Annotated in this window: 43 protein-coding genes and 1 tRNA gene (1 of these 44 cut by a window edge); 19 read left to right on the plus strand and 25 right to left on the minus strand. The window is 43.7% G+C overall.

What is annotated here, in order from left to right:
• Window positions 1-76: 76 nt before the first annotated feature.
• Window positions 77-727, plus strand: a complete 651-nt coding sequence (locus tag DK188_RS00910; RefSeq protein ID WP_111668902.1) for a response regulator — start codon at window positions 77-79, stop codon at window positions 725-727.
• Between the two features lie 144 nt (window positions 728-871).
• Here the strand turns inward: DK188_RS00910 and DK188_RS00915 are convergent, their stop codons facing one another.
• Complete coding sequence (locus tag DK188_RS00915; RefSeq protein ID WP_111668903.1) at window positions 872-1,336, minus strand: hypothetical protein; 465 nt, start codon at window positions 1,334-1,336, stop codon at window positions 872-874.
• Window positions 1,337-1,570: 234 nt separating this feature from the next.
• Between DK188_RS00915 and DK188_RS00920 the strand changes: the two genes are divergently transcribed.
• From DK188_RS00920 to DK188_RS00930, 3 genes are all read left to right on the plus strand, one after another.
• Window positions 1,571-2,860, plus strand: a complete 1,290-nt coding sequence (locus DK188_RS00920) for a M20/M25/M40 family metallo-hydrolase (RefSeq protein WP_111668904.1) — start codon at window positions 1,571-1,573, stop codon at window positions 2,858-2,860.
• 7 nt (window positions 2,861-2,867) lie between these two features.
• The gene (locus DK188_RS00925; protein ID WP_111668905.1) at window positions 2,868-4,730 is read left to right on the plus strand and encodes an alpha-amylase family protein; all 1,863 of its coding nucleotides are present in this window, start codon (window positions 2,868-2,870) and stop codon (window positions 4,728-4,730) included.
• A gap of 84 nt (window positions 4,731-4,814) precedes the next feature.
• Complete coding sequence (locus DK188_RS00930; protein ID WP_111668906.1) at window positions 4,815-5,615, plus strand: glycoside hydrolase family 25 protein; 801 nt, start codon at window positions 4,815-4,817, stop codon at window positions 5,613-5,615.
• Window positions 5,616-5,727: 112 nt separating this feature from the next.
• Here DK188_RS00930 and DK188_RS00935 read toward each other — a convergent pair whose 3' ends face one another.
• From DK188_RS00935 to DK188_RS00955, 4 genes are all read right to left on the minus strand, one after another.
• Complete coding sequence (locus tag DK188_RS00935) at window positions 5,728-6,819, minus strand: 6-bladed beta-propeller (protein ID WP_157963137.1); 1,092 nt, start codon at window positions 6,817-6,819, stop codon at window positions 5,728-5,730.
• Between the two features lie 466 nt (window positions 6,820-7,285).
• Entirely contained in the window at window positions 7,286-8,455 is a 1,170-nt protein-coding gene (locus DK188_RS00945) for a hypothetical protein (RefSeq protein WP_111668909.1), read from the minus strand.
• Between the two features lie 106 nt (window positions 8,456-8,561).
• Complete coding sequence (locus tag DK188_RS00950) at window positions 8,562-9,725, minus strand: alpha/beta hydrolase family protein (RefSeq protein WP_111669361.1); 1,164 nt, start codon at window positions 9,723-9,725, stop codon at window positions 8,562-8,564.
• A gap of 17 nt (window positions 9,726-9,742) precedes the next feature.
• On the minus strand, window positions 9,743-11,374 hold the full coding sequence (locus DK188_RS00955; RefSeq protein ID WP_111668910.1) for a sulfatase family protein: 1,632 nt from the start codon (window positions 11,372-11,374) through the stop codon (window positions 9,743-9,745).
• Window positions 11,375-11,670: 296 nt separating this feature from the next.
• Between DK188_RS00955 and DK188_RS00960 the strand changes: the two genes are divergently transcribed.
• The 5 genes from DK188_RS00960 to DK188_RS00980 all read left to right on the plus strand — a co-directional run bounded on the left by DK188_RS00960 (window position 11,671) and on the right by DK188_RS00980 (window position 19,041).
• The gene (locus DK188_RS00960) at window positions 11,671-12,249 is read left to right on the plus strand and encodes an NADPH-dependent F420 reductase (RefSeq protein WP_111668911.1); all 579 of its coding nucleotides are present in this window, start codon (window positions 11,671-11,673) and stop codon (window positions 12,247-12,249) included.
• Between the two features lie 179 nt (window positions 12,250-12,428).
• On the plus strand, window positions 12,429-13,385 hold the full coding sequence (locus DK188_RS00965; RefSeq protein WP_111668912.1) for a calcium/sodium antiporter: 957 nt from the start codon (window positions 12,429-12,431) through the stop codon (window positions 13,383-13,385).
• A 149-nt stretch (window positions 13,386-13,534) separates the two neighbouring features.
• Complete coding sequence (locus DK188_RS00970; protein ID WP_111668913.1) at window positions 13,535-15,922, plus strand: outer membrane beta-barrel family protein; 2,388 nt, start codon at window positions 13,535-13,537, stop codon at window positions 15,920-15,922.
• A gap of 67 nt (window positions 15,923-15,989) precedes the next feature.
• Entirely contained in the window at window positions 15,990-18,167 is a 2,178-nt protein-coding gene (locus DK188_RS00975; RefSeq protein WP_111668914.1) for a DUF5916 domain-containing protein, read from the plus strand.
• A gap of 139 nt (window positions 18,168-18,306) precedes the next feature.
• On the plus strand, window positions 18,307-19,041 hold the full coding sequence (locus DK188_RS00980) for a hypothetical protein (RefSeq protein ID WP_111668915.1): 735 nt from the start codon (window positions 18,307-18,309) through the stop codon (window positions 19,039-19,041).
• A gap of 35 nt (window positions 19,042-19,076) precedes the next feature.
• On the opposite strand, the gene DK188_RS00985 is transcribed toward DK188_RS00980, so the two are convergent.
• The 7 genes from DK188_RS00985 to DK188_RS01015 all read right to left on the minus strand — a co-directional run bounded on the left by DK188_RS00985 (window position 19,077) and on the right by DK188_RS01015 (window position 26,661).
• Window positions 19,077-19,646 (minus strand): pyridoxamine 5'-phosphate oxidase family protein, encoded by a 570-nt coding sequence (locus tag DK188_RS00985; RefSeq protein ID WP_111668916.1) that lies wholly within the window; start codon window positions 19,644-19,646, stop codon window positions 19,077-19,079.
• Window positions 19,646-19,828 (minus strand): CPXCG motif-containing cysteine-rich protein, encoded by a 183-nt coding sequence (locus tag DK188_RS00990; protein WP_111668917.1) that lies wholly within the window; start codon window positions 19,826-19,828, stop codon window positions 19,646-19,648. Before DK188_RS00990 ends, DK188_RS00985 begins: the two co-directional genes overlap by 1 nt.
• A 98-nt stretch (window positions 19,829-19,926) precedes the next feature.
• The gene (locus tag DK188_RS00995) at window positions 19,927-21,042 is read right to left on the minus strand and encodes a hypothetical protein (RefSeq protein ID WP_111668918.1); all 1,116 of its coding nucleotides are present in this window, start codon (window positions 21,040-21,042) and stop codon (window positions 19,927-19,929) included.
• Window positions 21,029-21,697: a hypothetical protein gene (locus tag DK188_RS01000; RefSeq protein ID WP_111668919.1), complete on the minus strand. Its 669-nt coding sequence runs from the start codon at window positions 21,695-21,697 to the stop codon at window positions 21,029-21,031. The genes DK188_RS00995 and DK188_RS01000 overlap by 14 nt, the downstream gene beginning before the upstream one ends.
• Complete coding sequence (locus DK188_RS01005; protein ID WP_232825632.1) at window positions 21,675-22,214, minus strand: RNA polymerase sigma factor; 540 nt, start codon at window positions 22,212-22,214, stop codon at window positions 21,675-21,677. The genes DK188_RS01000 and DK188_RS01005 overlap by 23 nt, the downstream gene beginning before the upstream one ends.
• Before the next feature lie 326 nt (window positions 22,215-22,540).
• Window positions 22,541-25,162 carry an ATP-dependent chaperone ClpB gene (gene clpB, locus DK188_RS01010; protein ID WP_111669363.1) on the minus strand — a complete coding sequence of 874 codons (2,622 nt, stop codon included), beginning with the start codon at window positions 25,160-25,162 and terminating at the stop codon, window positions 22,541-22,543.
• A gap of 251 nt (window positions 25,163-25,413) precedes the next feature.
• The gene (locus DK188_RS01015) at window positions 25,414-26,661 is read right to left on the minus strand and encodes a dipeptidase (protein ID WP_111669364.1); all 1,248 of its coding nucleotides are present in this window, start codon (window positions 26,659-26,661) and stop codon (window positions 25,414-25,416) included.
• 249 nt (window positions 26,662-26,910) lie between these two features.
• On the opposite strand from DK188_RS01015, the gene DK188_RS01020 reads away from it, so the two are divergent.
• The 4 genes from DK188_RS01020 to DK188_RS01035 all read left to right on the plus strand — a co-directional run bounded on the left by DK188_RS01020 (window position 26,911) and on the right by DK188_RS01035 (window position 31,320).
• Complete coding sequence (locus tag DK188_RS01020; RefSeq protein WP_111668920.1) at window positions 26,911-27,792, plus strand: SMP-30/gluconolactonase/LRE family protein; 882 nt, start codon at window positions 26,911-26,913, stop codon at window positions 27,790-27,792.
• Window positions 27,793-28,013: 221 nt separating this feature from the next.
• Entirely contained in the window at window positions 28,014-29,012 is a 999-nt protein-coding gene (locus DK188_RS01025) for an acyl-ACP desaturase (RefSeq protein ID WP_111668921.1), read from the plus strand.
• An 83-nt stretch (window positions 29,013-29,095) separates the two neighbouring features.
• On the plus strand, window positions 29,096-30,391 hold the full coding sequence (locus tag DK188_RS01030; protein ID WP_111668922.1) for a Zn-dependent hydrolase: 1,296 nt from the start codon (window positions 29,096-29,098) through the stop codon (window positions 30,389-30,391).
• Window positions 30,392-30,465: 74 nt separating this feature from the next.
• Entirely contained in the window at window positions 30,466-31,320 is an 855-nt protein-coding gene (locus DK188_RS01035; RefSeq protein WP_111668923.1) for a pirin family protein, read from the plus strand.
• On the opposite strand, the gene DK188_RS01040 is transcribed toward DK188_RS01035, so the two are convergent.
• From DK188_RS01040 to DK188_RS01080, 9 genes are all read right to left on the minus strand, one after another.
• Window positions 31,321-32,094 carry a Rossmann-like and DUF2520 domain-containing protein gene (locus DK188_RS01040; protein ID WP_111668924.1) on the minus strand — a complete coding sequence of 258 codons (774 nt, stop codon included), beginning with the start codon at window positions 32,092-32,094 and terminating at the stop codon, window positions 31,321-31,323. It abuts the gene before it with no gap.
• A 60-nt stretch (window positions 32,095-32,154) separates the two neighbouring features.
• Window positions 32,155-34,767, minus strand: coding sequence for a carboxypeptidase regulatory-like domain-containing protein (locus DK188_RS01045; RefSeq protein ID WP_111668925.1), 2,613 nt, complete (start codon window positions 34,765-34,767; stop codon window positions 32,155-32,157).
• A gap of 121 nt (window positions 34,768-34,888) precedes the next feature.
• Window positions 34,889-36,286 (minus strand): dihydrolipoyl dehydrogenase, encoded by a 1,398-nt coding sequence (gene lpdA / locus DK188_RS01050; RefSeq protein WP_111668926.1) that lies wholly within the window; start codon window positions 36,284-36,286, stop codon window positions 34,889-34,891.
• Between the two features lie 127 nt (window positions 36,287-36,413).
• On the minus strand, window positions 36,414-37,940 hold the full coding sequence (gene odhB, locus DK188_RS01055) for a 2-oxoglutarate dehydrogenase complex dihydrolipoyllysine-residue succinyltransferase (protein WP_111668927.1): 1,527 nt from the start codon (window positions 37,938-37,940) through the stop codon (window positions 36,414-36,416).
• A 96-nt stretch (window positions 37,941-38,036) separates the two neighbouring features.
• Window positions 38,037-40,829 (minus strand): 2-oxoglutarate dehydrogenase E1 component, encoded by a 2,793-nt coding sequence (locus DK188_RS01060; protein WP_111668928.1) that lies wholly within the window; start codon window positions 40,827-40,829, stop codon window positions 38,037-38,039.
• Between the two features lie 538 nt (window positions 40,830-41,367).
• A complete protein-coding gene (locus DK188_RS01065; RefSeq protein WP_111668929.1) occupies window positions 41,368-43,458 on the minus strand; it encodes a protein-disulfide reductase DsbD family protein in 2,091 nt (696 codons plus the stop codon).
• Window positions 43,459-43,546: 88 nt separating this feature from the next.
• Entirely contained in the window at window positions 43,547-44,935 is a 1,389-nt protein-coding gene (locus DK188_RS01070) for a dipeptidase (protein WP_111668930.1), read from the minus strand.
• 146 nt (window positions 44,936-45,081) lie between these two features.
• The gene (locus DK188_RS01075) at window positions 45,082-45,405 is read right to left on the minus strand and encodes a type II toxin-antitoxin system PemK/MazF family toxin (protein ID WP_111668931.1); all 324 of its coding nucleotides are present in this window, start codon (window positions 45,403-45,405) and stop codon (window positions 45,082-45,084) included.
• The gene (locus DK188_RS01080; RefSeq protein WP_111668932.1) at window positions 45,402-45,629 is read right to left on the minus strand and encodes a hypothetical protein; all 228 of its coding nucleotides are present in this window, start codon (window positions 45,627-45,629) and stop codon (window positions 45,402-45,404) included. Before DK188_RS01080 ends, DK188_RS01075 begins: the two co-directional genes overlap by 4 nt.
• Before the next feature lie 95 nt (window positions 45,630-45,724).
• Between DK188_RS01080 and DK188_RS01085 the strand changes: the two genes are divergently transcribed.
• A complete protein-coding gene (locus DK188_RS01085; RefSeq protein ID WP_111668933.1) occupies window positions 45,725-46,699 on the plus strand; it encodes an NADPH:quinone oxidoreductase family protein in 975 nt (324 codons plus the stop codon).
• Between the two features lie 232 nt (window positions 46,700-46,931).
• A complete protein-coding gene (locus DK188_RS01090) occupies window positions 46,932-48,077 on the plus strand; it encodes an ATP-binding protein (protein WP_111668934.1) in 1,146 nt (381 codons plus the stop codon).
• Window positions 48,078-48,335: 258 nt separating this feature from the next.
• Here the strand turns inward: DK188_RS01090 and DK188_RS01095 are convergent.
• Both DK188_RS01095 and uvrA read right to left on the minus strand, forming a co-directional pair.
• A tRNA-Val gene (locus DK188_RS01095) sits at window positions 48,336-48,410 on the minus strand.
• Window positions 48,411-48,471: 61 nt separating this feature from the next.
• On the minus strand, window positions 48,472-51,288 hold the full coding sequence (gene uvrA / locus DK188_RS01100) for an excinuclease ABC subunit UvrA (RefSeq protein ID WP_111668935.1): 2,817 nt from the start codon (window positions 51,286-51,288) through the stop codon (window positions 48,472-48,474).
• 201 nt (window positions 51,289-51,489) lie between these two features.
• On the opposite strand from uvrA, the gene pnuC reads away from it, so the two are divergent.
• Together pnuC and DK188_RS01110 are read left to right on the plus strand one after the other, a co-directional pair.
• Window positions 51,490-52,107: a nicotinamide riboside transporter PnuC gene (gene pnuC / locus DK188_RS01105; protein ID WP_111668936.1), complete on the plus strand. Its 618-nt coding sequence runs from the start codon at window positions 51,490-51,492 to the stop codon at window positions 52,105-52,107.
• Window positions 52,094-52,618, plus strand: coding sequence for an AAA family ATPase (locus tag DK188_RS01110; RefSeq protein WP_111668937.1), 525 nt, complete (start codon window positions 52,094-52,096; stop codon window positions 52,616-52,618). The genes pnuC and DK188_RS01110 overlap by 14 nt, the downstream gene beginning before the upstream one ends.
• Before the next feature lie 30 nt (window positions 52,619-52,648).
• Here the strand turns inward: DK188_RS01110 and DK188_RS01115 are convergent, their stop codons facing one another.
• Complete coding sequence (locus DK188_RS01115; RefSeq protein WP_111668938.1) at window positions 52,649-53,737, minus strand: serine hydrolase domain-containing protein; 1,089 nt, start codon at window positions 53,735-53,737, stop codon at window positions 52,649-52,651.
• A gap of 155 nt (window positions 53,738-53,892) precedes the next feature.
• Between DK188_RS01115 and DK188_RS01120 the strand changes: the two genes are divergently transcribed.
• Together DK188_RS01120 and DK188_RS01125 are read left to right on the plus strand one after the other, a co-directional pair.
• Entirely contained in the window at window positions 53,893-54,948 is a 1,056-nt protein-coding gene (locus DK188_RS01120) for a family 43 glycosylhydrolase (protein ID WP_111668939.1), read from the plus strand.
• 43 nt (window positions 54,949-54,991) lie between these two features.
• The gene (locus DK188_RS01125) at window positions 54,992-56,530 is read left to right on the plus strand and encodes a glycoside hydrolase family 43 protein (protein ID WP_111668940.1); all 1,539 of its coding nucleotides are present in this window, start codon (window positions 54,992-54,994) and stop codon (window positions 56,528-56,530) included.
• Window positions 56,531-56,609: 79 nt separating this feature from the next.
• On the opposite strand, the gene DK188_RS01130 is transcribed toward DK188_RS01125, so the two are convergent.
• Window positions 56,610-57,671: the 3' portion of a S9 family peptidase gene (locus tag DK188_RS01130; protein ID WP_111668941.1), read on the minus strand. 1,008 nt of this gene lie beyond the right edge of the window; the window shows 1,062 of its 2,070 coding nt (coding positions 1,009-2,070); its start codon lies off the right edge, out of view; it ends in the stop codon at window positions 56,610-56,612.

Raw genomic sequence — 57,671 nt, forward strand, 5'->3', positions numbered from 1 at the left:
TTTTATTCAGAAACGGCTCTTGTCTCTTAGGATCACAAGAGCCGTTTTTTTATTTTTAGTAGCCAACCTCCACCCTATGTCTATAAAAATCGCCATTGCCGAAGACAACAGCTTTTTGCTGAAAGCTATATTGGATAAACTAGCCATCTATCCTGAGATCGAAGTGAAATTTCATGGATTTAATGGTCTGGAGTTTTTGGAGAAATTAGAAAAAGATCCAAACGTTCATTTGATCCTTATGGATATCGAAATGCCAAAAATGAACGGGATCGAAACGGTGGAAAAAGTCATTCAAAAGTTCCCACAAATCAAGATTGTCATGCTGACTGTTTTCGATAATGACGAAAATATCTTTCGAGCGATACAGGCAGGAGCAAACGGGTATTTTCTCAAAGAAGTTGATCCGCCTACACTATACCAAGGAATTTTGGATACGTTGGACGGAGGTGCAGCCATGACACCTTCGATAGCGTTGAAGACCCTGAAGCTTCTCCGGAATCCTCCCCATTTTGAAGAGAAAAAAGAGGATATTTCCTTGACAGCCCGCGAAATTGAAATTTTGGAACAAACTTCAAAAGGTCTCAACTACAATCAGATCGGAGAAAATCTGTTCATTTCCCCAAAAACTGTCCGCAAGCATTTGGAGAATATCTATCAAAAACTCCAAGTTCACAGCAAGCTGGAAGCAGTCCAAAAAGCGGTCAAAAATCGCATCATAGAAGGGTAATCAAACCGTTCTGTATTCGGTAAAAACCAAATGGCTGTTTCAATAATGATGAAATTCAGCGCTATTCTGGACTTAACAACTAACTTTCCTCAAGACATTTTGAAACAGCCTTAGTAGCCAAAATTGGAAGTCAAGCGATCGGTATTACTCGAGAGTAAATTGGCCAAAAAAGCCAGGGCCTCCTACTGGTTCCATATTGACTTCGTTGAAATTGCCACCCGTATCGAATGATACATTGTAGGCCACGTCGTTTTCACAGTCATCCTTCCAAGTATAGTTTCCCGAGCTTGCATTCGCTCCAAATCGCCAAATCGGATTGGATATGGTCAGGCAAGACTGTCCTTCGATGGTGACGATCAATTTTTGATCAGTAGTAATCTCAAAAGTCGCTTTGGTACCAAGAGGAAATGGAGAAGTCGCCTCTGCAAATGTCAATTCACATCGATAGATACCTGCAGCAGCGGATGGGATAGTGGCTGCAGTTTCGCCGGAAGCTACAGCTGGAGCACAAGTTGCGCCGGAGCAACCTTGAGATTTTGGAGCGTCGTCAGATTTATCACATGCAGTGATGGATAGAGCAAACAGTAAAATGTAAATAAGCTTTTTCATAAGTGGTTTGAGTTTGGAAGAATCCAAATCTCCCCATTCTTACTTACGCCTGAAATACGTCAAATTACCTAGATTCTATCCGTACTAGTAGGTATAAGATGTTTAAGAAATAGCTCCAAACCATATTTCTCAGATGAGATAGAAAAGACTCAATACCATTAGAAATTGGTGGAAAACTCATTCGAATTAAAATCTGCATTTGCCCGCTCCCGCATTTTCGCCTAATTTCCTCCTATGAAAAAACTCACCCTTTTCCTGATTTTGGCTTTTGGGCCTATCTTGACTTTTGCGCAGCAAAAACTCTCAAAAGACGAGCAAAAACTCACGGAACTGATCGATAAAAACTACAAAGAAACTCTAGCGCTGCTGGAGGAAGTGATCAATATCAACTCTGGTTCGCTCAATAAGGAAGGTGTGCGGGAAGTAGGAAGAGTTTTCGAACGTGAATTTCAAAAAATTGGCTTTCAGACCGAATGGGTAGAAGTACCTGCTGAAGTCAATCGTGCAGGCCATTTCGTGGCTACTCGAAAGGGAAGTAAAGGAAAGAAACTCTTTTTGATCGGGCATTTGGATACAGTTTTTGAAAAGGACATGCCCTTCACTCCATTCACCTACCTCAACGATAGCACCGCCACAGGACAGGGAGCCAATGATATGAAAGGCGGCGATGTGCTGGCATTTGCCAGTTTGAAAGCCCTTCACGAGCTTGGTTTATTGGATGACCGCACCGTGACCGTGTATTTCATGGGCGATGAGGAAAGTTCAGGAGATAATGAACTATCCAGAAAGGATTTTATCGAGCGATCCAAAGCACATGATATTGCTTTGGGTTACGAGACAGCGCAAGGCTTCAATTCCGTGACTGTGGCCCGCAGAGGCGCAAGTGGCTGGACACTGAAAACTACAGGAAAGCAAAGTCATTCCAGTGGAGTTTTCGGCCAAAATGCTGGCTATGGAGCGATCTATGAAGCAGCTCGGATTCTTGACGAATTCCGGGAAGCACTGGCTGGAGAGAAATACCTGACCTTCAATCCAGGCCAATTTATCGGAGGCTCGGATATTTCCTATGACTCGGAGACAGGTAAAGGAGAAGCTTTAGGTAAAACGAATATCGTCGCACGTGAAGCCTTTGTGACCGGAGATCTTCGATTTCTAGGTGAAGCACAAAAAGAAGCTGCTCGCGCAAAAATGCGGGAGATCGTCGCCAAAAACCTTCACCAAACCGATGCTGAGATCACCTTTCGAGACGGAATTCCTTCCATGTCACCCACCGAAGGAAATTATGCACTTGCTGAGATCCTGAATCAAGTTAGCTTGGATATGGGCCTAGGCGAGGTGAAGCCGGGCGATCCCGGAAGTCGAGGAGCAGCAGATATCGCCTATGTCGCTGACATCCTGCCTGGTCTTGATGGTTTGGGAGCATCCGGAACCGGAGCACATGCTCCTGGAGAGACAATTAACATGAAGCAATTCCCGGATTTGATCAAAAGAAACACGATTTTGCTATACCGATTGACCCGATAACCTGAGAATGAAGAAATTTTTAACAGCAGCGGTACTGCTTGCAGCAACATTTTCTTGCCAAAAGCAATCCGAACCTACGGAGAACTCAGCCATGAAGCCTCAGAAAATAGTCGTTTACCATGTTTTCACCCGCCTTTTTGGCAATACGAATACCACCAACAAACCTTGGGGAACCAAAGAAGAAAACGGTGTCGGGAAGTTTAACGACTTCACGGATACTGCTTTGGAGGAGATCAAAAGGCTCGGAGTTTCCCACATTTGGTACACCGGAGTGCCGCATCATGGGGTGATTGGAGATTTTCCTGAGATTGGCGTGAGTTCAGATGATCCCGATATCATCAAAGGACGAGCGGGTTCACCTTACGCTGTACGCGATTACTATCAAGTCAATCCCGACTTGGCAGTGGATGTGACCAAGCGAATGGAAGAGTTTGAAGCCTTGATTGCCCGAACTCACAAGCACGGTATGAAGGTAATCATTGACATTGTGCCCAACCATGTTTCGCGTCATTATGAAGGGAAAAACAATCCAGATGGAGTCACAGATTTCGGAGCGGATGATGACAAAACTGTGGAATATGCCAAGGATAACAACTTTTATTATTTACCGGGCAAGGCTTTTTCTGTTCCTGATGCCAAAAATGGATATAAGCCTCTCGGTGGAGAAAAGCATCCGCTCGCTGACGGCAAGTTTGAAGAAAATCCTGCCAAATGGACTGGGAATGGTTCGAGATTGGCTCAGCCAGACTTTTACGATTGGTATGAGACGGTCAAGATCAATTATGGCGTAAGTCCTGATGGGAAAAAGGACTTTGACGAGTTGCCTGCAGGAGCAGATTCATTGGATTGGAAGGCGCACTATGACTTTTGGCAGGGAAAAGAAGTGCCTGATTCCTGGAAAAAATTCAAGGACATCACCCAGTTTTGGCTAGGGAAAGGCGTAGATGGTTTCCGCTTTGACATGGCCGAGATGGTGCCTGTGGAATTTTGGTCCTATCTGAATTCCCATATCAAAATGACCAATCCGGAAGCTTTTCTCTTAGCCGAAGTGTATAACCCCAGCCTCTACAGAGACTATATCCACAAAGGGAAGATGGACTACCTCTACGATAAAGTGGAGCTCTACGATACGCTGAAGCATATCATTCAAGGACACGGCTCGACAGATAATCTGGTGCCGATTTTGGAAGGCTTGAAAGACATCGAGCATCACATGCTCCACTTTTTGGAAAATCACGATGAGCAACGCATCGCCAGTCCAGAGTTTGCCGGTAATCCATGGAAAGCTATGCCGGCCATGGTAGTTTCGGCGACGGTTTCGACGTCACCAACCATGATCTATTTCGGACAGGAAGTGGGTGAGCCGGGAGCAGAAGATGCAGGTTTTGGGGACCCAAGCCGAACTTCCATCTTTGATTACATCGGGGTGCCACAGCATCAGAAATGGATGAATGGGGGAAAATTCGACGGGGGTCAGCTTTCTGATAATGAAAAAGCGCTGCGAAACTACTACTCCGAAGTGCTTAACTTCACCCGAAACAGCTCCGCGCTGATGGGAGAGTATATGGAATTGCATTCCTTCAACCGATCTCAAAACCCAGCCTATACAAACAAAGCATTTGCTTTTGCCCGATGGGATAAGAGCCAAAAGTTGATTGTCGTGACCAACTTCGACGAATTCCAATCGGTGAAAACGACGCTCAAACTGTCCCCGGAACTGCTGAAAGCTTGGAACTTGGAAACTGGCGAGCGGGAGATCAAAGAAGTGATGTTTGGAAAAAAGAAGACCACGCTTCGGGTAACCTCTGAAGGCGCGGAGATTGATTTGGACTTTGGACCTTGGGAATCGGCGGTGTTTGAGGTGAGATAGTTTGGAAGCTAGAAGAAGTGGATATCTATTGATTGTTTCTCCAAAAGACAATCTACTAATGCTTGGAATTTTAGAATCTGCCTGATGCCCCGCAAGAAAAAGTCCGGCTCTTGGAATTGGATCGTCGTTTTGATTTTTGTAGTGGCTTTGGGCTCCGGTTATTTTGTGTTCAAATTTCGAAAACAAATTGAGCGTACTTTAGGTGAATACACCCAAAAGTCCACCCCACTGACGGAATCCTTGAAATTTGAGCAGGTGTTTTCCAATTTTTCGGACGGGATTTTGGGAATTGATGTGTCCGAATATCAGGGAAAAATAGACTTTGCAGGCCTGCAGCTTCAGCTACAAAATCGACGGATCGAGTTTGTGGTTGTCCGGGCTACCATGGGCAAGGACGGGGTGGACTCACGCTACAAGCGAAACTGGGAGGGATTTCGAACCCTGCCTGTCAAGCGGGGAGCGTATCACTACTACCGTCCCAACGAAAACAGTACGCTTCAGGCACAGAATTTTATCAAAACGGCCAAACTCGACTCGGGCGACATGATTCCTGTCTTGGACATCGAAAAGCACAGCACGATTCAGTCCAAGGACAAACTTCGAGAAGGATTGAAAAACTGGCTTCGAATCGTGGAGGAACATTACGGAGTCAAGCCGATGATCTATACCGGGGACAGTTTTTTCTGGGAAGTGCTGCATAACCATGGTTTTGACGAATATCCTATCTGGGTGGCCAATTACAATCCGATTTTGGAGCCGGAGACCCAGGACTGGATTATTTGGCAATTTTCAGAAAAAGGAAGTCTACCGGGTATCCGGGAGAAAATTGATTTGAATGTACTGGTGGGTGGGGAAGAAGAGCTGGAAAGTCTTTTGATTCAGTAGGGTTTCGTTAGCTCCGCTGCTCCGCTCCTCGAGGTTTGTAACCTAGAAAAACTCTCAAGAGATTTATTTTCCCTATCATTTCATCAGAAAAAGAATCTAATACAAGTAGTGATCACCTTGGTTTTATTTTAAGTCGATAAATAAAATAGGACTCAGCGTAATCTGTAGAAAGTCGGTGCTTAAAAGAGTCAGGAATTCGGTCATAATTCTCCAAAATCTGCTCACCAGAAATCCCAAAATATAATTCCCCATCTACCGAGATTTGAGGAAAATAAAGAATCATGTTGGAAATAGAGTTGTCAACTATGCCGGGATAAACAGTCAATTCATCGGATTGAAAATCGAGTAAACCGACTTTTCGGGTTCCTTTTTCATTGATTTGAAATAGGATTCGATGGATATCTATTCCATAGACTTCACCTGGCAGGTAGTGGTATTTTTTCTCGTTAAAAAAGGCTAGCATATCCAAAGGATGTTGGATTTGAATAAGTCGATCAGCTACTGCATTTGAACCGAAATCAACGTGGAAAAGTGGACGAAATCCCTCCTGATCCAAAACGTAAATTGTGTCATTAAATGCCTGAGAAAAAAGCACTTTATCATTCCATTTAGAAAAAGATGAATAGGATTTGTAAACATAGTTGTATTCATCCTTTCGTATAGGAAGTGATTTTTTGAGATCGCCATTTTGGTTGATTAAAATATCATAATCTTCCTGATCATCGATTCGATTGTTAAATGAAATGATTTGTCCATCAGTTATCGGGAAATGAAAGTGCGCTTTGAAAGGAAGTTTTTCGGTCTCGCGTTCTTCAAGATTTTCATCAAACCAAATAATCGATGTCCCTCTGGAAATTACTCCTACACCATTTTCTATCAATATCACTTGAGTGATTCCATCTGCATTTAGCTTGTCATCAAAGCCGAAATCAATGCTTTTTCTGACATTTCCATCAAGCCCAATTTGATGAAGTGTTGTAACAATCCCTTCTTCAAATAAATAAAAGTACTTATCAGATTTAAGAATAGTGGGGGTACCTGAGATTGGGTATTTGGTTTGAATTTCAATGATTTCCAAACTCTCTCCTATTTCGCCTACAAGTAAAGGCTTGTTGGCTTGAATAGGTTGGAAAGAAAATGAGGAGTCTTTCTCTTCGCAGCTGAAAAATATGAGACTTAAGAAAAGGATAAACCACCGGTTCATTTCAGCAAGCATTTAAATTAAAAATTTAATGATAAGCCTTCAAAATTGCAAATTTCAAAGAGCTCAACTCCCCAAAATCCGATTCAAGTCCAAATTCAAATAATAATATACGCCGCTGATTTCCCACTTTTCGAAGGAAGATTGTCACAAGGAATGGTCTGGCTAGTTAAATTCGATAAGCCTGATCTGACATTAAAATTCCATTGATTTAATGAAAGGCAGAGAATCTGACCTTAAATACAAGACATGATTTCGCGTTTAACATTAAAAAATTAATGTGAGCAATGTTTTCTGACCTCAAATTTGAGGTCAGGCTTATTCTCTTTCTTTACTTGATCGCTTCTCGAGGTTTGCAACTTCAAGAACCTATCAATGGATTTGTAATTTATTCAGATTTAAAATCTGGGGATAGGGCCTTGAAATTGCTTCCGATAGCCATCGGGATTGAGAAGCCGCTAAACCGTAGCTATTCTTTCTTCACCAACTTCATTTTGTAAAGAATCAATCCTTCGTCCTCGACTTGGGACAAGCTTGGATTTTTTGAGGTGACCAATTCTCCATTTTTGTTGACTACAGTTGGACCATGGACACCCGGAGGTAGCGCGAGGTCAGCTTGGAGGAGTTTATAATCTTTGTCAAAAACAGCTACGTAGTACGGGTTCATCCGTTCGATTTCGATTCTTCCTTCGGGTGATTGCTGGTCGATTGTCGCCAGTTTTTGTTCGGCAACTCCCTTTCTGTAAATCGCCAAAACATAGTCGTCCAGAATCAAAAGGTCCTCAAAAGTTGCCGCCCTAATTTTCCGGACTTCGTCAAAAAAGGTAGCAGCTGCGGCTGGTTCTACAGGTTTATACCCTACCCAATCGGGTACTTCCAATTCCACGGTTTTTTGATAGCTGAATTGATCTCCCTCTTGCGCATACACATAAAATCTCGGTTCTAGCCACATTCCTAGGAGCCAGTTGTCACCTTTTTTGGAAACGATCGGAATAGGGAAGCCGTGGACTTTTCCATCTCTAAGTGGTGAAGATGCAGGAAGGTACATCGTGCCAAGGGTGTCTTTAGATGCTAAATCCAACACTTGCATGATGGGTTCTCGATACATGCTCTGATAGAAGTCTCCACTCTCAAAGTCAATCACTTTGCTATCCGGCCATAGATAGGGATACATGACTTTGTTTCGCATTTCAAAAAAGTCAAGTTTTGGGTAAAACATAAAAGCAGAAAATGGATAGGGGATAAGGACTTCGTCCACTTTTTTGCCAGCTTCAAACTTCAAATACCCTTTCTCTGCCGAGAGAACGATCACTTTCCCATCCACGTAGGAATAGCCTAAAACAGTCGAAACTGCATCCAATCCATCGGAACTCAATTCTACCTCCTGGCTTATTTTACCTTGCGCATCCACCTCAAGGTACTTTTGTGCTTGATCACTGACTAATAAGTACTGATCACTTGCAGGATCGTAATCCTGAAGCCGCATTTCTCCCAGGAAATCAACCTGAATTGAATCGCTCAGAACCAAGGCCAATTCTACTGGTTTTTCTGATTCTGAATTTTCGGAATTGCAACTGACTAAACTCAGAATGGTGGTAGCAAGGGCAAAGGGTTTGCTTAGTGAAAGAAGACTTTTCATACCATGGAATTAAAAAGATGAATGCTAATTGAAATTAAAAACTTCTTCATATATGTCCAAGGTTTTTAGGAATAATAAAAAAAGCGAACATCTATCACTAATACTTTCACTTAATATTCAAAAACTGCATCACCTCTTCATCCCCTTTTAGTGCTCGGTCCGGGATTGGATTTTTTTCAGTAAACACGCGCAATTCATCTGCCGAAAGAAGAGTCACGAAGCTTTCATCAAATGCATCCTGATAAGGAAGGCGACCGGCATTCAGACCCAAGTAATGCCCGAAGAAATTGTATACCGCAGCCCGCTTGTTTTTCCCGTAGTCATGCCGCTCGCCGGGTAGGTGGACGTTGTCTGCACGGCTTGCTGCAGCATAGGTAGCATACACTTTTTCGACATAGGGAAATTCGATACGGGGGGTGTTTTTGGTCCAGTCACCGCCGTCGGAAACCAGAAGTAAAGGTCTTGGCGCAGCCAAAGCGGCGATTTCCACATTGTTGGTTTGGTGATCTTCGCTTTTGTGAATCGGCATCCCACTTTCGCAGGTGCAGCCTCCAAAGAAATAGGCCGAAACCATCACGACGGGCGCGGATACTTTGATCCGGGAATCCAAAGCTGTAATCAGAATTGTCTGTGTTCCTCCACCGGATTCACCTGTTACACCGATTCGCTCGGGGTCGACATCCGGTCGGGAAATCAAGTAATCGATCACCCGTTGGGAATTGTAGGTTTGGATCGTTAAGGCAATCGGAATCTTGTGATCAACCTGCTTGGAATCCCCGTAGCCGATCATGTCGTAAGCAAAGACCACGGCACCCATTCGGGCAAAGGCTGCACTTCGGGTTTGCATGCTTTCCCCAAATCTCAGATCCGGACCATGTCCGTGTACGCTTAGAATTGCAGGACTTTTCTGAAAAGGAGCAGGATTCAGTGGCCGATAAAGATTCCCTGTGATAAAGAATCCGGGAAAGCTCTCGATAGCGATATTCTCCACAATGTATCCATCCATTTCACGAGTGCTGTGGATAACCGGATTAAATGGGGAAGTTCGAGGAGGCATTTGCTCGAGCTTCATTCCCTGTATGATTCCATTTCTGATCACGGCGGCTCGATTTTCCCAATCCACCTGAGTAGTCCAAGTAGAAGCGGTTTGGTTCATGAAAATAGCGGCTTCATCCTCTGTCCAAAATGCACCTTGGCAGAGCATATTTTCCTGAGCAAAAAGTGGGTGGCTGATCCAAAAGAGCAAGAAAAATCCAAATAGTCTCTTCATAATTTCAATCGTAAAAATCATTTTAGAATAAGTGCTATTTCATTCGCTTCAAAACCGATTCGATGGGCATTTACATACAGGGAATCACCTGCGGTTGCTTCGAATGGTTCCACATAAACTTTCCAGCCCTGGTTTTTGGATATTCGGTATCCGATGATCGCACTTGGAGTGGCGGAATGGAGGGCGACTTTTCCGTTTTCGAAATTGACTTGGGCAGGTTCGGTGGTTGGGGCTTCTTCTTTTCCTCCCCACCAATTACGGACCATTTCCATTTCGTTGAGGGCACCCATGTCTCCGTATTTAGCCACCCAGTCTTCATGTGCCTTGCGCAATTCAGCGAGCTTTTCTGAATACTCTGGATTTCCAACCAGATTGGTAAACTCCCAAGGATCAGTTTGGGTATCGTACAATTCTTCTTCGGGTTTGGTTTGGGCAAACCACCTGGACTGATTTTCATTGAGGAGCTCTTTTTCTTGAAGATCGAGCAGATGGACCATCAGTGGATTTTGGAGGCGATAGCGAATATTCTGATAATTGGGCTTTCCGGGCATGTAGTTTCGGATGTATTTGTAGCGCCCATCAGAGACGGCCCGAACCCTGTCGTATTCAGAGTCCATCCGGTCACGTCCGGCGTAGACATATGTTCGAGGTTGGGATTTTTGATTTCCCAGGAAAGCTTGCCCTTGCATGGTCTCCGGAATCGGAATACCTGCCAGAGAAAGAAGGGTTGGACCAAAATCGACAAAACTGACCAGTTCATCTGTTTTCGTCCCCCCTTCCAGCCAAGGTGCTTTCACCAAAAGAGGCACTTTCAGCCCCCGGTCGTACAATTCCCGCTTGAAATAGGGCATCCCATCCCCATGATCGGAATAGAAGAAAATGATGGTGTTTTCATATAATTCATCTTCTTTCAGTTGTGCAATCACCTCTCCGACTTGGGCATCCATCCGCATCACATTGGTAATATATCGGGCTATTGTCCTTCGGCTCATAGAATCATCGGGATAGACTGGCGGAACAGTCACGTCTGTCGGATCTACTAGCAAACTATCTTGCCCCTCTCTAGCCCAAACCTGAGATTCATGGGTGGTGGTAAAGTTGAAAATGGAAAAAAAAGGTTGATTCGGATCAGGTCGATTGCGGTAATGTGCTTTGGAGCTGCTCTCATCCCACATGGTGACCGGACTTCGGAACTGGTAATCTTCCTTGGAGTTGTTGGTGGTATAATAGCCCGCCATCCTGAGGTGAACCGGATAGGGCCACATTCCCTCGGGCAAGACGGTGGAATAGCCTTTGAATCCAGGAGGATAAGCATCTCCTGCTGCTGCGGATGGAGCCAAGGTCCTCATATGCATGGCTCCGATAGCTGTCTGATACGCACCAGTGATCAAGGCAGCACGGCTCGGAGCACATACACCGGCTGTAGAGAATGCATGTTGGAATTGGAGAGACTCCGCGGCCAAGGCATTGAGGTGAGGAGTTTTTCCACCGGTTCCTCCATAGCTCTCCAGATGTTCGGGAGACATGTCTTCTACTACGATCCAGACTATGTTGGGGCGATCGGGATATTGGATTGATTGGATCTCTGGTTCTTCTTTTTTACAGGAAAAAATCAAAAAAGCTATTGCTATAAAAAGGTAAGTCTTCATAGGTCAGGGGGTTATTGATCTTTAAAAGATAGAATTAATTTTAAAAAAATCTGGCCTGCAGCTTAGCTTTCGCGATTCGTTTTGGAATAAATCTCATTTTCTTTTGCGTGAAGTTTTCTGAAATCCGCATCTCTGGATACAAGAATCCCTGCTTTTCTGAGGAATTGGACCATCAATAAAACCTGCTGAGAAGATTTTAATTTTTATAAATGGAACTGATCTACAATTAAATCTGTCATTACCTAGCCTGTTAACTTTTGGATAGGTGAATTACCATAGATCATAAACAGGTTTTAATGAAAAAAGTAGGCGTTTTAGGTTCGGGAGTCGTTGGAAGGACACTTGCCGACGGATTTGAAAAGCGTGGCTATGAGGTCATGCTTGGCACCAGCAATCCCAAGAAACTGCTGGATTGGCAATCCGGTACGAATGGGAAAGTGGGAAGTTTTACCCGGGCAGCGGATTTTGGAGATCTGATTGTCCTTGCTGTAAAAGGAGTTGCCGCTCAGGATATCGTGGCACAGGTCAAGGTCGGTATTAGCGACAAACTGGTCTTGGATGTAACCAATCCGCTGTCTGAAGAAAAGTCCAAAGACGGTATACGGAAATTTTTTACCAATGAGGATGAATCTCTCATGGAGAAACTTCAGGAATTGGTTCCGGAGGCCCATTTTGTCAAAGCCTTCAACTATTTTGACAGCAAAGCGATGGTCAATTCTGCCAAATCAAAAGCTCAGATCATGAACATTTGCGGCAATGAGGATGGAGCTAAAGCCGAGGCAAAGGAAATTTTAGCGCAGTTTGGATTCAAATCGAAAGATTTGGGCAAAGTAGAAGCGGCCAGAGAAATTGAGCAAATGGCGATTTCATTGTAGTCTTTGGACTTTGTTCCTTTTATGGCTAGCCTTTGTCCTTAGATTTGAGGCCGGAAAGGGATTTTTGTTTCCAGCCCGGGTTTTTCATTTACGGCTTAAGAGTAAGCTATATTAATGCTAGCTTTGAATTCTGAACAGATTTATGATCTGTTTTTGTCGAATTACATTTTCTCAAACCTATGATTTTACAGATTGTATTATTGGTTGTTGGATTGGTTCTTTTGGTAAAAGGTGCAGACTGGTTAGTTGATGGAGCTTCGGTTTTAGCCAAGAAAAATAACATTTCCGACCTAGCGATTGGCCTTACTATCGTTGCTTTTGGTACCTCAGCTCCTGAATTGGTCGTCAATGCAGTAGCTGCTGCGGGCAATTATCCCGAAATTGTCTTCGGGAATGTAATCGGCTCCAATAATTTCAACTTGTTTGCTATTCTGGGAATCGCCGGCTTGATTACGCCTTTGGCAGTCCAATCAAGTACCGTTTGGAAAGAAATCCCCTTCTCCTTACTGGCAGCGATTGCCCTGTTTTTTCTGGCAAACAATTACTTTCTGGCTGATTCCGCCAACTTATCCCGCTATGATGGCTTCATCCTTTTGGCCATGTTTGGTGGGTTTCTGTATTATGTGGCCACGCAGCTGAAAGCTGATCCTACTGTGGAGGGAGTGGAAAACAAAGATTACTCCACGATGAAAATCTGGTTTTTAATTCTTATCGGGCTTGGTGGCTTGGTAGGCGGAGGTAAGTTGGTCGTAGACAATGCCGTATCCATTGCCCAGTCTCTTGGAGTAAGTGAAAAGATCATCGGATTGACAATCATCGCAGCAGGTACTTCCCTACCCGAGTTGGCGACATCTGTAGTGGCAGCGTTGAAGAAAAATGCAGATATCGCCATCGGTAATATTGTTGGATCGAATATTTTCAACCTTCTCTTGGTGCTGGGTGTCAGTTCACTAGTCCGGCCACTGGACTTCAATCCTTCTTTCAACATTGACATCTACTTGCTTTCTGCCGGGACAGTTTTCTTGTTTCTTTCCATGTTTATTGGCAAAAAACACCGGCTGGACAGGTGGCAAGCGGCACTTTTGTTGGTGACTTTTGCATCCTATACCACCTATTTGGTGATGCTTGAGCTTTGATTTGTTCCTAAACCAGTAATTCAAAGGGGTTCTATGAACCCTTTTTTTTTGCCATTTGTAAAAATCAGGATGGTTCCAACTCGGTTTGGTTCTAAATTTCAGGCAGTTGATTTAGGATAATTTTTGGATCGACCAAGAAACCCAAACCTATGAAGCCTGTTTTACAAAAAAACCTCCTGTTTCTTTTGTTAATTATTTTTTTCTCAGCCAATGTTTTTGCACAACAAAACAAGGCAAGAATTAAAGGAGCCATTCTGGATAAGTCAAGCACCGAACCGCTTGCCTTTGCCACAGTTGGTGTTTTCACAGAAAAAGACAGTCTCGTGGGAGGTGGAATCACAGATGAGGACGGCAAATATGCTATCGATCTTCCCTTCGGGAAATTTTATGCGCTGATTGAGTTTATGGGCTTTGAAGCACATAAAACCAATGTTTTTTCCCTTTCGCGGGAAAATCAAAATCTGGATCTGGGAGAAATCCAACTATCGAGTACTGCCTCAGACCTCAATGAAGTCGTGGTACAGGGGGAAAAAACTATCATGGAGCTTTCTCTGGACAAGCGGATTTTCAACGTGGGAAAGGACCTGGCCAATGCCGGTGGCAATGCTTCAGATATTCTGATGAATCTACCATCGGTCGCCGTAGACCCTGATGGGAATGTCCGGCTGAGGGGTTCTGCCAATGTCCGAATTCTAATTGATGGTAAGCCTTCAGGTTTGGTCAGTTTCAAAGGCAGTAGTGGACTCCGACAGCTTCCGGCCAACATGGTGGAGCGGGTGGAGGTCATCACCAATCCCTCTGCGCGCTATGAGGCGGAAGGGATGGCTGGAGTCATTAATATTATTCTAAAAAAAGACAGCAAACAGGGCTTCAACGGTTCGTTTGAGTTGATCGCAGGGTACCCGGTAAATACCGGATTTACGACTAACCTGAATTACCGTCACCGACGGATCAATTGGTTTATCAATTATGGCTTGGCGTACAGGCGGACTCCAGGCATCAGCGAACTTTATCAGGAAGTGTACAACGAGGACGGAACGACTTCCATTCTGAGCCAAAACAATTCGTCTACTGTCACAGCCTTGAATAATAATCTTCGAGGCGGATTGGATTATTATTTCAACGAAAACAGCATTCTTACGCTTTCTTACCTTTGGAGAAGAAGTGATGCTCATCGGATTACAGACATCCGATACGAAGATTACCTCAACAGTTTTGATGATTACTTGGGGTATTCGCTCAGGAGGCAGGATGAAACAGAGGATGAGCCAAACAAAGAGGCCATCGTCAATTATAAACGGACTTTTGCCCAGAAAGGACACGAGTTCACTGCTTCTTTTACTTACCTGAACTATTGGGAGCGGTCTGATCAGCTTTTTACCCAAAGTTCATTCACTCCGGAAAATGTGCCCATTACCTCTGAAGACCTCGTCCAAACTTCACTGAATGATGAGTACGAAAATCAATATTTGGTTCAAATGGATTACGTCAAACCATTTGCATCCAAAGGCAAATTTGAAACTGGAATCCGTACCAGCTTCCGAGAAATGGAAAACGACTACTTGGTACAAGAACAGGACGAAACCGGAGATTTTGAGACGATTCCAGGCTTGGATAACATTTTTCTATATAACGAAAATATCCTTGCTGCCTATGGAATCATCGGGAACGAAACGGGAAAATGGAGCTATCAAGGCGGGCTGAGGGCAGAATACACCGATGTGGAGACTATTCTGCTGGAAACAAATGAAACCAACCCCAGGAGCTATACCAATTTCTTTCCCTCTGCTCACCTGACGTATAATGTAACTGAAGAAAATGCCTTTCAGCTGAGCTACAGCCGTCGGGTAAGGCGTCCGGTTTACAACGACCTGAGCCCTTATGTGACTTTTTCTGATCAGCGAAATTTCTTCAGTGGCAATCCAGACTTGGATCCTGAGTTTACCGATGCTTTTGAACTGGGTCACATCAAATACTTTGAGAAAGCGACGCTGTTCACTACTGTCTATTTCAGAAATACAGTGGATAAGATAGAGCGGATCAGGCAGGTAAATGACAATGGGTTTTCGGTAACTGCACCACTCAATTTGACCGGAGAGAAATCCTACGGCGTAGAGTTCAGTGGAGATTATCGGGTAAAAGACTGGTGGAAACTGGACTTCAACGCCAACTTCTTCCATGCACGGATAGATGCAAGTAACATCGGTCAAACAGAACTGAGGAAAACCTATTCTTGGCTGTTTCGGCAGACCTCGAGGTTCACCTTTGGAGAAGGATGGGACATCCAGGTGAGAGCAAACTATGAGGCACGGCAAAAAACTGCCCAAGGCGTAAGAAAAGGCATTTTCTTCATGGATCTCTCTGCCAGCAAACGAATTCTTGAGGACCGAGGCACCTTGGTATTGAATGTGACAGATGTATTCAATACGCGGATCAATCGATACATTGCCGAAGGCTTCAACTTCTTCACCGAAGGCGAGTCGCAGATGATCAGACGGCAGACCAATCTCACGTTTGCTTATCGGATTAAGCAATAAATTTCCAATTGAAGCATAGAAGATTTTTGAACCCCTGATCTTCTAGTACCTGATTCATCCTTACGCTATGCGATATCGACTTTTGTTTTTTCTGTTAAGCTTCTGCTTGACATCTTCTCTCTTTGCCCAAAAAATCAATTCTAGATATAGACTTGCTATTCAGAAAGCGAGTTCTGAAATCATTGTCGATGGCGTTTTGGATGAAAAAGCCTGGGAAGAAGCCGATGTGGCCACGGATTTTTTCATGATCACGCCGATGGATACCAGCTTTGCGCAGGTGAAAACAGACGTGCGCATGAGTTACGATTCTGATCACCTCTATTTGATTGTCGTGAATTACCACGCAGTGGAAGGACCCTACATGGTAGAGTCGCTGCGCCGGGATTTCAGTTTCGGGAAAAATGACAACTTTCTCCTATTCATGGATCCCTTTGACGACCAGACCAACGGCTTTTCATTTGGTGCAAATGCTGCTGGTGCGCAGTGGGATGGGCAGATGTACAATGGAGGAAGTGTCGATCTGAGTTGGGATAATAAATGGGTGTCTAAAGTCAAAAACTACGATGACAAGTGGGTGTTTGAAGCAGCTATACCTTTCAAATCCATCAGATACAAAAAGGGAATCTCAGAATGGGGGATCAACTTCAGCCGACTGGATTTGAAAACGACCGAAAAATCTGGCTGGGCGCCTGTGCCAAGGCAATTTCCTTCAGCGTCCCTAGCTTATACGGGCACGCTCGTATGGGATAATCCTCCGCCTGATGCAGGAGCCAATGTATCCATTATACCTTATCTTCTTGGCGGTGTCAGTAAGGACTTCCAATCAGAGGGTCCTAACCAGTACCGAAGAGATGTAGGAGTCGATGCCAAGATTTCTTTGACCTCCTCCCTCAATTTGGACCTCACCGTGAATCCAGACTTTTCTCAAGTAGAAGTAGATCGGCAAGTGACGAATTTGGACCGGTTCGAGCTTTTCTTCCCAGAGCGGAGGCAATTTTTCCTCGAAAACGGGGATTTGTTTGCGGGTTTTGGATACACTAGTATCCGACCGTTTTTTTCGAGGAGAATCGGATTGGAAGCCCCGATCCAATTTGGAGCCAGATTGAGCGGGAAGATCAACAAGGACTGGAGGATCGGAGCCATGAATATGCAGACAGGTGATGTCGAGGAATCGGCCCTTCCTTCCCAGAATTTCACCGTGATGGCACTTCAGCGGCAAGTCGGAGCCCGATCCAATATCGGCGCGATTTTCGTCAACAAGCAATCCCTCAATTACAACCCTGATCCCAATTCGGAGCAGCCGATATATTCCCAATTCAATAGAAATGTAGGTTTGGAGTACAATTTGGCTTCTTCCAATAATCTTTGGACAGGAAAAGCAATGGTCCTACAGAGTTTTGGTCCAGATCAAACTGGCAATGGCTTTACCCATGCAGCTAACCTAAAGTATGCTAGCGGAAATATGACCTGGAGTTGGCAACATGAATATGTATCTGAAAACTATACCGCTGAAGTAGGCTTTGTACCACGTAAAGGATATTTCAAAGTCAACCCATTTGTGGGTTATCGTTGGTTTCCAAAGAGTGAAAAGATATTGAGTCATGGCCCCGATGTGAGTTCTACGCTTTTTTATAACACACTTGGTGTTCACACTGATAATAATTCATTCCTGTCCTACTCGGTGAGGTTCAGAAGCCAGAGTAATTTGACCACTTTCCTGATTTATGACTTCGTCAAGCTGCAGGCCCCGTTTGATCCGACCAATTCTGGAAATGAAAAATTGCCTGTGGGTTCAGATCATTTCGCGTACAGCTGGAGAACAGAATATACCTCTAAACCACAAAGCATTTTCACCTATGGATTCTCGACCCGATTGGGTGGATATTATGCAGATGGGGAGTTGTATAGTGTGAGTACAGATCTGGGATATCGATTTCAGCCTTACGTGAGCTTTGCGCTGAATACTACTTACAACCAAATTATTCTTCCTCAGCCCTGGGGAAAGACAGATTTTTGGTTGGTCGGTCCGCGAATCGATGTCACGATGACGAATACGCTCTTCTTCACAGCTTTTGTCCAATACAATGAACAAATCGATAATATTAATCTGAATACACGTTTTCAGTGGCGCTTTAAGCCCGCTTCAGATTTGTTTATTGTCTACACGGATAACTATCTGCCCGATCCCTTCAATGTGAAGAATAGATCCGTTGTCCTGAAATTTACCTACTGGTGGAATGTGTAGTTTCTTGAGGCTTTTTGATTTTCTGCATTCTAAAATTATCCTATGATTAAATCAATTTGATGTACTATTATTTACAGATTATTCTGAATTGTTTTACAAATAAGATTTTAAATTTGGTATAATCTTATTCCACCAACTTATGAAAAAGCAAAACATTCTAATCGCAGCAGCATTCTTGGCTGCTTATTCCTGCAAACCCTCAGAACCAGAAGTGGTAGAAGTACCGGTTGAGGTCGTCGAAGAAGTTATGGTTGAAGAGGTTGTTTGGGTGGTCGACGAGCACCACATCAACGAAATGCCTGTTACCACGCATCCAACCGCTACGCCACGAATTAAAAAAGATCCTGCCACTAAAGCTCCTGTCCGGGATACCACCACCGTCCACGAAGATGTTCCATATACTCCGATGCCTTCTACTGAGATCTTATTGGCAGTATCTACATCCCCAGACGTAGAACCAATAGCTCCCGTGGCTGGTGAGGAGTTGATCATTCCGCTGGATGAGACTCAGACCGTTCAGTCTTTTGGTAAAAAAGGTCAGGCAACAGGAGCTGTACAGGTGGTAACCAACTCAACAACAGGGGAGATTGATCATATTATTTTTGAAGATAAACATCACAAAGACTACTATGATGTACAGGCAGGTATGAGCGTGAAAGAGGTGAAAAAACTGAGAAAAGAAATGAAACACATGGTCCATAAAGGCCAGGTGTTTTTCTACAGTGATGATTCCAATATCATGTATTTGTTGGATGTGAAATACTCCGATGGAACCGAAATCGTAACGTCTGATATTGATGAAAGTCTAGTGACCGCAGTAGTGTGGAAGGATAAAAAACACAAAGATCATCCAAAGCATAATGCAAAAAAGTAAAACTAAAAGGGCTGTCAACTAAATGACGGCCCTTTTTATGGTACTAGCCTTTGGCCTGCCCAGCTATTAGTTTTGGAATAGGATATTTTTAAATGGTTCGTTCCATTCAACTGCAAGACTTCGATGGAATCTGGAATGATTTTCAAAACCGTAAACTGGTGGGCATCGCCAGATTCCGTCCAATCAAATGCCTCCTTAAACTCCTGAATCGGCGTACTCGGAGCTAAAGTAGAAGAGTACGCTTTCTTGGCTTCTCCCTGGACTTGGAGCCAATTCCTTTGGCTTAGCTCATTCTGATGATGGACCTCTGTTCTTGCCTTGATCCGAACCTGAACTCGCTTACTCGGATGGTAAAAATGAAGCGATGCAGCTGGATTTGTGATCAGCTCGGCGACTTTCTCCGAGCGAAAATCCGTGAAAATGTAAAAATCTAATTCCTTGCTTACCGATCTGACCACGACTGTCCGAATCTCAGGGCCAGTCTTTCCAATCGTACCAAGATTGGTGTACCGAAAAGGATGCTTTGGATCTAAAGCCCCGCGATGCAGTTCGTGGACCAAGGATTGCCAGATTTCAGTGAGGGATTCGTTTTCGGAGAAAAGCATTATTGATCGATAGAATTTGCTTCGAAATATACCAACTCGCTGACTTCAAATTCCAGATTGATTTGGATGGGATTGCAGCACACTTCGCAATCTTCAATATAGTCTTGATGGGAAACTGATGGATCCAAAAGCATGGAAATCTCCTGAAAGCAATGTGGGCATGTGAAGAAGTGTTCGTGCATACTTGAAAAACCTAAAGCCCAGAATTTGGTTTATTCTTTCTTGTCTAAATAGCCTAGAAATTTGTTTTTTGGATTAATTCACGGGGCATTCATCCTTATCATTCTCTAGTTGAAAATAGGTTTAAATCAACTCCTAGAGATAGTAAATCCGCTTCATTAGAAGAGCCGAAAAACACCTCCGACTTGATTTTTATCAATCGATTTAAAAAAATGTCGACTCCAATTTTGTTTTTGTTATTGATTAAAATGTCTTTTTTTGGATCCGCGAAAACAAGCCTTCCATAGTAAATCCGTATAGGATTATCAGCCGACCCTAAAAGCATGCCTGAGTTTATAAAAAAACTTTCATTGGTAATAAATCGACTTTCACTATTTCTGGATATAAAGCTATAAATATCATAGGATATGAAAAATCCACTATTTTGTTGAGTCCATTTATTAAATCTTTTAACTCGAAAGTTCATATAAAATTCTAGATCTACAGGAAAAAGGTTGCCTAAAAAACTAACCCCAAGTGTACTCCCAAAATCTACTAAAGGAGTTCTTTCCATGTTTTTATAGGTCACCACTTGAGAACTTCCATCTTCTTTTATTTTTATATCTTTATTGAATTTGATTTTTTCATATGTTGAGAACCATTCGTTGGCTTTTCCTTCTTTTTTGATCAGTTCTGTAAATCCTGAGTCCTTCAAAACCAACATTTCATCAATCTCACCTAAATAAAATTTGATTTCAAGCATCTCTCTAAAGTATGTAAATGTCACCTCATGCCGATAAATTGGTAAAACCAATCCATCTACAGACTTGTATCGTGTCTCATTTCGCTCTGAAACGATCAATTCATTTGTCTCAGGGCGGAAGTTTAATGCATAAGATCCATTTTCAAGATCTAAGTTGACGTTACCCAAGACTGTAAAAAATGGATCGATGTCTTTCTCAAATCCTTCAAAAGTTTCAAATTTGATGATATTGAGTGAGGTTAAGGATATTTTTTTTTCATCGCCAATAAACACGTTTAAGGTGTCATTTACTCGTCTAAGTTGATTGTTTGTTTCATCGTAAGATTTATCAAAAAATTTATAATCAATTTTTCCTTTGTCTTCTCTACTGTTTTTGAGAGTTGAAACAGTTATTTTGGGATTTGTGTCTTGTGAGTATCCATTTACACTAGCTAAAAATAATAGTACAGCGAAAATAAGTTTAATTTCTTTCATTTGATTCTTTCTTTATGGATTGAAAAACTGAATTGGGTAAGGTAGTTGTCGAGGCTTGTACTCTTCCTACATTCAACTCATTCAACAGGTCAAATTTTTGAACTAATACGATTTGATCTGCAGATTTATCTTTATCTAGTTTTGCTAGGCTTTTTTGGAGATGTAATGCTGCCGGACTTAGCATTTTTGGATTTTCATCTTTTTCCTCAAGCTCTTTAATCAAATGAACTTGATTTTTCAAATTACTAGTTTCCATTAGCGGCTTTGATTTTTCATTACTAATTATCTCTTCAGAAACATCAAATTTTTCCAAATCTGGTTTTTCTTTATTTTCTATTTCAACAGGTTTCGCTTTCGAAATTGAAAATGTTGGCCTTTCAAATTTTAGATCAAAATTCACTTCTTTCTTTGATCGACCAGTTACCAATTGACTATCGTCAAGTAGAATTTCTTTACTATCTCCAAAAAGGAAAAGGCTAAGCAAAAGCGCTACACTTGCCGCAGCAATCCAAAAGAACATGGCTTTAGGTAAATGCTGTTCTTTCTTAGTTTCGATTTTGTTCCAAACAACATCTGCTCTGAACTCCAACCCCTTGGGGAATTGGACTTCCTGGTCAATATTCTTTATCGGTTTAAGAGGCATGATTCCATCCATTTTTAATGATTATTGCCTTCATAGCGGCTTTTGCTTTGCTTAATTGGGATTTGGATGTCCCAACTGAAATACCCAGTTTATCAGCAATTTCAGGGTGTGAATAACCTTCAATTTCAAATAGGTTGAATACGGTTCTGTAGCCTTCAGGTAATTTTAAGATTAAAGTAAAAAGCTCATCTGCGGATAATTTTTCGATTACAGTCTCCCCAGTAGTTTCAATATTTTCATCAGATTCTATCATCATTGGAGCTTTGTTTTGCTTTCTGAGAAACATCAGACATTCATTGACCAAGATCCGTTTGAGCCAAGATTCAAAGGATTTTGATTCCCTATTTTCGAATGAGGAAAGTGAATCGAATGCTTTTACAAATCCATTGCTTAGGATTTCCTCAGCATCTTCTTGAATTCTGACATATCTCAGGCAAAGAGCATACATCCTTCGACCGAAGCGGTCGTATAGCTCGCGTTGGGCTTTTTGATTCCCTTTCTTCGCCTGATTGATAATCTTGTCTTCCAAAAAGCTGTATTTATTTGCTGTTCCTCAATTAGATAAATGAAAATAGTTATTCAACGGTTGCCTTGGTATTTGAATAATTTTAAAAATTAATGGAGGATTGAAAATTTCTTCGATTAGGAATTGCCTATCTGAAAAAATTCCTACTAAATACCTCAGCTAATTAATCAAAATTAGTCTTGGATCTACCCAAGTTTGGCCTAAAACCTATCCAGGAGACAATTTTGAAGTGATTCAATCTGGGAATTATCTGGAATGGATTAAGGCTTAAAAAATGAAACCCCTGAAATAATACATTTCAGGGGTCTTGAATCGTAATTTTTAGAGAATTAAACCTCCACCGCAGCATCAATATTCTTGAAGTATACTTGCTTATCAGCATCCAAGTCTACCAATACGGCAGAATCATTTTTGATATAGCCGGAAAGTATCTGCTTGGATAGCTCATTGAGCACCAAGCGCTGCATGGTTCGCTTCAGTGGTCTTGCTCCGAAGTTCGGATCAAAACCCACCTCGCCTAAATAATCTAAAACCTCGGTTGTGGCCTCGATCTCGATATTTGCTTCGGCAAGACGTTTCTGGATTTCTCTCCACTGAATGTCGACGATCTTTCGGATAATGTCTTTGCTCAGTGGCTCAAACATGATCGTTTCATCGATTCGATTCAGGAATTCAGGGCGCACGGCTTTTTTCAGCATTTCGTACACTTCGACTTTGGTCTTTTCCAAGATCTCCTCTTTGTTCCAGTCCTCCATTTCTGCAAATCGCTCCTGAATCAAATGCGAGCCGATGTTGGTCGTCAGGATGATGATTGTATTCTTGAAGTTTGCCAATCGACCTTTGTTGTCAGTCAGTCGTCCATCATCCAATACCTGAAGCAGAATGTTGAACACGTCAGGATGTGCTTTTTCAATTTCATCCAGGAGAATCACAGAGTAAGGCTTTCTCCGCACCGCTTCAGTCAGCTGACCTCCTTCATCGTAGCCCACATAGCCCGGAGGTGCTCCTACCAGTCGGCTGACAGCGTGTCGCTCCTGATACTCAGACATGTCGATCCTCACCATAGCGTTTTCGTCGTTGAACAGGTATTCAGCCAAGGCTTTTGCAAGTTCTGTTTTACCCACACCCGTAGTTCCCATGAAGATAAAGCTACCAATTGGACGCTTTGGATCCTGAAGTCCGGCCCGGCTTCTGCGTACTGCATCGGATAAGGCTGCAATTGCCTCCCGCTGACCTGCAACTCGTTTTCCAAGTTCGTCTTCAAGATGAAGTAGTTTCTCCCGCTCGGATTGGATCATTTTGGAAACTGGAATTCCAGTCCATTTCGAGACTACCGATGCAATATCTTCCTGATCCACTTCTTCTTTCAAAAGCGGGGAACCTGCCTGCATTTCTTCCAGTTGGCTTTTGAAGGATTCGAGTTTCTTTTCGGCATCCACGATTTTTCCGTACCGAATTTCAGCGACTTTGCCAAAATCTCCGGCGCGCTCGGCTTGTTCTGCTTCCAGTTTGAGCTTGTCAATCGCCTCTTTCTCTCTACGAATGCCCATGATGACGGCCTTTTCGCTTTCCCATTTGGCTTTTACATTTTGGCGTTTTTCTGAGAGTTCGGCAATTTCTTTACTCAGGACCGTTTCCTTATCCCGATTATTTTCTCGTCGGATCGCTTCCCGCTCGATCTCGAGCTGCATAATTCGTCTATTAAGCTCGTCCAATTCCTGAGGTAAAGAATCAATCTCCATTCTCAGCTTGGCAGCCGCTTCGTCCATCAAGTCAATGGCTTTGTCAGGAAGAAATCTATCCGAAATGTAGCGCTGCGAAAGCTCAACTGCTGCGATCACTGCATCGTCCTTGATTCTGACACCGTGGTGCAATTCGTATTTGTCTTTGATTCCACGAAGGATCGAAATCGCATCTGCAGCATCCGGTTCGTCTACTATGACCGCTTGGAATCTTCGTTCGAGTGCTTTGTCTTTCTCGATGTATTTTTGGTACTCCTTAAGCGTAGTGGCTCCGATAGCATGGAGTTCACCTCGTGCCAAAGCCGGTTTAAGCAAGTTGGCCGCATCCATAGCACCTTCTCCACCGCCACCGGCACCGATCAGCGTGTGAATCTCGTCGATGAAGAGAATAATCTCTCCCTCTGCATCGGTGACTTCTTTGATGACGGCTTTCAGTCGTTCCTCAAACTCACCTTTGTATTTGGCTCCTGCCACCAACAACCCCATGTCTAGAGAGATCAGCGTTTTGGATTTCAGGTTTTCGGGCACGTCACCTGAGATGATCCGCTGAGCAAGTCCTTCTACAATAGCTGTTTTACCAACACCCGGTTCACCGAGTAAGATCGGATTGTTTTTGGTTCTTCTTGCGAGAATTTGCAGCACACGTCGGATTTCTTCATCGCGGCCAATAACTGGGTCGATTTTTCCCTTCTTGGCCAGATCGTTTAGGTTTTTGGAGTATTTCTCCAAAGCCCTGTATTTGCTTTCTGCGTTTGGATCTGTCACTTTATTTCCTTTTCTAAGTTCCTTGATTGCTTCGATCAGGGGCTTTTCAGCCAAACCCTGATTTTTGAGTAGTTGAGCGGTGGCATCGCTTCCTGCTAGAATCGCCAAAAGCAAGTGCTCAATGGATACGTATTCATCCCCAAAAGTTTTGAAGTAGTCTTTGGCTTTGGTCAAGACCTGATTTGCAGCATTCGAAAGATAGGGTTGCTGATTCCCTCCGCTGACTTTGGGGAGTTTTGCCAATTCCAGATCTAGCTTTTGATCGATTAGCTGTTTGTTTGTTCCCAGCTTTTTGAAGAGAAAATCTGTAACATTTTCATCTTCTACCAGAATTCCTTTCAGCAAATGTGCTGTCTCTATTGAAGGAGTTCCAGATCCAGTTGCCAGTTCGGCTGCTTTCTGGATCGCCTCCTGTGATTTGATAGTGAATTGTTTAAAGTCCATTTTGGTAGTTAGTGGTTGATTGTCTTGCTCCATGGATCAAATCCTTCGCCAATGCAAATAATCAGACAGAATGGCTGTAAATCAGTGGGTTTATGGGTAGAAAGTGGAAAAAGTGACATAATTAAGGCAATATATTTTTGCCAAATGACTTGAAGTCGCAATTTGCGACCCTAAGAAAGTGCAGTCAAAAAGACCCAAAAAAACTCCTGGCCAATGTTGACCAGGAGTAGATAAATTTAAATTTCATTTAACTAAGATTTCGCCGCAAAATCCTCTACTGCTTTCCACACTCGAAATACGTTTTTGTAGCAGATTTTTTCAATGTCTTCTTTGGAATACCCCCTTTTCAATAGCTCTGCAATAAGGTTTGGAAACATCGAGACATCCTTCAGTCCTGTAGGAAGAGAATCTCCTACCCCGTCAAAGTCAGACCCCAGACCTACATAATCGATTCCCACCAAGTTTTTCACATGATCTATGTGATCGGCTACTTTCTGTACTGTAGGGAAGGGATTATTTGCGGCCGCGTATTCACTGATGTAAGCTTGTGCTGCAGAATCCCGTCGGCTTAGATTATTTTCTGCCAGCCAATTCACAATATGTTCACGCACTTTGGCCCCACCGGCGGCATAAGCCGAGTCGATGAAGCTTCCTCCAAAATTAATCATCATGACACCACCGTTTTTGGCCATGGCTTGGATCAATTCATCACTCATATTCCGCTCAAAACCTGGAGTAAACTTCCGAACGGATGAGTGGGAAGCAATCACAGGTACTTTGGTAATCGCCAAGGCATCCCGGAACGTATTGTCAGAAACGTGGCTTAGATCCACCATGATCCCGACTCGATTCATCTCAGCGACTACTTTTTCTCCAAATTCACTCAAACCTCCATAAGTGCCCGTAGTATCGTAACTCGCGTCTCCGATAAGGTTGTCTGTGCCGTGTGTCAAGGTGATATATCGGATTCCCCGCTTGTGAAAATATTCTACATTCGCTAGATCGTCCTCGATTCCAGCTCCATTTTCCATTCCCATTGGCAAAGAAATCAGGCCTTTTGCAAAGTTTTCTTCGATATCGGCTGGACTGTAGGCCATGGCAAACTTATCTGGAAAAGTAGCAGCTAGCCGCTCGGTCATCAGGATTAAGGAATCCGCCAAAGCTTTGGAAGCTCCAGGAATTTTCTGGTTGCTCGCAGGAATGTAGATGGACATAAACGGAGCGTCAAGTCCGCCTTCTTTTGCGCGGGGATAGTCAAAGTTGCCGTCCGGAGTTCGGACCGAAACATCCAATATTTCACGCTGAAGCGTAAAGCCTCCTACTTTCATTCGGTAGGGTAAATCCACATGGCCATCTACCATGATGGTGGATTGGGCGATTTCGGTAGCGGCTTTAAGGCGCTCCTCGTCAGTCATGGTGGTGTAGTCGATTGTCTCTTCTGCTGGAGAACAAGCGATAATCAGGCTGGCAAAAAAAGAAAAAAGGAGGAAATTTTTCATGAGGTTTAGGTTGGTGTAGGAATGGGAAGTTATGTTTTTTTGGAAAATCGAATTCAAAAAATCCACAGAAGGTGATTTGAATTGAGTACCTTAGATAAGCAGTTTTTCAAAAGAATCATCGTTATTACTAGAATGATTTCCAGTATTTGCATTGAAATCCTGAACAAAAGCACTTGAATCAGGATTTTATTTTGAAATGAAAATTCCGAGATTTGATCTCACTAAGTCAGAACTGAACCTATACAAATCATGAAAAATTATTTGAAAAAATCTTTTGCGGCTTTTACTGCTGCAACATTCCTAATCGCCTGTGGACCCCAAAAAACAGAGGAAGTAGTGGAGGAAACTGTCGTAGAGACCAAGACCCCAACTTTGACTCTGCTTTGGGAAACCGAAGCTTCACTTCCCACCAATGAGTCGGTACTGTTCGATGCGGCCACGGGTACGATCTACGTTTCCAACATCGGTGGGATGGACCCACAGGCTAAGGACGGCAAAGGGTCTATAGCGATCATCGACAAGGATGGGAAAATAGTAAACGCATCGTGGGTTACGGGACTAAACAGCCCAAAAGGCATGGCAATTTCCAATGGAAAACTGTATGTCACAGACATCGATGAATTGGTAGAAATCGACATCGCCACGGCTAAAGTTTCCAATACCTGGAAGGTCGATGGTGCAGAATTTCTCAATGATGTCGCAGCCCATGACGGAACAGTCTATTTTACTGATATGAATACCGGCAAAGTGCATTCCTATGCAGATGGGGCAATTTCTACGGTATCCGAAGGACATGCTTCAATTAATGGTATTGCCGTGGCAGGGGATGGAACAATCTATGGTCTTGACGGATCAGGTCTGAAGATGTGGCATTCTGATGGAAGCTCCATGGTTGTCAATTCAAATGTAACCGGCGGAGATGGTCTGGTCATTTTAGGTGATGGTAACTTCATCGCTTCAAGATGGCAAGGAGAAATCTGGTTTGCTTCCGCAGATGGACAGACTATGATGCTGGATACCAAAACTGCCGAGTCCAACACAGCAGACATCGGCTACAATGCAGCTGAGAAAATTATCTATGTGCCTACTTTCTTCAAAAATAAAGTAGCAGCCTACAAGCTGGATTATTGATTTTGGCTTAGGAATCCGAAGTATTCCTTCGAAAAGGAGCCATTTCTTTCTCCTTCCCGTTAATAAAGGTTAGAGGGTTCTTGTGAAAAGATTTTCCAATCGTGGAAACTGTCATAGCAATTAGAGTTTTTCTATAATTATTGCAATGAAATCTGAGTAACTTTCCAAACCTAACGAATCAACCTAAGCAGTTAAAAAGCTGCGTTAATTGAAAGTATCCAATGAAATCAGGAGAAATAGATTACGAACTAGAAAAGAATATTGAAGTCATCACCCAGTTGGATGGTTTAGTTGCTGATGCAGTCGATAATATTCTGGTAGACCCGGATAAATGCTGGCAGCCTTCGGACTTTCTTCCGGATTTTGGCGATCCTAATATTCATGAAGAAATCAAACTTCTTCAAAAAAGAGCGGAGGGAATCCCGGATACGGTTTTGACCTCTTTGATTGGAAATATGATTACCGAGGAGGCTCTTCCAAGCTATCAGACCTATTTCAATATGCTCGAGGGAGTTAATCCCGAGCGAAACTTGCTCTCCAAAGGAGGATGGGTGAGATGGTCTAAGTCTTGGACGGCCGAGGAAAACAGACATGGGGATCTGCTCAACAAGTACCTTTACATGACAGGTAGAGTAGACATGAAGGCTGTAGAACGGACGATTCACAGGCTACTAACCAATGGATTTGATCCTAATTCAGGAGGAGATCCTTACCAGGCAATTGTATACACCTCCTTTCAGGAAAGAGCAACCAAAATCTCACATGTCAATACTGGCAAGCTGGCAGATATCGCTGGTGATTCGATTCTAGGTCGAATTTGCAAGCAAATCGCGGGGGATGAAGCGAGGCATGAAAAGGCCTACAAATCCTTTATGTCTAGAATCTTTGAGATCGATCCCAATGGAGCGATCCTCGCTTTCGAAAAATTGATGCGAAAGCAAATCGTCATGCCAGCAGTATTGATGGGCGAAGGAGGCTCAAATCCATCTTTGTTTACTCAATTCTCCGAAATCACCCAAAAAGTAGGAATCTACACCAGTTGGGATTATGCACGGATCATTGATCACTTGGTAGGTCTTTGGAAGATTGAAGCGCTGACCGGACTAGATGCTGCTGCTGCCAAGGCTCAGGAATACCTAGCCAAATTATCAGAGCGCTACATGCGCGTGGCGGATCGAATGAAAGCCCCTGATGAAGTTAAACTGGCTTGGCTTAAATAATTTTCAATAAAACCAAGTGGAAGTCCTGCTGAAGAGCGGGACTTTTTTTTGTTACCTTGATGTGAATAGACCACATATACACCATGAAAAGAACATTTTTCTCGACGCTTATCCTCCTACTAATTACGGCACTCACAGTTTCAGCTCAGGAAATTCAGGTGAACTCAGATCGCTTGCATAAGAGTCTCATGAAGCTTTCTTCCTATGGCAAAAATGCTGCTGGAGGATCCGATCGACAGGCGTATACTGTCCATGATATCGAAGCAAGGAAGTATGTAATTGGGTTGATGAAGGATTCAGGACTTGAGGTTTCGGTTGATTTTGCGGGAAATATCATCGGGAAGAAAGCAGGCAAAAATCCAGCTCTCAAACCCATCGCTTTTGGTTCACATATCGATGAGGTACCCAACGGAGGCGACTATGATGGACCTGTAGGAAGCATGGGTGCCATTGAAGTAGTCAAGACATTGTCTGAGCAGGGAATACAGACGGACCATTCGTTGGAAGTGATCATTTTCACAAATGAGGAAGGCGGCGTTGTTGGGAGCAGGGCATTGGTTGGGGCTTTGAGTAAGGAGGCCTTGCAAGTAGTGAGTTCGAGTGGATTGACTCAATACGAGGGTATCCAAGCACTTGGAGGTGATCCTGAGCGCATCCCTGAGCTTAAAAGAAATTCGGGAGACTTGGCTGCATTTCTTGAATTGCATATCGAGCAGGGTGGAAATCTCTACACCGAGGAGCTGAATATTGGCGTAGTGGAAGGGATTGTGGCCATCGAATGGTGGGAGTTTTCTTTCTTGGGTAAAGCAAACCATGCCGGGACGACTCCGATGAATATGCGAAAGGATCCTATGCTGCCTGCCGCGGAATTGGTGTTGGCAGTAAATAAAATCGTCACCAGCTATGAAGGAAAGCAAGTGGGGACAGTGGGCAAAATTCAGGCTTTTCCCGGTGCAGGAAATGTAATCCCCGGTGAAGTGAAAGTCACGCTGGAATTGCGGGATCTTTCTTCTGAAAAGATCTGGAAAATCTATTCCGAGATCGAACAAAAAGCCAAATCACTGGCTTCTGGAAATGAAATTGGCTTAAAAATCAAACACATCGAAGTGGCCAGTAAGCCTGCTTTGGCTGATCCCATGGTGCGTGAAGTCATCAAATCACAAGCTGAAAAATTGGGTTTTTCTACCAAAAGCTTACCCAGTGGTGCAGGTCATGATGCTCAGGAAATGGCTCGAATAGCCCCTATGGGAATGATTTTTATCCCAAGTAAAGACGGGATCAGTCATGCACCGGATGAGTTTTCTACCCAAGAGGATATTGCAAACGGAACAAATGTTCTTCTGCATACCATTCTGGAATTGGATAAAAGGTTGAAATAGGGTAAAAAAAAATGTTTCTGTCAAACTTTTTCCATCCAGATTGTATTTCATGTATATACATAAAATAATTTCCCATGAGAGAAATTCATAAAATACATAAAGCTGAATATCGACCTATTGCAGACTTAGTGACATACAGCCCCATGCCTACCAGGAGTCTCCAGCAAATTGATCCGTTTATTTTCCTCAATCATCATGGATTCCAAAGGTATCCGGAGCGAAATCAAGGTTTGCCTTTTGGACCGCATCCACATCGTGGAATGGAAACAGTGACGTTTATCTTGGAGGGAGACATCATGCACAAGGATTCCTCGGGTCATGAGTCGGTCATTGGACCGGGCGGTGTACAATACATGACAGCAGGTAGTGGATTGATCCATGCTGAAGTGTCGAGTGCTGAGTTCAAACGAAATGGCGGGGATCTGGAGATTTTGCAGCTTTGGTTGAATTTGCCTGCGGCAAAAAAAATGATCACTCCAAATTACGTGGGATTGCAGCAGGAAGAAATTCCCACCTTGGATCTGGACGGTGAAAGAGTAATAGCTCAACAGCTATTTGGTGAATGGAATGGGGTAAAGGGCGCATTTGAAGGGACTTTTCCCATTACAATGAGTACAATTTACCTTGAAAAAGGAGGGAAATTTCAAAAGGAAATTCCTGCTGAGGAGAACATCTTTTTCTATATCGTCCGTGGACAACTTAAGGTTAATGACTCCGAGGTTATGCTTAGAAATTTGGTAGAATTTGGAAATTCGGGTGAGAAAATAGAGGTCGAAGCACTGGAAGATTCAATTGTAATTCTAGGGCATGCATTGCCATTTAACGAGCCGATGGTCGCTCAGGGGCCATTTGTCATGAATACCCAAAGGCAAATTCAGGAAGCTTACGAAGACTATCAAAACGGGAAATTTGGCACTTGGAATCATTGATCAGCTGTCAATAATATCCTGGGAGATCAACTTATAAATCTCAGCAAAGGATTCATTGTAGCTGAGAAAGTGATGGTGATCTTCCAGCGTTTCGTAGTCTTCCCGGATTGCTGGTCCTGTTTGAGCGTTTTTGGCTCCGAGTTGGAGGCTTTTTGAAATGCTCTCAATAATCAGAGGTTTGAGCATTTCAAAATCGGCCCCTTGTCTTCGCATGATTTCTTCTGCGATTCGGATCATGTGATTGGTAAAATTGCTTGCAAAAACGGCTGCAACATGGATACCTTTTCGATCTTTTGAACGGACCACATAAGTAAGCGGAGATAGGCTTTTTGCCAATTTTTTGAGCTTTTGAAGTGTTTCTTCATCTTCTGCTTCCAATAGAAATGGAACTTCATCCAACTCAATTTTTCTGCCTTTGGTAAAGGATTGAAGCGGATATAAGATGCCGGTAAAACTGGCTGAACTATATCCCAAAATATCCAGCGGCATGGTACCCGAAGTGTGGACTAAAATGCTTCCCTCGGGCAAAATCACTTCATCTGCAACTGTGGGAATAGCAGCATCTTTTACAACAAGAATAAAAATCTCTGCCTTACTTTCCGAAAAATCCAGGTCGTCTTTAGGCTCAGCAGAATAAACACGCTCTGTGATTAGTTTGGCTTTTTCCAAATCTCGTGCATATACCTCCGTGATCTCGTGACCGGCATCTTCTAGAGCTGGCGCAAGGTGCCAAGCTACGTTTCCTCCCCCCAAAATGGCTATTTTGAACTTCATAACGGAAGTAAATTAAATTTCGAAATCAAATAGCCCCCACTAAAACCAAACAATTTCATTTTACCGTTCTTCGGATGCAATCGTAGGTTGGTTCAATAGAAATCTACCGGATACCGCTTCACCAGAAGCATTTATCCCATTGACCAAAACCCAGAATGCTCCGGGCTCCTCTGGTAATTTAAACTTGATTTTAGCGGCAGTCTGCTTGGCTGTGATTATTACCTCCGGATTCCAATACCAAGTCGAACTTGAGAAAGGATAAATAGGATTGGCTATCGGCTTGGAGTCCTGTAAGCCTTGCAACTTGAACTCTTGAAATGAGTCTCCTGTATTAGATAGACTTCTCAAATACTCCTCACCCGTTTTTAAGAATATACTTATCACGCCATTTCTACCCAAATCACCGTAAACGGGCACGATACTTTTGATGACCTCGATTCGCGATATTGCAAATACATTGATCATTCTTAAAGAGCTATATTGGTTATTAGCCTCAGAAGAAAAAGTAGCTCCCTTTGGGGTTGTAATCGGTACTCCGTTTAAAAGAATCAAAGGCAATCCTCCCCTTACCAGAAGTCTAGGGGGATTGCCTTCGACGGATAATCCGGGCACTTTTTTGGTGAAGGCATGGATAAATTGGTCCGTGTCTCCTGTCAAGAAAACATCTTCCATTTCAATCGAATACTGAGGACTCCCATAGGGCATTGGCCCTATTGAAACCTCCTTTTTATCCTCCACTTCGACTTCTTCCAAAAGTATTTCACCTTCCCTCAAAGCCAAGTGAGCACGCCTAAGTGAATCGATTCTTGAATTTGTGTATGCCACTGTATCCAGTTTTGGATATTGGAACCCAGACAAATCGGGACGATTGGATGACCCTTTAATTCCGACTCGAAATTGTCTTAGTGGGATTCCTTGATGGTTGCTAGCTTTAACTGCCAAACTGAAGTCCCCCATTTTATTTAGGCCCTCAATATGAAACCTACCGAGGTGATCAGGATTCAGCTCTCTTTTATCAATAAAACCATCCACGAGGACCTCCACTTTCGACTTTGCGATAGCAGCTGTGGAATCACTTATTTTTCCCACGAGAGTGAAAGCAAACTCCTTTTCCATACTAGGAGAAAATTGTTCCTTTATTTTTGGTTTGAGATCTGTATAGGACACAAGACTGTTTTTATCTTCATCAATTGATAAAAATGATTCTGCCTTGACCACTGACACGGAGAGATTTGCCTGAGTAATCATTCCCTGTTGATCGCTTACCATAATATTGACCGTAACAGAATCCTCCTCTTGGTAAAGCTCTTGATCTGTGAAAAGTGTAACTCCTTTGGAAAAGGAACTAATGCCAGATTTATCAGTAATCCAGTCACTCGTACGAACCTGAAATGGTTTGTAGAATTCAAACTCAGGCCCATAATTTGCCCCCCAAAGTGTGTATGCTTTTACAATGAAGTTTGTTCCAGAAAGCTCAGGCGTTAGGGGAACCTGACCTTTTGCCAGTCCATTTTCAATTGGAAATATGTGATGCAATATGGAATAACCAGTCGTATCCAACACCTCCACGTGTAAAATTTTACTTGACTCGTCCATCAGCACAGGATCTCCATAAAGGACGTAAGCTTTGAAAAACATATTCTCCCCCATCAGGTAAACATCTCTGTCTGTATGTAAAAAAACACGTTCCTGCAGGGCTTCGGGAGTGTTTTCCAATTCCTTGACCGCCATTGCCCTCTTAAAATCAAATTCTAAAGGAAGCTCTAGCAGAGGATTTTCCTTTCCTGGAAATCCGGTTGCTTTTAACTTCGTAGGATCGACGGGTACACCGTTAGAACGGATCAAAATCTCCTCTCCTTCATAATCCAATGTTCTTTTTTCAGAAGAGTAAATTTCATAGGGCCTCTCCTGGAATCGGAATAAAAACTCTCCCTCTTGACTCGTCGGGGCAGGTTTCGTTCGATCGTTGGTCTTTCCCACCAGATCTCTGATCGCATAGGTGGGTGAGCTTTTATAAATTTCCAACCGCTTTTCCTGATGCTTTCTTTTTGTCTCCAGACTTTTGGCTTCCAATTCCAAGTAGGTTAAGGCAATTTTATTTTCATCCATACCTCGACTCATGTCGAGTGGTGCTTTTAGCCAGACTGAAATTAGGTAAGAACTCTCCAGGTTTTGTACAAGCAAAACGTCCCGAGTATAGACCCAAGTCAAATCGTTTTGAGAATAAAATGACAATACTTCAGGATTCAGCAAGACGATATCCTTGGGATTTTTGATTCCCTCCCTGAGCATGATTTCGAATTGCTCAAGCAGTTTATTAGTCTTAGATGAGAGGAAATCCTGAAACTGATCTGGGCTTTCATATTCAATAATCGGGAGCTCAAGGTAGTTTTCGTCTCCTTTTTTGGAATTGATTTCCGTGTTGAATTCACCAAGTTGATATCCTTCTTTGGCTGCGATTATTTGCCAACCACCGGGTGGCACTCCAGTGATTTTAAAATCTCCCAGACTGTCAGAAAAGGCCTGATAGCCGCTTCCAGGAATAAAAACATGACACTCTCGAATCGGCAAGCCAGAATCCACATCGAATACCTTTCCGGAAATAGAATAATTCTGCGCCATTCCATAAAAAGGAAGTAGAAACAGAATCAGGAAAAAACTTTTTTTGCTCATGTTCAGACACTTAAAATGTTAATATACTGAACGAATGACCTTTAAGCAATAATGAATTTCAAAAAATGAAAGCCATCCTGATTGATCAAGATGGCTTGAGAAGAATTCAGTTTTTTATATCTTAAATATGCAATGCCCGATTGTCCGTAGCGGCCAGACACGCTTCCTTAAACGCTTCTGTATAGGTTGGGTGAGCGTGGGACATTCTTGCTATATCCTCAGCTGAGGCCCTGAATTCCATTGCTACGACCGCCTCAGCAATCATGTCAGCAGTTCTTGGACCGATCATGTGTACACCTAGGATTTCGTCGGTTTCGGCATCAGCCAAAACTTTCACCAATCCATCGGTATCCATGGAAGCTCTTGCACGGCCGGAAGCCATGAATGGAAACTTCCCAGCTTTGTATTTTCTGCCTTGCTCTTTCAGTTGCTCTTCGGTATAACCAACCGCAGCGACTTCAGGCCAAGTATAGACTACGCCTGGAATCAATAGGTAATTGATATGTGGCTTTTGTCCGGCAATGGTCTCCGCGACATAGACCCCTTCTTCTTCAGCTTTGTGTGCGAGCATGGCACCTTTTACCACATCGCCGATTGCATAGATATGCGGCACAGAAGTTTGCAAATGATCGTTTACCTCGACCTGACCTCGATCGGTGATTTTTACTCCGGCAGCTTCGGCATTCAATCCATCGGTGTACGGCTTCCGACCGATAGATACCAAAACGTAGTCGCCTTTGATCTCGATGGTTTCGCCTTTACCATTTTCAGCTTTCACTACGACTTCTTTTCCTTGGTTCTCTACTGCAGTTACTTTGTGCTTGAGGTAAAATTCGAAGCCAAGTTTTTTCAGAGATTTTTGAAGCTCTTTGCCCATGGTTTTGTCCATAGATGGAATCAGCGAATCCATGAATTCAACCACAGAAACTTTGGCGCCCATTCGTCCATAGACCGAACCTAACTCCATCCCGATCACACCACCGCCGATTACGATCAGATGTTTTGGAATTTCTTTCATTTTCAAAGCTTCGGTAGAAGTGATCACTCGCTTCTTATCCAGTTTGATAAATGGAAGGGAGGAAGGCTTAGACCCAGTCGCAATGATGATATTTTTACCCTGAATATCTGTGGAGGTGCCGTCTTCTTTGGTCACTTTGACAGTATTTGCATCTACAAAAGATCCTACACCTTGGTGCACCTCGATTTTGTTTTTCTTCATCAAAAACTGAATACCATCGACATTTTGCTTTACCACGTCGTCCTTTCGGGCGATCATTTGAGGCAAATCGACTTTCAAATCTTTGATGGTGATTCCGTGGGTTTTGAAGGTATGGGCTGCATTATGATAATGCTCTGATGAGTCCAACAGTGCCTTGGATGGGATACAGCCTACATTGAGACAAGTACCTCCCAAAGTTGGATATTTTTCAATAATTGCGGTTTTCATGCCAAGTTGCGCTGCTCTGATCGCTGCAACATATCCTCCTGGGCCCGAACCGATTACTATGACGTCGTACATTTTTTTAGATTTTAGATGCTAGACACAAGATTCAAGACTTCGTCTATGCTAGTTAAAGGAGGCCTGACATTAATCAGGACCTCGTAATTCGTATTTCGTAAATCGTAATTCAGAAAGTATTAATTTCTTACACACCGAATAATAACCGAGTCGGATCCTCAAGCAACTGCTTGACACGGACCAAGAAGCTTACGGATTCTCTTCCGTCAATGATTCTGTGGTCGTAAGAAAGCGCCACATACATCATAGGACGTATTACCACCTGTCCATTTTCGGCGATTGGTCGCTCTACAATGTTGTGCATGCCAAGAATGGCAGACTGAGGAGCATTGATGATCGGCGTGGACATCATGGATCCGAAGACTCCACCATTGGTGATGGTGAATGTTCCACCAGTCATCTCCTCGATGGATAACTTGTTGTCCCTTGCCTTGCCTGCTAATCGTAGAATTTCCTTTTCGATTTGGTCAAAACTCATCGATTCGGCATTTCTAATCACAGGTACGACGAGTCCTTTTGGAGCGGATACGGCAATGGAGATGTCACAGAAATCGTTGAAAACGATCTCATTTCCGTCGATTTGTGCATTCACAGCTGGCCACTCTTTCAAGGCTACACAAACTGCCTTGGTGAAGAAAGACATAAAGCCCAATCCCACGCCATGCTTTTCTTTGAATTGATCCTTAAACTTGGATCTCAGATCCATGATCGGCTTCATATTCACCTCATTGAATGTGGTGAGCATTGCTGTTTCGTTTTTCACAGCTACCAAGCGACGGGAAACAGTCTTTCTCAACGAAGACATTTTTTCTCTTCTGACCTCTCTGGAGCCTGGAACTGAAGGAGCGGGTGCCGCTTCTGCTTTCGCTGCTGGAGCAGCGGGCTTTGGAGTTTCGGCAGGTTTTTGAGCACTCATTGCGTCTTCTTTGGTGATTCTTCCATCTTTTCCGGTACCTGAAACGGCAGAAGAGGCTATCCCTTTTTCTGCTAAAATCTTGGAAGCAGCTGGGGAAGCATGGCCCGTTGCATAGTTTTCGTTGGAAGAAGCCGTCTTTTCAGGCGTGGAAGTTGAAGGAGTTGAATCAGATTCTTTGGCAGGAGCAGCCTCAGTAACTTCAATTTTGCATATCAATCCTCCAATTTCCAAGACATCACCTTCTTTGGCCACATGTCTCAAAACTCCAGTTGCTTCAGCAGGGAGTTCAAAAGTTGCCTTATCCGAATCCACTTCTGCGATGATTTCATCCAAAGTCACAAAGTCCCCATCTTTTTTGATCCAGTTGGCTAAGGTCACTTCAGTGATTGATTCACCGACAGTGGGTACGATCATTTCTTTGATTTCTCCGGAGCCTGAAGCCTTTTTGGCGGGAGCTTCCTTTGCAGGAGAAGCTTCGGATGGAGTAGATTTGGCTGCGTCCTGCGCATCTTCAATCACACAGATCAAGCCTCCTATTTCTACAGTATCGCCTTCTTGAGCCTTAATTCGAAGAATTCCGGCAGCTTCTGCAGGGAATTCAAACGTTGCTTTGTCGGACTCCAGTTCACATAGGATTTCATCCAGTTCAACTTGGTCGCCGTCTTTTTTAAACCATTGCCCGACAGTGACTTCAGAGATTGATTCTCCCACGGTGGGCACTTTCATTTCTTTGCTCATGGTTTTATGATTTTTCCCTTCGGGTTATTTTGGAAGGAGGGTTAAAATGATAAGTTGGAAAAGCCACCCTGGTGTAATCCAGGGTGGTAATCAAGATTAAAGTTTTAGCGCCTGAGAAACAATGTTTTTCTGCTCTTCAACGTGGACTTTGTTATATCCGGTTGCCGGAGAAGCACTTGGCTTACGGGCGATTAAGCTCATTGGGATTTCTTTGTAGAGCAATCTCAAGAGGTAATTCCAATATCCCATGTTTTCTGGTTCTTCTTGTACCCAGACGATTTCAGCGTCTTTGTAGCTTTTTAGTACCTCAAGGATTTGGGTTTTTGGAAGTGGGTGAAGCTGCTCAATCCGAACGATAGCTACATTTTTGACTTTCTCCTTTTCACGAGCTTCTTCCAGGTCGTAAAATACTTTTCCAGAACAGAGCACTACACGCTTGACGTCTTTTGCTTTGACTACCGTGTCTGGAAGGACCTCTCTGAATTTGCCTGAAGTGAACTCCGACAGTGGGGAAACAACCTTTGGATGTCTCAAAAGTGATTTTGGAGACATTACGATACATGGTTTTCTAAATTCCCATGTAAGTTGTCTTCTCAGCAAGTGGAAGAAGTTGGATGGTTCTGTGATGTTGGCCACAATCATGTTGTATTCCGCAGAAAGCTGCAGGAATCGCTCCGGACGTGCATTGGAGTGCTCCGGACCCTGACCTTCATAGCCATGGGGAAGGAGCATGACCAAACCGTTCATTTTTTGCCATTTTGACTCTCCGGAGGAAATGAACTGATCAATCATAGTCTGAGCGCCATTGGCGAAGTCACCAAACTGACCTTCCCAAATAGTCAGGGAGTTAGGATTTGCCATGGCATAGCCATACTCAAAGCCTAAAACGGCATATTCTGATAGCAGGGAATTGTAGATATGGAACTGGCCTTTTCTATCTTTCAATTCCAAAAGGGAATTAAAAGGCTGATTGGTATTGGCATCATGAATGACGGCATGTCGGTGCGAAAATGTACCTCGCTGCACGTCCTGACCTGTCAGTCGAACCGTTTTTCCCTCTAGAAGAAGGGAACCATAGGCCAGCAATTCAGCTGAAGCCCAGTTGAGTTCTTTGGATTCAAAGAACATGTCTTTGCGTTGCTTCATTTGTGCTTCGATCTGTTTGATAGGTCTAAAGCCCTTAGGGATGAAGGTCAAAGCATTGGCAACTTTCTCGATTGCTTCTGAAGAAATACTCGTCTCAGGAGAAGACTCAAAATCCTCCGGTTTGGATCTTCTGAGATTTGCCCACTCAGTTTCAAATTTGGTAGCCTGATATGGAAGTGGCTTTTCTTTCACCATATTCAAACGATCCTGAAGCAATTGACGAAACTCTTCGTCCATTTGTGCTGCGATCTTGGCATCGAAATCCCCTCGTTCAGTCAATCGCTTGACGTAAATCTCTCGTGGGTTAGGATGTTTCGAAATGATGTTATACAGCTCAGGTTGGGTGAATTTGGGTTCGTCTGATTCATTGTGTCCATGGCGTCGGTAGCAGACCATGTCCACGAAAATGTCCTTGCTGAATTTCTGACGGAATTCTGCCGCTAGTTTAGCAGCGAAGACAACCGCCTCTGCATTATCGCCATTGACGTGAATGACAGGGGCATCGATGATTTTAGCCACATCGGTACAATATATGGATGTTCTGGCATCATCAAAGTCTGTTGTAAAACCTACTTGGTTATTGATCACAAAGTGGATTGTACCCCCAGTGTTATACCCTTTCAAGCCGGCCATTTGGGTCACTTCGTAGACAATCCCTTGGCCCGCTACAGCCGCATCTCCGTGGATTAAGATAGGAAGTGCCTTCGTCGCATCATGCTTGTGTGCATGGTCGATTTTTGCTCGGATGAATCCTTCTACTACTGGGTTTACAGCTTCGAGGTGGGATGGGTTTGGGGCAAGTTTGAGGTGAACTTTATTATTGCCAGGAGTAACGATATCGGAGGAATAGCCCATGTGATACTTCACATCACCATCTCCCATGGTTAGATCTGGCTTGGCCGTCCCTTCAAATTCAGAGAATATTTGTTCATAAGTCTTGCCCATGATATTGGCAAGAACATTCAGACGGCCACGGTGAGCCATGCCGATCATGACTTCTTCTACGCCATGAATTGAGGCAGTGTTGATGACTGCGTCTAAAAATGGAATGGTGCTCTCTCCACCTTCCAGAGAGAAACGCTTTTGTCCGAGGTATTTGGTATGCAAAAAGTTCTCGAAAACTACAGCCTGGTTGAGTTTGAAAAGAATTCGCTTTTTGTCCTCTTCAGAAGGGTTGAATGCCAAAGCTTCTTTTTCCACCTTGGTTTTAAACCAATCCAGCATTTCTGGATCTCTGATGTAGAGGTATTCAAAACCCATAGGGCCTTCATAGATAGTTTTCAGTGATTCCAGAATGACTGAAAGCTTTGCTGTTCCTATCCCGATTTCCTTTCCAGCTTGGAATTCGGTATTCATATCTTCTTGACCTAAACCAAAGTCTTGTGGATCGATCAATGCCTTTCGATCTCGTCTTTCTCTGACAGGGTTTGTCTTGGATCTGAGGTGTGCTCTTGAGCGATGTGCATGAATTAGCGCCCGAACTTTGATTTCTTTGGGGAGCTGCTCCATGTCCATAATAGTGCCTGGAGTGGCCAAAGAACCATTTTTAGGTGTAGGCTGTGCAGAAGGTTTTGAAACTTCGGATCCGTTTTCATCCTGACCGTAATTTGCCAAAGCAAAATCAAAACCGTCAAAAAACTCTTTCCAGCTTGGGTCTATTGATGCGGGGTCACTTTTGTAGGAAGCGTATAACTCATCGATGTAGGTCACATGAGCATTCGCAATGTATGAGAATTTATCCATCGTTAGTTTTTGAGAACAAGACAAAACTAAGGCCAATAATCTGTAATCAAAAACTGCTTATTTGCTTTTACGAATATATAATTCAGGGCAAAATAAAATTTGTTGTTTTGAATCAATTGGATTGGTTCAAGCTTTTGACTTGAACGTTTGACAATGATTTTGAAGGAAAAAAGAACTGAATTAAAGTTCTGATTAATCAGCCAGGCAAAATCCTTTCATCCAGTGAAATTAGAAATGCCAAGAGGTGGTCGAAATCAAGATCATGAATTCTGTTTACATTTTGTCTTTGAAAACCGATGATTTCCCTAAAAATTGGAACAGCTTTACTCATCTGATGGACCATCAGAAAATTGGAGATGGATGAGAGGCTGAACGGAAAAACAGCGTTCTGAAGGTTTGTAGAGGAGTTGTCTTGGGCAATTTTGGATTCTGATTAACTCAACCCTGACTTCAGGGATCAATTAAATTAGTCGCGAAATCGAATTAAATAAATTAGGCTGGAAAGCCTGTGATTTGATTTCTTATAAGCTTTCAGTAATTATTTCCTCAATTTAAACTCCTTCTTCGCGCCATCCAAAAACTCCACAAAAGCCGCGATATTCGTATTATATCCTCTTGGTTTAGCCAAAAGCTCCTCATTGTGGTCCAAAATGACATAATACGGCTGGGCGTTGTTGTCGAATCGGGTGATCTGGAAATCAGCATTCTGCTTCCCTAGTGTTTTTTTCACCTTACCATCGTAGCTTGAGGTGTACCATTCGCTTTCGGGAAGCTCCAGTCGCTCGTCGATGTAGAGCGCAACCATTACAAAGTCATTTTTTAATCGGGCCAAAACCTGTGGGTCAGACCAAACATTTTCTTCCATCTTTCTACAATTCACACAACCGTGTCCTGTGAAGTCGATCAGGAGCGGTTTTCCTTCTTTTTTGGCGGCAGCCAAAGCTTCTTCATAATCAAAGTAACCTGGAATTCCGAATGGAATCTCCAGTAGCTCTCCGTATTTCACGGATTTTGTGCTTGATTCAGGAGCTGCACTTCCACCTGTCAACTTAAACTGCTGCGTAGTTATCGGAGGTAAATACCCACTTAGGATTTTCAGAGGAGCCCCCCAAAGTCCCGGTATCATGTGTACCACAAAGGCAAAAGTCACCAAGGCCAATAGCAACCTTGGTACGCCGATGTGGTCCAATTTGGAATCGTGGGGCAGGCGGATTTTTCCCAAAAGGTAAAGCCCCAAAGCAGAGAAAATCACAATCCAAATCGCGAGGAAAATATCCCGATCCAAAATCCCCCAATGATAAACTAAGTCAGCTATGGAGAGGAACTTGAAGGCCAAGGCCAATTCCAAAAAACCCAAGACCACTTTCACTGAATTCAACCAACCACCGGACTTTGGCAGTCGCTGCATCCACTCTGGAAAAATTGCAAAGAGCGTAAAGGGAATAGCAAAAACAAGTGAAAAAATAAACATTCCTAGAATTGGCCTTAATATTTCACCTCCTGAGGCAGTGATCAAAATTGAACCTACTATTGGTCCAGTGCAGGAAAAGGAAACTAATACTAGCGTAAAGGCCATGAAAAAAACTCCCTTTAATCCACCATTCTCGGCTTTTGAATCTACTTTATTTACTAGGCCCGAAGGCAGAGTAATCTCGAACATGCCAAGAAAAGCCAATGCAAAAAAGATAAAAATTCCAAAAAATAAGAGATTTGGAAGCCAATGAGTGGCCAACCAATTAAGAAAATCAGGTCCCAAAATTGCTGCCACAACAGTAACTGGAATTGTGTAAATGACTACTATCGAGAGACCGTAAATGAAAGCATTTTGAATTCCTGCTGATTTGCTTAGTGCTCTACCGGTAAAGAAACTTACAGTCATTGGAATCATTGGATATACGCACGGGGTAAATAATGCTGCTATTCCCCCTAAAAATGCCAAAACCATAAATCCCCAAAGTGATTCAGATTCACCTTCGGCTGTAAAGTCTTGGGGTTCTTCTGTTGGCTCAGATTCGGGTTCTACCATTGCAAATGGGGAATCTGTTGCTGTCGAATCTGTGGAAATGGCTTCTGTTGTAACCTCACCTTCTTCCGGGGTAGACGGCAATGTCTCCTCGGTATCAGGTTGTGAGTTCGGAGAACCTTCTTTCGCAGTAAACCTTATTTCAATATCCTGCTCATAGTTGATACACTGTCCGTTGAGATCCGAGCACATCTGGTATTCTAGCGCGCCTTTGATAATACCGGAAGTTCCAAGAATGGTCACAGGCTGCTCAAACCGCCCTTTTCCTATAAAATAGGTCACATCTCCTTTCCATACGTCATCATATTTCTTTTTGGGATTGATCGCTTTGAGTCGGGATGCAACAGCAAAATCTTCAGACTCAGCAGGCACAAATTCTGTCAAAAGAGGCCCCAAATCCTTGTCAAAATCATTGGAATACACATACCAACCGATCGGTATCTCTGCCTCCATGACCACTGTTGCACCTTCACCTACTTGTAACTCAGAAGGCTCAAGGGTAAAGGTCCACTTGGGGGGCTTTACCAATTGTGCTTGGGCAAAAAAGGAAATCAAAAGAAAAAACGGAAAGAACAGCTTACCGATTTTTTTTGGGTTGAAAGTCATCGAAGGTTATGATTTACTCTGGCAAACAGGGATTAAGGTCATCGGGTTCGAAAGTAAGCCATTTGCTAAGTGCATTTGGAGACTTTGATCACTTTTCGCTCAGCTTTCTGAAATGTTTGAAGAATGCCGCGATGGTTTCAATACCGATGAAGTAATTTTTGACTCCGTAGTGCTCATTTGGTGAGTGAAGCGCATCGGTATCCAAGCCAAAGCCGAACAAGATCGGATCGCTGCCCAATTCTTTTTGGAACAAAGCCACAATAGGAATCGAACCACCTTCGCGGGTTGGAATCGGTCTTTTTCCAAAAGTTTCTTCCATCGCTGCTTCTGCGGCTTGGTAGCCGATTGATGAGTCTGAAACTACGGCAGGAGCTCCCCCGTGATGTGCTTTTACCTTTACTTTGACCGATTTTGGAGCTATGGATTTGAAGTGATTTTCAAATAGCGTTGCGATTTCGTGCCAATCTTGATCAGGAACGAGTCGCATGGAAATTTTTGCAAAAGCCTTTGATGGTAATACAGTTTTTGCCCCTTCTCCAGTATAGCCACCCCAAATTCCGTTGACATCCAAAGTCGGCCGGATGCCCACGCGCTCGATGGTCGAATAGCCTTTTTCGCCATGCACATCCTCGATATCCAATTTGCCTTTGTATTCCTCGAGGTCAAAAGGCGCCTCATTCAGTCGTTGACGCTGCTGTGCGGTCAGTTCCTGTACTTTTTCATAAAATCCCGGAATGGTGATGTGCTCATTTTCGTCTTTCATGGATGCGATCATTTTGCATAGCACATTGATCGGGTTGGCCACCGCGCCACCATAAGTTCCTGAGTGGAGGTCTCGATTGGAGCCAGTCACTTCCACTTCCATGTAAGCCATGCCTCGAAGTCCCACCGTGATGGAAGGATCCTGCATGCTGATCATGTGGGTGTCGGAGATCAGAATGACGTCTGCTTTCAATCGCTCTTTGTTTGCCAAAACGAATTTATCCAAGTTATCAGAGCCGACTTCTTCCTCGCCTTCGATCATGAATTTGACATTGCAAGGCAAATCGCCTGTTGCCATCATGGCTTCGAAAGCCTTCACATGCATGTAAAATTGTCCTTTGTCGTCTGCAGATCCTCGTGCAAATATGGCTCCTTCGGGATGACTCGGGGTATTTTTGATCACAGGCTCAAAAGGTGGTGAATCCCAAAGTTCGTAGGGATCAGCCGGCTGGACATCGTAGTGTCCGTAAACCAAAACTGTGGGCAGTTCGGGATCGACTATTTTCTCCCCATATACAATCGGATAGCCCGCTGTCTCACAGATTTCAGCGACATCTGCACCTGCTTTTTCCAGCGATTCTTTGACAAACTGAGCTGCCGCAAAGACGTCATTTTTGAATTTGGGATCAGCGCTTACAGATGGAATCCGAAGCAAATCCAGGAGTTCGTTGAGAAATCGGTCTTTATTATTGGCTATAAATGCAGCTACGGACATATTTGGGTGTTTTAGGTTTCTAAAGGCCTCAAAATTATTCCTTTCGTGAGGATTTGCCTAGGAATTTTTGATTTAACGGTAAAGCCTCTGAGATCCCAAAGGATAATGCTTAAGGTGAAAAAGGTTCAATGGAATTTTTGTTTGATTCAAGGCCTAAGATTGAATAGGCTAATCAAGCCATTGTCTATCTCTTGCAATTCATTTTGAGATAATTCTCCCAATCTGCCTAAAACCAGATCCTTACTCAATGTCGCCATTTTACTTAGCCTAACTAGCGATTTCACTTTTATGCCGTTTAGTAATGACGGGAATAAAACGACGTCATGGTTTGAGGACCATTTGATTTGAGAGGTAATAAAAGAAACTGTTACATCTAATTCGTTGGAAAGTAATATAAGAGCAGGTCGATTTTTAGCTCCTGTCAAATCAGAAAAGGGAAATGGAATTAATATCAAATCGCCTTTCTTCACTTGTACTTTTCTTTAAGATCTTCCTCAGAATAAATCTCCGCATCCTCTTCCAGAAAATCGAATGATTTGGACTCAGATACCATTTTTTGAATTCCTTCGGTTAGGATCTGATTGTCAATTTTGAATAATAAAAACTCAGCAAAGTCAGAGACTTCTTTCACTTTCTGATCTGGTAATTGTGCCAAATGCTGAATAGTCTTTTGGATTAGGCTTTCCCGAGTCATTTCTTGAATTTTTGATTATAACCGAAATTAAAAAGAAATTGGTTTACTATAAGTTATAAGTAGCACATTCTTGCCTTCGTTGCAAATCTCAAACTATGAAAGCATTACTCTGTTCCCAATTTGGCCTACCTGAAGCCTTAGCTGTTCAGGAGATTTCTGATCCCATTCCTTCTTCCAACCAAATCCTGATCGCCGTCGAAGCCTGCGGCGTTAATTTTCCCGATGTGCTGATTATCCAAAACAAGTATCAGTTTAAGCCGGAATTGCCTTTTGCTCCGGGGGGTGAAGTTGCCGGAAAAATCATCGGATTGGGTGATCAGGTACAGGGATTCCAAATCGGGCAGCCTGTTTTGGCGCTTTGTGGTTGGGGTGGATTTGCTGAAAAAGTCGCTGTGGATGTCGATCGGGTATTTCCTTTGCCTCCTGGACTTTCAGCCGAAGTGGCTGCCACGACACTTTATACTTATGGCACTTCGTATCATGCTCTGAAAGACCGCGCAAATCTTCAACCCGGAGAAACTTTGCTTGTACTCGGTGCGGCAGGCGGAGTCGGTTTGGCAGCAGTAGAACTGGGGAAAGTAATGGGAGCCAAAGTAATCGCAGCAGCTTCCTCAGAAGAAAAGCTTGCGCTCTGTCGGGTAAAAGGTGCTGATCTCACCATCAACTACGAAACCGAAGATCTCAAAACCCGCATCAAAGAGCTCACCGATGGCAAAGGCGTCGATGTGGTCTATGATCCCGTTGGGGGAAAATTCACCGAACCGGCACTTCGGGGCATGGCTTGGAAAGGTCGCTACCTGATTGTGGGCTTTGCCAATGGAGAAATCCCACTAATTCCGATGAATTTACCCTTGCTCAAAGGCTGCTCGATTATCGGTGTATTTTGGGGTCAGTTTTCCAAAGTGGAGGCCAAGGCCAGTTTCCAGAATATCCGCCAACTGGTGGCTTGGATTCAGGAGGGAAAAATCAAACAGCATATCGAGAGAACTTACAGTCTGGAAGAAGCGCCGGAAGCCTTGCAGGCGATATTGGATCGGAAGATGCTGGGAAAAGGGGTGGTTGTTTTTTGATGGTTAAACTTTCCCGCAGATAGGCGCAGATTTCTTTCGCTGATCACCGCGGATTTTATCAGCGAAAATCTGTGTCTTTTTCTGTGAAAATCTGCGGGCACCATAAATATCCAAAAATATTTACCATGAAAATCGTAAACCAAACTTTCGATTTTCATGGTAAAATGATTTGATTTCACCTTTTATCTCTCTACTTTTACCATGAAATACGTAAATCAAACTTTCGATTTTCATGGTAAAAGATCGTAGTATTTTCCCTCTTTTGCAGGAATATCTTTCCATTTTCCCAGCTGTAGGCCTATTGGGTCCTCGTCAGGTGGGGAAGACTACCTTGGTCAAAAACCTGAAACTAGAAAAAGACAGCCTCTACCTCGATCTGGAAAAGGCCTCTGATCGGGCCAAATTGGTCGATCCCGAGCTTTTCCTCAAAGCGCATGCTGACAAAACGGTTATTCTCGACGAAATCCAACTCATGCCTGAGTTGTTTGCGGAGCTACGCAGTCTGATCGATGAGCAAAGGGAGCCTGGAAGGTTTATTCTCTTGGGTTCCGCGTCACCGGATTTGTTCCGAAAGAGTGCAGATTCCTTGGCTGGCCGGATTGGTTATTTGGAACTGACCCCTTTTTACATGGGAGAGATTGGTTCCGACGAACTTCAAAAGCTCTGGATTCGGGGAGGATTTCCGCTGTCTTTCTTGGCCAAAAGCGAGCGAGAATCGCAGCTTTGGAGGCAAAATTTTATCAAAACCTACTTGGAGCGAGACTTGGCGCAAATCGGATTAAGCACAGATCCCCGGCTAGTGGAGCGTTTTTGGATGATGCTGGCCAATGCACAGGGAGGGATCTGGAATGCGGAGAGTTTTGCAAAAGCTCTCGGCATCACCCGCCCGACGGTCAACCGATACCTAGAGTATTTAGAAGGATCATTCATGGTGCGGGTTTTGGCGCCTTTTCACCACAATATCAAAAAGAGGCTGGTCAAGTCGCCCAAGGTTTTTATTCGAGACACGGGCTTGCTTCATTCCCTGACTGGAGTAGATAGCATGGATTCCCTGATCAACCAACTGCTGGTCGGTCCGAGCTGGGAGGGATTTGTGATCGAGCAGATTATCGCCACGTTGAAGGAGGAATATGAATACTACTTCTACCGAACCCATCAGGGTGCGGAATGTGATCTGCTTTTGGTGAAAAATGGCGTGGTCAAAACGGCAATTGAGATCAAGAATACCCTTTCGCCCAAACTCAGCAAAGGCATGCAGATCAGCATGGAAGATACCGGAGCTGAAAAGGGCGTGATTATCTGCCGGATTTCGGATGGGTATCCGCTGTCAGAAAAAGTAAGGGCGGTGGGTTTGAGGGAGTTTTTGAAGAAAGTATAGCCACGAAGACTCTAAGTTTTTGCTACAAATTTCCCTTAAATTTGATTTTAAGGCTAAAAGGCGGGTGTAGCTCAGTTGGTAGTCCGCCATGGCGGATCCCAAGCTGAAGGTCGTGAGTTCGAGACTCATTACCCGCTCAAGATTAGGGAGTCATGTTTTAAAGGCGTGACTCTTTTTTTTAGTCGAGTTTTTGGGTTGGAATTAAAGGGCTTAGAAAGAAAAAAGCACAAAATCTTAGAGACTTTGTGCCTAAACCAGTGGGATCTAAGGGATTCGAACCCATGACCTCTGCTCTGTCAAAGCAGCGCTCTAAACCAGCTGAGCTAAGATCCCGATTTGAGATTGCGAATATAGATATCTGGTCAAGGCTTCGCAACCCTTGGAAGGTTTTTACTTAGAGAAAACTCTCTTTCAAATACATTCCCGTAAAGTTCTGCTCCTCTTTGGCCAAGTCCTCTGGAATCCCTGCAAAGGTCAAATGCCCGCCTTTATTTCCTCCTTCAGGTCCTAAGTCAATCACCCAATCGGCAGATTTGATGACTTCGGTGTTATGTTCAATGATAATAACCGAATGCCCTTGATCGATCAGGGCATTAATCGAATGAAGTAGCTTGCTGATGTCGTGGAAGTGGAGTCCGGTGGTCGGTTCGTCGAAAATGAAAAGAATGTGATCTCCGGTTTTGGTGCCGCCTTTTCCAAGGAAAGACGCCAATTTCACCCGCTGAGCTTCTCCTCCGGACAGTGTGTTCGAACTTTGTCCCATGCCGATATAGCCTAAGCCCACTTCCTGAAGCGGTTGAAGCCGATTGATAATTTGAGTTTTGCCTTTGAAGAATTCCAAAGCCTCATCAATAGTCATTCCGAGTACCTCAGAAATATCCTTGTCCTTGTATTTGACCTCAAGGATTTCATTTTTGAAGCGTTTGCCTTTGCAAGATTCGCAGGTCAGGTGTATGTCTGCCATAAACTGCATTTCCACTGTGATTGTACCTTCTCCAGAGCAAGCTTCGCAGCGTCCTCCATCCACATTGAAAGAGAAAAATGCGGGCTTGTAGCCTCGCTGCTTGGATAGCGGCTGCTCGGAAAAGAGGTTTCGGATCGCATCATAGGCCTTGACATACGTCACAGGATTAGAGCGGGAGGACTTGCCGATTGGATCTTGATCCACAAATTCCACTTGGGTTATTTGCTTGTAATCACCTTCGATCTTGTCGTATTTTCCTCCTTCGTCGATGACAGTTCCCAGCATTTTTCCCAATGCCGGATAGAGTACCTTTTTGATCAAGGTAGACTTTCCAGAACCTGAAACTCCAGTCACACAAGTGAGCGTGTTTAGAGGAAATTGGACTGTTAGATTCTTCAGATTATTTTCTCTGGCACCTTTTACGATGATAGAGTCCTTCCATTTTCGATTGCCGATTTTATTGAAAATCTTTTCTTCACCGCGAAGGTATTTCGCTGTGTAGGTCATTCCTGAAGAAATCAAATCTTCGATTTTCCCTTGGAAAAGCAACTCTCCACCCTTCACTCCGGCATCCGGACCGATGTCAATGATCTGATCCGAAGCTTTCATCACTTTGTCCTCATGCTCCACCACGATGACAGTATTTCCAAGGTCCCGCAACTCTTTAAGAACTCCGATCAATCGATCGGTGTCCCGCGGGTGCAATCCGATGCTGGGTTCATCCAAAATATACATGGAGCCGACTAGCGCAGAACCGAGGGACGTGGCCAATTTGATTCGCTGAAATTCACCTCCCGAAAGTGAAGAAGTCAGTCGATTGAGCGTCAAATACCCCAAGCCAACCTGGTCCATAAATTCCAATCGGCTTACAATTTCCTTGAGTAGTCTACTGGCGATTTTCGCCTCATGGGGAGGCAGATCGAGTTGATGAAAGAAAACCAAAGCATCTTCAATGGGCATCAGCACAATATCTGTAATTGATTTTCCTTCCACTTTCACATAGGATGCGTCTTTGCGAAGCTTAGTTCCGCGGCAATCCGGACAGGTGGTGCGTCCACGGAATCTGGAAAGCATCACGCGATATTGGATTTTGTAGGTTTTTGTTTCCAGATCTTCGAAAAAAGCATTCAAGCCTTGGAAGTATTTGTTTCCAGTCCAAAGCAACTCTTGTTCTTTCTCAGTCAATTCATTGTAAGATCGGTGAATGGGGAAGTCGAATTCAATTCCTTTTTTTAGCAAAGGCTCCAACCATTGTTTGCTGGATTCCCCTCGCCAAGGTGCGATTGCGCCTTCATAAACCGACATTTCCTTATCCGGAATGACCAAATCCCGGTCAATTCCCAAAACGTTTCCAAAGCCTTCGCAACGTTTGCAGGCTCCATAGGGGTTATTGAAGGAGAAAAAATTAACCGAAGGAAGCTCGAAGCTCATCCCGTCCAACTCAAATCGATCAGAGAAGGACTTTGTCTCTACATCTGGGACCGTAATCTTGCAGTCTCCATGCCCTTCAAAAAGCGCTGTTTGCACGGAATCCGCTATTCGGAATTGATTATCCTCGTCGTCCTTTTGGACCGTGGCTCTGTCGATGAGGATTTCGTAGTTTCCTTTTTTTACTTTCTTTTCCTGAAGAAGATCCTCTACAAAATAGACCTCTCCATCTATCAAAATTCTGGTGTAGCCTTTCTGCAGCAAAAGTTCCAATTCCTGCTCGATTTTTCGGCCTCGCTCGAGTTGCAGCGGACAGGAGATCATCACTTTTGTCCCTTCTTCAAAAGAAAGTACATAATCGACGATATCCGTCACAGTATTATGTTTGACCTCCTTTCCTGAGATTGGGGAGAATGTTTTTCCAACCCTTGAAAACAGCAGTTTAAGGTAATCATAGATCTCTGTCGTCGTACCGACAGTGGACCGTGGATTTTTGGTGCTGACTTTTTGTTGGATCGCAATGGCCGGAGCGACGCCTTTGATGTATTCGACATCAGGTTTTTCCATCCTGCCCAAGAATTGGCGGGCATAGGAGCTCAAGCTTTCTACATACATCCGTTGGCCTTCGGCAAAAAGTGTATCAAAAGCCAAAGAAGACTTCCCCGAACCCGAGAGGCCGGTGATGACGATGAATTTGTTTCGTGGTAAAGCGACGCTCAAGCTTTTGAGATTGTTGACCCGAGCGTTTTTGATGATGATGAATTCCTTGGGATCGAGCGAATCGAAGTCGATTTTAGCGGGTAAAGTGCTTAAAGTCATAGCTGGCAAAGTTAGCAATCAAACCCGGCAAGTGGGAGAAAAGTTGGGATCTTGTTTGGATTTGTATTGAATCAAAATGCTTTTGCACCAAGTGTGAAGTACCATCTACCGAGTAGGTTTGCCAACAGTGAGCGATGAGGACCCTAATCTTTCACTATTTCAATTTTCCAATCTTCAAATAATTATCCTTTTCTTCGCAGCATGGATTTTCAATTTCTCCTCGATGGATTTGCCGAAGGCCTGAAAAACATGACTTGGCTGGAAGCAGTCGCGGTATTTTTTGGGATAGCTTCAGTTTTTTATTCCATGCGGGAGCATATTTGGGTGTATCCGACCGGGATTGTTTCCACGCTCATTTATGTTTGGATTTGCTTTGAGTACAAGCTGTATGCAGATATGGGAATCAATGCCTACTATTTTTCGATGTCCATTTTCGGTTGGTATGTATGGACACACCCCAACGAAAATCAGGAAGTCCTGCCAGTGACTTGGCTGAATGGAAAAGGCTGGTTGATTTCGGCGGGACTTTTTGCGGTTTCGTATCCACTTTTGGTCTTTGTTCTTTCCCGTTTCACAGACAGCGATGTACCGTATTGGGATTCCTTTACCACAGCATCCGCTTTTGTTGGGATGTGGCTGATGGCAAAGAAAAAGGTGGAAAACTGGATTTTCTGGATTATCACCGATTTGGTTTCAGTACCGCTATATTTTTATAAAGGGCTGGTGCTTACGTCCTTCCAGTTTCTTTTTTTCACAGTTTTGGCGACAATGGGACTTTTTGCCTGGATCAAATCTGCAAAAACCAATGTTAAGTCCTAAACGAATCTTAATCCTTGGACCCGAATCCACAGGGAAAAGCACCTTGGCAGCCGACTTGGCCAATCATTTCGTCGAACCTTGGGTTCCTGAGTTTGCTAGAGAATATTTAGAAAAGATCAATCGTCCGTATAAGTTTGAAGATCTTCTTGAAATTGGAAAAGGGCAAGTGGCCATGGAAGATCTATTGGCAGAAAAAGCAAATAACTTCCTCTTTTGCGATACTGATCTGCGGGTTATCCACATTTGGTCTGAACACCGATTTGGCAAAACTGATCCTTGGGTATTGGAAGAAATTGATCGGAGAAAATATGATTTGATTTTACTCACAGCTACCGATTTGCCTTGGACGCCTGACCCACTGCGTGAGTATCCCGAATTGGAAATGCGACAGTATTTTTTCAAAAAGTATCTTCAATTGGCAAAGGAAAGCGGTTTTCCTTTTAGGGTCGTCTCTGGAGATCAAGAAACCCGACTTCAAGCTGCAGTCGATGGGCTCAAAAACTTTTCCTAAGCTTTTTCCACTTTCTACCTTCCAAAATCCTTACCACTTTCTCAGCGATAGTGTTGCTGCCTCTACCAATCGCATCTGATCAGGATGATAGTTATTGTTCAGCACGATAATCGTCTTGTTCTCCTCAATAAATCGCACAATGATCGTCTGATAACCCGGATTGTCCCCGGTGTGCATGACCATTTTTCCAAAGGGACTTTTTGGCTCCACTTCCCAGCCAAACCCATAATAGCTCCTTGTTCCATCATTTAGTTTTGCAGGGGAAAAAGCCTTGTCTAGGGTTTCTTTTTTGATAAGCTTCTGGGTGTAGAGTGCCTGATCCCATTTCAGCAAATCCGCTGCAGTGCTGCTCACCCGTCCTGGACCTTTTCGATTACCTAGCCACACCGTGTAGTCCGAAGAGTGGAATTTATTCGCGTTCACGTAGTTTCCCAGACTGTCTTTCAGGTGGCCTGCGGCAAAGTTGGGAACTGCAGCCTTTTCTTCCAAAGTCCGAATTCCTGTGTCTTTCATTCCGAGTGGCTTAAAAATCCACTCTTCAGCCAATGCTACAAAGTCTTTTCCACTTACTTTTTCTGCAATACTTGCCAGCAGAACATAGCCGGTATTGCTGTACTCGTATTTTTCTCCGGGCTCAAAAACCATCGGCGGAGCATAGCGATTGAGGTATTCGAGGATGTCGGGATTGCCCGCGACTTTACTTTTGTCCCAATGGGCATCCATGATGGCTTGGTAATCAGGCAGGCCGCTGGTATGTGTCAGCAATTGCCGGATGGTGATTCCTTTGTAGGGAATATTCAGATACTTTTCCACATGATCATCGAAAGAGAGCATCTTTTTTTCCTGACATATCATGACAATCATAGCGGTAAACTGCTTGGAAATGGAGGCCATTTCAAATACATCAGTTGTTTGCAAGGGTATTTTGCTTTCAAAAGAGCGATAGCCGATCGCTTTTTCGAGCAGCACTTGTCCCTCCTGGGCTACCAGAATGACTCCCGAAAATCCATTGCTCTCTGCCTGAAGGACTGCGGATTCGAGTATTTTTTGCTGGGCAAAAGTGGAGTGGGTCCAAATCAGACCTGTAAGAAGAAGCAGGAAAAATGAGAAACGTTTCATAGGCCAGATCTGAATTTGAATTCAAAATTTACAAAATCTTGGAGTACAAGTTATTTCGATTCGTTTGGATTGAAGCGTTTTACCTGGATTCTTTCCAATATTTCGCTTAAAATCCTGTTATTTAGATCACTCGGTCTAAGCCAAAAACGAATGCTATGCCTAGCTATCTGATCTTTTTGTTTTCATTTTTTGCGGACTTTACGGCTCCGAAGATTAATTCCGATGCGTTTTTTGAAATTCAGGACACTGATACTACTCGTTACCAAAATCCGGTTTTTGAGCCGGTTTTGGCTGATCCTACACTCATCAGGCACGGCGAATTTTTTTATGCTTATGGTACCGAGGACAATTGGGGTGAGGAAGGGGGCTATCATTTGGTCCCGGTGATCCGATCAAAAGACCTGATAAAATGGGACTTGGTGGGTGATGGGTTTGACAAAAAGCCAAATTGGAAACAAAAAGGCGGAATATGGGCACCGGATGTGACAGAGGTAGAGGGCAAATTCGTGATGTACTATTCCTTTTCGACCTGGGGAGATCCCAATCCCGGAATAGGAGTTGCAATCTCAGATACTCCCGAAGGCCCTTTCGAGGACTTGGGGGCTGTTTTTGATTCGGAAGAAATTGGTGTAAAAAATTCGATTGACCCGTTCTATTGGGAAGAAGACAACAAGAAATTTCTAATATGGGGAAGCTTTCATGGGCTTTTTCTCATTGAATTAGATGAAACTGGAAGAAAACCCAGAGGTACCAAAACTCAAATTGCTGGCAATCATTTGGAAGCTCCCTATATCCATTTTAGGGAGGGATATTATTACCTTTTTGGCTCTGCGGGCACTTGTTGTGAAGGAGAAAAAAGCACCTATCGAATTCTGGTAGGCAGGTCTAAATCGCTGCTTGGACCGTATTTCGATGCAAAAGGGAATGACCTGATGGATGGCAAATCCGGGGAATTGCTCCTAAGGGGAAATACCGGAGAAACGGGAATTGCTGGACCCGGTCATAATGCTGAATTAATCACCGATTCAGCTGGTCAGGATTGGATTCTTTACCATGGCATGCAACTGGAAAAACCCAAATTAGCAAACGGAACCAATCGAAGAGCCCTTTTTTTGGATCCCTTGATCTGGGAAAACGGTTGGCCACTGGTGAAACGCCAATTGCCCGGAATTAAACCTCAAGCCAGGCCTCAATTCGACTCAATCGATTAAATGAAAGGTTTGGAATACCCTGTAAAATTCAGGATTATTGATCATGACTTTAAAAATAACCCGTCTTGCCTTCGGCACATTCCTGCTGTTCCTGGCTTTTTCACAGGCTTTTTCTCAACAAATCGTAATTCAAAACCCTGTCCTCCCAGGGGATCGACCTGACCCTACTTTGGTCAAGGTGGGTGAGTACTATTATGCCTCGGCGACTTCCAATGAATGGGCACCTCTATTTCCGATTTTCAGATCAAAAGATATGATTGATTGGGAAGTGGTAAATTATGTTTTTCCCAAAGGAGCCCCTGTCTGGGCTAAAAACAACTTTTGGGCACCCGAACTTTCTTATGATAAAAAGCAGGGAAAGATTTACGCGTATTACACCGCCCGAGATAAAACAAGCAACCGACTCAGCGTCGCAGTGGCCAGCGCAGATTCTCCCCTTGGGGAATTTCGGGATCATGGCCCCTTGGTCGCACAGGAATTGGGATCGATAGATGCGTTTGAGACTCGGGACGAGGCAGGGCGACTTTTTTTGCTGTGGAAAGAAGATGGTAACAGCCAAGGACAAAAGACACCGATCTGGGCTCAGCAAATTAATGAGGAGCGTACAAAACTCATTGGAGAGCGGACTGCACTTTTTGAAAATGATCAGGAATGGGAGGGAAATCTCGTGGAAGGAGTTGCAATTTTCAGGAAAAACGGATATTTCTATGCCACCTATTCCGCAAGAGGCTGCTGCGAGATTGACTGTGATTATGTCACCGGTGTGGCCAGGAGCCGATCTTTGATGGGCCCCTGGGAAAAATATGACGCCAACCCGATTCAGAAAGACAATGCGAGCTGGAAATGTCCCGGTCATGGGACGGTCGTTGAGAATGAAGGGGAGTTTTACATGCTCTATCATGCATACAATACCGGGGGTAGTGTCTATGTCGGTAGACAAGGCGTCCTTGAAAAGATCCATTGGACAGCGGACAACTGGCCGGTTTTATCAGATGAAGCTAGTTATGAGAAAGAAAGGGAGGATTTGGATTTCATGGATGATTTTACACAGGGACTCGATCCGATCTGGCAATGGCGAGTGACCCAACAGATCCACTACACGACTGATGAAGCGGGTTTGCACCTTCAAGCCACTGAGGAAAATGAGGCTTTGGGGACTCTACTCGTCCAAGGCACCAAATCATTGGATTATAGCTATGAAGCGATTATTCATCCCGACGTGGAGGTGGAAGCAGGATTGGCTTTAATCGGTGGTGCGAATAATGGATTTGGAGCACCTCCAGCAGGGATGGGAATTTCGGTTAAAGGCAACACATTGACTCTCTGGGAAAGCATCAACCGTGAAAGAAAGGAATTGGCTTCCGTTAAAATTCCCGATGGTTCAATCAAACTTGTCCTTCAAATCAAAGACGGCCATCGCCTACAGGCCAAAGCTACTCTTAATGGAGAATTGAAAGATATTGGTACCGAACAAGAGGTAGGTCATCTCGTGCCTTGGGGCATGGGCTTTCGGTTAGGCTTGGTGGCAAAAGGACCTAGTCATACTTCGGGACATTTTAAGTCCGTAAGGATTACTTACTAGCCAAAAATTTCTCTTTGACCATTTCTAATTTTTCTAAGAAAATTGAGTTATCCACAGGTCGAGGGCTATGGATAACTCTTTATTTTGCCAAAGAATATTTGCTGATGAATTGGAATGTTGCATCAAAAGCCTTGACCCAATTGCGGTGCAAAAGGAAGGAATGAACCTCATCTGGGAAGATCAGCTGCTCTACATGAACCCCTTGTTTTCTAAGGACTTCGGCTAATTCTACACTTTCAGAGAAAAGCACATTTCGGTCATCATCTCCATGGATTAGCAGCACTGGGTCTTGCCAGTTTTTCACAAAATTCATTGGGGAGGACTTGAAAGCCAGTGCTGCCATTTCGGGAAATTTTTCTGGTTTGTACCAAGAGGCGAAGACTGGAATGTCATTGTTCCAGTTGTGCACTCCATGAATATCCACGCCGGCATTGAATTTTTCCGGAGCTTGTGAAAGTGCGTGTGCCGTCAAGAATCCTCCGTAACTTCCACCCCAAGGCGATATTTTTGAGTTATCCACATCGGGTCTAGCAGCTAAATAATCAGCAGCTGCCATCACATCCTGCACCTCACTTGCTCCTCCTGCTCCATAATTTTTTTCTTCTCGGAAATCCATTCCATATCCGATTCCACTCCGGTAATTCAGGATGAAAGCAATGTAACCCTGCGAGGCAAAATACTGCTGTGCGGCATACGTATGACTATAATACATCCCATAATTGAAGCCTAAAAGCATCTGCCTTCTACTCCCACCATGCAGGAAAATGACCGCAGGATATTTCTTGTTCGAATAATAATTCGCAGGAAGAAAGAGTTGTCCATAGCTTTCGAAACCATCTTTAGCTTTCAAAGTAATCGGTTCTGGCTTGGATAGGTTTTTAGGAAAGTTGGTAGGGAAAAGATCCGAAGCAAGCATTTTCGTCTGACCGTAGGTTTGGACCATTGGCCAGCCTGGCCGATCCCAATTGGACTGAAACCAAGCCAAGCCATTTTCTATTCGAACAGGCGCCCAATTGATAGTTTGTGGATCGGAAAGCAGTTCCAATTCAAATGTGGATAAGTCCAGCCGTGACACTTGACGACGATCGATATTCCCGATGTTATGGGTGATCAAAAGTTCATTTTTGGTAAACGAAGATTG

This window comes from Algoriphagus litoralis (genome assembly GCF_003259255.1).
Lineage (GTDB): Bacteria > Bacteroidota > Bacteroidia > Cytophagales > Cyclobacteriaceae > Algoriphagus > Algoriphagus litoralis.

Coding starts and splice junctions, on each gene's coding strand:
- DK188_RS00985 (WP_111668916.1), bottom strand. CDS start 19,646: ATGCTTTTCTCCGAAAACGAATCCCTCACTGAAATCTGGCAATCCTTG.
- DK188_RS01015 (WP_111669364.1), bottom strand. CDS start 26,661: ATGAAAAATTTCCTCCTTTTTTCTTTTTTTGCCAGCCTGATTATCGCT.
- clpB (WP_111669363.1), bottom strand. CDS start 25,162: ATGGACTTTAAACAATTCACTATCAAATCACAGGAGGCGATCCAGAAA.
- DK188_RS01090 (WP_111668934.1), top strand. CDS start 46,932: ATGGTAAAAGATCGTAGTATTTTCCCTCTTTTGCAGGAATATCTTTCC.
- DK188_RS00935 (WP_157963137.1), bottom strand. CDS start 6,819: ATGAACCGGTGGTTTATCCTTTTCTTAAGTCTCATATTTTTCAGCTGC.
- DK188_RS01030 (WP_111668922.1), top strand. CDS start 29,096: ATGAAAAGAACATTTTTCTCGACGCTTATCCTCCTACTAATTACGGCA.
- DK188_RS00960 (WP_111668911.1), top strand. CDS start 11,671: ATGAAAAAAGTAGGCGTTTTAGGTTCGGGAGTCGTTGGAAGGACACTT.
- DK188_RS01065 (WP_111668929.1), bottom strand. CDS start 43,458: ATGACTTTCAACCCAAAAAAAATCGGTAAGCTGTTCTTTCCGTTTTTT.
- DK188_RS01045 (WP_111668925.1), bottom strand. CDS start 34,767: ATGAGCAAAAAAAGTTTTTTCCTGATTCTGTTTCTACTTCCTTTTTAT.
- DK188_RS00995 (WP_111668918.1), bottom strand. CDS start 21,042: ATGAAAGAAATTAAACTTATTTTCGCTGTACTATTATTTTTAGCTAGT.
- DK188_RS00920 (WP_111668904.1), top strand. CDS start 1,571: ATGAAAAAACTCACCCTTTTCCTGATTTTGGCTTTTGGGCCTATCTTG.
- DK188_RS01110 (WP_111668937.1), top strand. CDS start 52,094: ATGTTAAGTCCTAAACGAATCTTAATCCTTGGACCCGAATCCACAGGG.
- DK188_RS01000 (WP_111668919.1), bottom strand. CDS start 21,697: ATGGATGGAATCATGCCTCTTAAACCGATAAAGAATATTGACCAGGAA.
- DK188_RS01060 (WP_111668928.1), bottom strand. CDS start 40,829: ATGGATAAATTCTCATACATTGCGAATGCTCATGTGACCTACATCGAT.
- pnuC (WP_111668936.1), top strand. CDS start 51,490: ATGGATTTTCAATTTCTCCTCGATGGATTTGCCGAAGGCCTGAAAAAC.
- DK188_RS01035 (WP_111668923.1), top strand. CDS start 30,466: ATGAGAGAAATTCATAAAATACATAAAGCTGAATATCGACCTATTGCA.
- DK188_RS00980 (WP_111668915.1), top strand. CDS start 18,307: ATGAAAAAGCAAAACATTCTAATCGCAGCAGCATTCTTGGCTGCTTAT.
- DK188_RS01085 (WP_111668933.1), top strand. CDS start 45,725: ATGAAAGCATTACTCTGTTCCCAATTTGGCCTACCTGAAGCCTTAGCT.
- DK188_RS01070 (WP_111668930.1), bottom strand. CDS start 44,935: ATGTCCGTAGCTGCATTTATAGCCAATAATAAAGACCGATTTCTCAAC.
- DK188_RS01125 (WP_111668940.1), top strand. CDS start 54,992: ATGACTTTAAAAATAACCCGTCTTGCCTTCGGCACATTCCTGCTGTTC.
- DK188_RS00930 (WP_111668906.1), top strand. CDS start 4,815: ATGCCCCGCAAGAAAAAGTCCGGCTCTTGGAATTGGATCGTCGTTTTG.
- DK188_RS00970 (WP_111668913.1), top strand. CDS start 13,535: ATGAAGCCTGTTTTACAAAAAAACCTCCTGTTTCTTTTGTTAATTATT.
- DK188_RS00910 (WP_111668902.1), top strand. CDS start 77: ATGTCTATAAAAATCGCCATTGCCGAAGACAACAGCTTTTTGCTGAAA.
- DK188_RS00975 (WP_111668914.1), top strand. CDS start 15,990: ATGCGATATCGACTTTTGTTTTTTCTGTTAAGCTTCTGCTTGACATCT.
- DK188_RS00945 (WP_111668909.1), bottom strand. CDS start 8,455: ATGAAAAGTCTTCTTTCACTAAGCAAACCCTTTGCCCTTGCTACCACC.
- DK188_RS00990 (WP_111668917.1), bottom strand. CDS start 19,828: ATGCACGAACACTTCTTCACATGCCCACATTGCTTTCAGGAGATTTCC.
- DK188_RS00965 (WP_111668912.1), top strand. CDS start 12,429: ATGATTTTACAGATTGTATTATTGGTTGTTGGATTGGTTCTTTTGGTA.
- DK188_RS01120 (WP_111668939.1), top strand. CDS start 53,893: ATGCCTAGCTATCTGATCTTTTTGTTTTCATTTTTTGCGGACTTTACG.
- DK188_RS01025 (WP_111668921.1), top strand. CDS start 28,014: ATGAAATCAGGAGAAATAGATTACGAACTAGAAAAGAATATTGAAGTC.
- DK188_RS01040 (WP_111668924.1), bottom strand. CDS start 32,094: ATGAAGTTCAAAATAGCCATTTTGGGGGGAGGAAACGTAGCTTGGCAC.
- DK188_RS00950 (WP_111669361.1), bottom strand. CDS start 9,725: ATGAAGAGACTATTTGGATTTTTCTTGCTCTTTTGGATCAGCCACCCA.
- lpdA (WP_111668926.1), bottom strand. CDS start 36,286: ATGTACGACGTCATAGTAATCGGTTCGGGCCCAGGAGGATATGTTGCA.
- DK188_RS01080 (WP_111668932.1), bottom strand. CDS start 45,629: ATGACTCGGGAAAGCCTAATCCAAAAGACTATTCAGCATTTGGCACAA.
- uvrA (WP_111668935.1), bottom strand. CDS start 51,288: ATGACTTTAAGCACTTTACCCGCTAAAATCGACTTCGATTCGCTCGAT.
- DK188_RS00925 (WP_111668905.1), top strand. CDS start 2,868: ATGAAGAAATTTTTAACAGCAGCGGTACTGCTTGCAGCAACATTTTCT.
- DK188_RS01115 (WP_111668938.1), bottom strand. CDS start 53,737: ATGAAACGTTTCTCATTTTTCCTGCTTCTTCTTACAGGTCTGATTTGG.
- DK188_RS00915 (WP_111668903.1), bottom strand. CDS start 1,336: ATGAAAAAGCTTATTTACATTTTACTGTTTGCTCTATCCATCACTGCA.
- DK188_RS00955 (WP_111668910.1), bottom strand. CDS start 11,374: ATGAAGACTTACCTTTTTATAGCAATAGCTTTTTTGATTTTTTCCTGT.
- odhB (WP_111668927.1), bottom strand. CDS start 37,940: ATGAGCAAAGAAATGAAAGTGCCCACCGTGGGAGAATCAATCTCTGAA.
- DK188_RS01020 (WP_111668920.1), top strand. CDS start 26,911: ATGAAAAATTATTTGAAAAAATCTTTTGCGGCTTTTACTGCTGCAACA.